Below are 49,288 nucleotides of genomic sequence, written 5' to 3' on the forward strand. Positions count from 1 at the left end.
ACCCGGTTACATTCCGAACCCGGAAGTTAAGCTTTCCAGCGCCGATGGTACTGCACCGGGGACGGTGTGGGAGAGTAGGACACCGCCGGACAAAATTTGATAGATAGATATATGTGTTATGCCAGGTAGGCCATCCACGGTGTGGATGGCCTACCTGTGTTTACGGACCTTTAGTATTGCCCTGGCTGGAGGCGGTGGAGCGGTGGCTCCGCTCCGGACAGTTCGCGGGCACCCGGGATCCGCGCGAAGAAGCCGCTCACCAGAACCGGAGATTCCACGGCCGTCACGCCGGCGCATTCGGCGCGATCTTGCGCGCCAGTCAGTGTCCGGGGTCGGCGAGTGCGACTTCGTACTGCCGCTCGATCACCTGTTTCATCTCCTCCGCGCCGCGTTGGACGCGGATCCTGATCTCGGTGGCGAGCGCGTGCGGCAACACGTCTGTGATCCAGACGACCCGGCCCGCCCGGTCACCCTCGGAGTGAACCTCGAAACAGGCGTGGTGGTGCTCGATCGGTGGCCGAGCGCCCTCGACGACGGAGTAGGCCAGGCGGCGGGCGTCGTCGTCGATCGCGATGATCAACTCGTGGATCACATGTCCGTCGGGGAAGGTCAGGAACCTGTGGTCGCCCTCGATGCGGGTGTCGGCGACACGGCCGGGCAGCAGGCGTTGGTGAACGGCGCCCACATCGCGCAGCACGTCCCAGATGTACTCAGGGGACGTGTCGATCACGAACTCGTGGCGGATGGATGCCATGGCGCGGGGACCCCTTTCATTCCGGACTCCTCTACAGCGGGCGAATCGTGTTCGAGCGGGAAAGCTCCTGGTCATGTGCCAGTCCGTCTGCGGCAGGACCTGTTCGCCGTTGACGGGGATCGGGCCCAGTGATGATCGCACAAGGTCGTCGTGAGTGTGGATCGGCCTGCTGACGTCAGAGCCGCCGGAAAGGTCGTTTCAGTGATGGAGAGCCCGTGGTGTTCGGGCGAATGGATGGTTGGGGGGTGGGGGCTTGCTAGGCTGGACAGGGCCGGGCCACCCCACCACGGGTGGCCTTCGTCGCGTAAGGCGCCAAAGGGCGGGCAGCGACAGAGTGAACGGGCCTTGAGTCCCGCGGCCGGATGACCCGTCCCCTCCGCGCCATGGTCGGCGCTGCGGGTGAACGCCGATCACGGCGGACGCGGTGAGCGAGCAACGAAGGACAGAAGTGAACAGAGATAACGGACGTGAGGACTCGGGCCGTCCCGAAGATGGCGGGAACCGCTCGGGCGAGGGGTCCGGAGCATTCCGCGGTGACCGTTCCGACAGCGCGAGGGAGGGGCGACCGGCCGACGGCTACCGCGCGGGAGCGCGCGGAGAGAGGCGCTCCGGCGATGGTCCGCGCTACGGCGAGCGCCGCGAAGGCGGCCCCGGCGGCCCCGGCGGCTCGTACGGGTCTCGCGACCGTGATTCTCGTGGAGGACGCCCCTTCCAGCGCGACGACCGCGGCGGTCGGCCGTTCAACCGAGAGGGCCGGAGCGGGGCCGGCGAAGGCCGGTCCTTCGGCCGTGACGACAGGGCAGGGGGCTCTGGTCGCTCCTACGAGCGCGGTGATCGCCCTGATCGCCCCGACCGTCCGGGCCGTAGCTTCGACCGTGGCGACCGTCCGAGTGGTCCGTCGGATCGCGGTGACCGGCCCGGGGGCTCGTTCGATCGCGGTGACCGTCCGGGTGGCTCCTCCGATCGTGGAGATCGGCCGGGGCGGCCCTACGAGCGTTCTGAGCGGGGGGGCTACCAAGATCGCGCCACGTTCGGCCGTGGCGACCGTGGCGACCGTCCTGGACGCCCCTCTGAGCGTGGTGAGCGCGGCGGCTACCAGGGCCGTCCCTCCGACCGAGGGGACCGGCCGGAGCGTCCCGCCCGTTCCTTCGAGCGCGGGGATCGTCGTGACGACCGCAGTGGCGGATCCGGCGCCGGTGAGCGTTCGTACAGTCGTGGCGATCGGGACGGCGCCCCCCGTAGCGGCCAGGGATTCCAGGGGCCGCGCGGTGACCGCCCGTACGGCGGCCGGTCCGAGTCGCGCTACGGAGATCGGCGCGAGCAAGGCGCCGGCGGCGCCGGCGGCTCCTCCGGCTGGCGCGACCGTGATGACCGTGGAGGCCGTCCTTCCGGCCCTGGGCGGGGCGACCGCGAGAACCGCCCGTTCCAGCGGGACGATCGCACAGGTTCGGGCTCTCGTCCCTTCAACCGTGAGGGACGCGAAGGCCATCAAGGACGAGACGACCGCGGTGGCGCGGGTTCCCGTCCGTACAACCGGGATGACCGCGGTGACCGGCAGGGCCGGCCCTCCTTCAGGGACGATCGTGGTGGCCCTGGAGGCCGTCCGTTCGACCGCGACGACCGTGGCGGTCGCTCGTTCGACCGTGGTGACCGTGGTGACCGTGGTGACCGTGGCCCGCGTTCCTTCCAGCGGGATGACCGCGGCGACCGTGGTCCGCGCTCCTTCGACCGCGACGACCGCGGCGGTCGCTCGTTCGACCGTGGCGACCGTGGTGGCCGTCCGTTCGAGCGGGATGACCGTGGCGGGCGACCTCCGGGCGCCGGCGACCGGGGCGGAAGGCCGCCGTTCCAGCGGGACGACCGCCGTGGTCCGGGAGCACGCCCGTTCGGCGGAGAAGGCCGTCCGGGCCGTGACGACCGCGGTGACCGCGGTGGGTTCGCGGCGCGCGGGTCCCGTCCCGGAGATCGCGACGACCGTCCGCAGGGCGGTGGCGACCGCCGGTTCGGTGGCGGCGACCGGCCGTACGGGCGTGACACCCGAGGCGAGGGCGGCGATCGTCCCTTCCGCCGCGACGACCGAGCCGGCTCAGGGCCGCGCCCGTTCAGCCGTGAAGGACGGGACGACCGCGGTCCCCGCGAGGGGCGCACGTCCGCTGACGACCGGGGCCGGGAGTACGGCGACCGCGGTCGGTACGGCTCCAGGGATGACCGGGGCGACGCCGGTCAGGGTGAGCGCGGTGGCTCCCGTGGCCGCTACGGCCGGGAGGGTGGCCGCCCGTTCGCGCGCGACACCGAACACGGCCCCCGCGACGGGCAGGGGCGCCGGGAGGAGCATGTCGCCATTCCGGAGCTGGCGGCGGACATCACTCCCGAGGAGCTGGAGAAGGACGTCCGCGACGAGCTCCGCTCCCTCCCCAACGACCTCGCCGCCATGATCGCTTCTCATCTGGTGGCCGCGGAGCGCGCGCTGGGGGACGACGACGCCGAGCTCGCGTACGAGCACGCGAAGGTCGCCCGCCGGTTCGCCGCGCGCATCGGAGTGGTGCGGGAGGCGGTGGGCCTGGCCGCCTACCGTGCCGGACACTACGCCGAGGCGCTCAGTGATCTGCGCGCCGCGCGCAGGATGACCGGTTCGGACGAGTTCCTGCCGATCATGGCTGACTGTGAGCGCGGGCTGGGGCGTCCGGAACGGGCGCTGGACCTGGTCCGTTCGCCCGAGGCCGAGCGCCTCGACCGTGCGGGGCGCATCGAGCTGGCGATCGTGGAGTCGGGCGCCCGCCGCGACCTCGGTCAGCACGACGCGGCCGTCATCACTCTGCAGCGGGTGCCGGAACTGCGCAACCAGGAGCCGCATCCCTGGTCCGCCCGCCTGGCCTTCGCCTACGCCGACGCCCTGGCGGAAGCCGGGCACGAGAGTGCGGCGACCGACTGGTTCGAGCGGGCCATGATGTTCGACGAGGACGGAGAGACCGACGCGGCCGAGCGGTACGCGGTCCTCACCGGAGCCGTCATCGAGGACATCGAGGAGGACGAGGAGGACGGCGAGTTCGACGTGGACGGCGACGCGCTCGTCGAGGATGGCGAGGACGCCGACCCGGCCGAGCCGGGCGCCGAGCGCGATGACGAGACCGCCACCGAGTCGGATGACCCGGATGACTCGGGCGGCGAGTCCGGGGAACAGGCCGGTGCTGGTGTCCAGGTCGGATCCGAGGTGAGTGCTGCCGAGGATCCCGACGCCGGTGAGGAAGCCCCTGCGGCTGTGGCGTCCGCCGACAGCTCGGCCGACAGTTCGGCCGAGAAGCCGGCGCCGTCGCCGGAGTCCACTGTCGTCACGTCCGTCGCCGCACCGTCCGCGACCTCCTCGGTGGCCTCACCGTCCGAAGTGACCGACAAGCCGGGTAAGTCCGACGAATCGGCGGGGACCGAGACGGCCGAGACGCCGGCCAAGGCGTCGGGGACGGCGACCGAGGCGTCGAGGACGGGGGCCGAGGACGTGCAGGCCGCCGAGGCCCAGGTACCGGACGGTCCCGCGCCGGAGACTCCGCGCATGGAGATCGGCATGGGGCCGGCCTTCATCGAACCCGACTTCGGTGTTTCGGCGAGACCGGTTCCGGGGGATGTTCTGGAGGACGACGATGACGACGACGCCGATGTCCAGCCGCGCAGGCCGGACCGGCGTGATGCCTGACAGGCGCGGAGGCTGACGAAGGGTGGTGGGCGCCGACAGACTCGAGGCATGCGGCGCCCGCCACTCATCGTTCCCTCGCCAGATCGATCTAAGCCTGCTCGGCGCGAGACATCGCCACCGTGCCCCGGCTCGCCCGGCGCACGACACCAGAGCGGCCTTCAGCCCGAGGAGGGCTCGGCGCGGTCGAGCCAGTGCAGGATGCCGGCCACGTTGAACGGGACTCCGCTGATCATCTCCATCTGCCGCACCGTCTCGGCGTCCTCCGGCGCGGGGGCGGCGTAGCGCTGACGGGTCTTCTCGCCCACCATCGCCACCGCGTGGTCGAGGTCCATGCCCTGGGCGTGGGCCTGGCGGGTCAGATCGACCCAGACGCGCAGCTCCTCGGCCGATCGGTCCAAGATCTCGGAGACGTCGGAGACGGGTCCGTAGTGGCTGAACAGCAGCCGCTGCGGGCCCAGGTCCTTGAACAGCGACACCGAGTTCAGTGCCGTCCGCAGATCGAAGTCCGGGGGAGGCGTGGCGGGCCGCACGTCGCCGGTCTGCGGCAGGTACACCCCCGCGGCGTCGCCGACGTAGAGGTCGCCGGCCGCCGAGTCCAGCAGTCCGACGTGGTGCTTGGCGTGCCCAGGGGAGTAGTGGCTGGACAGCGTACGGCCACCGCCGAGGTCGATGGAGTCGCTGTCGTCCAGGGCCCGGATGCGAGATGCCTCGGTGGGCGACAGGGTTCCGAAGAGCGTGTCGAGCTGGTCACCCCAGACCTTTTTCGCGCTGGCCATCAGGACGGTCGGATCGGCGAGGTGACGTGCGCCCTTCTGGTGCACGACGACCTCGGCCGAGGGGTAGAACCCGGCGATGTCGCCGACGCCTCCGGCGTGGTCGAGGTGGATGTGGGTGACGACCACCGTGGCGAGATCGTCCGGTCCGACCCCCAGGGAGGTGAGCGCGTCGCGGACGACGGGAGCGGAGGTCGAGGTGCCGGTCTCGACCAGGCAGGGCCGGTCGCCGAGGATCAGATAGCCCGCGGTGATCCCCGAGAATCCCGCCATGCGCGTGTCGATCTCGTAGACATCTCCGCCCAGTGGCGTGACGTTGTCCACAGCTGCTCCTTCGTTCCCGGGGCGCGCGCCGTGCCCGCGACCCCTATGTTCGTACCACCTGGGCGATCCCACGGGTGACCCGCGGTCACGTTTCTCCGCTCGCCTCAGGCTCCCGCGATGTTTTCCACAGAACGACGTTCGAACCCCGTGTGGTCCGGCCTGGTGGCGAAGGATGACCCTGCCATGGACAGGACGCGGCAGGAAAGGGGTTCCCATGCACCGCAACGAGGTGACGCTGGTCGGCCGGCTGTCCAAGCCGGCGAGGCGCAGAGAGCTGCCCAGCGGAGATGTGATGACCATGTGGGGGCTCGCGGTGCGCAGGCCCGCCGAGCATCCGAGCGGCAAGAAGGCCGACGGCATCGCGTGCGTCACCTTTGATCCCGAGGTGGGCGCCAGGGTGGCCGGGTGGCGGGTCGACGACGTCGTCACGGTCGAGGGAGCGCTGCACCAGCGCTACCGGGGCGGCGCCGGCGGCGGAGCCAGCACCTACGAGGTCGAGGTGCGCGAGGCGCGCCGCCTACAGGCCCGAGATCCCGGACGAAGGGACACGGCCGCCCCGTCCCCCACGGCCTCAGCCCAAGACCACGCGGACGGTCCCACCACCGCCGCCGAGCACCGACCACCGGTCCGGCATTCGGCCGGCGACGGGATGAGCCCTCGACAGGACGGACCGAGCGACGCCCCATCCGTTGGAGGCGAAGCGAACGGCCATGGAGCGGAGTCAGTTGGTGGAGAAGGTGCGCAGGACGAGGCCGGTGCGGGGCTTGGGGCCGAATGAGGTGGACTTGCGGGGCACGCGCTCGCCTCCGGCGGCGATGGCCAGCACGTTCTCGACCGTCAGGGGCGGGACGATCACCGCCGTACCCGACTCGCGGCCGGCCATCCGGACGGCCAGGTAGGGGTCATGGTGGACGATGCGCACGGTCTGCTCGTCGTCCTGCAACCCCCAGACCTTGGGCAAGAGGAACTCCGAGAGGATCGACGTGACCAGAGACTTCCAGGCGTCCGACCGGGCCGCCGGCATCGCATGCTCCAACTGCACGGCGTCGGGGTCGGTCAGCAGGTGGCTGTGCCCCTCGCCGCCCAGGACGAAGGCGGGGCCCGTCGCCGTGGCCAGGGCCTCCAGCGCCTCCTCCAGCCGGACGAACTCGTGCACCCGCCAGGCTCCCTTGGCCCGTGCCGCGGCCTCCTCCAGGGGCAGCCCGGGGATGACCCGGTGGATGGCCTTGAGGTCGGGCGGGTAGGCCCGGGAGTCCACCAGCATGGCCAGGCCGAAGTCCCAGGCGCCCGCGCCGCGTCCCTGTGAGTGGTAGTCCCGTTGCAGGGCGAGGTAGGTGGCGTACCGGTGGTGGCCGTCGGCGATGAGGGCCTGGCACCCGTAGAGGGCGTCCGCCACGGTCCGCAGTTCCGCCGGATCGGTGAGGGCCCACAACCGGTGCGAGATGCCGTCGTCGGTGCGGATGTCCAGGAGCGGAGTCCGCGTCGAGGCCACCTCGTCGACCAGCTCCGAGGCGGCGGCGCCGTCGCCGTCGTACAGCAGGAAGATGGGCTCCAGGTTGCTCTCGGTGGTCTTCATGAGCGCCAGGCGATCGGCCACCGTCGCCGGCATGACATTCTCGTGCGGCAGCACGATGCCCTTCTCCGGTTCAGAGAGGGCGAGGTCACCGATCAGGCCGCGGAGCAGCACGTCAGGCCCGCTCTGCTCGTAGACGTAAAGGGAAGGGAGATCGTCGACGACGAGTACGCCCGAGTCGAGCCACACGGTGAGGGTCTCCCGAGCCTCGGCGTAACGGTGCTGGTCGGCCCCGGGAAGGATCAGCCGTACCACGTTGTTGGGGTGAGCGTCGAGGAGATGGCGGACGTCTTCGCGCGAGACGAGGTCGTACGGTGGAGAGGTGACGGCAGCCAGATCGTCCACTGCGAAACGCACACCCCGGAACGGGCGCAATACCAGTCCGTCAGGCGACGGCAGTTCAGAGATGGCCATACCGGGCATGGTGCCATAAGGCCCGCGTCGCTCAGAGACAGCCCCGACGTCGTAGCGCTGCCCGGCTCGTCAGGAAGCCGGGATGACATGTCCTCTGAAGGAGGCCTCTGAAGATGGTGCAGGGACGAAGCGGGCCGGAGCCCTCCGACTACCAGCCGAACGCTCCTGTGGATCATGTCTATGACCCGAACGCTCCTGCCGGTGACGTCTATGAATGGTTTCAGCGCGGGGTCAAGCTGCTGAAGGACGGCAGCCCGGCCGCCGCGGCGGCGATCCTGGCGCGGGCCGCCGATGCCGAACCCGATTCGCGCAGCATCCGGGAGGCTCTGGCAAGGGCGCAGTTCAACTCGCGCCGGTACGAGGACGCCGCCGACAGCTTTCGCTGGATCGTCTCCGCCAACCCCACCGAGGACTACGCCTACTTCGGCCTGGGCATGGCCCTGTGGCGCACCGGCGACATGAAGGCCGCCCAGGAGCACCTGGCCATGGCCGTGGCGATGCGCCCGGACCTTCGCGACTACGTCTCCGCCCTGAAGCAGGTCCGCGCCACCTTGCGAGCCCGCCAAGCCTGACTGGAGGTGGGTCGGCCTGGCCTGAGGAGGGCTGGTCTGATCTGGGGCGTTGGGGGAGTGCGGGGTGAGGGTGGTGGCCGGGTCATGGGAGTGTCCGGGCATCGGAAATAGTGGGGCCATGGCAACCACGCTGATCGACCTCTACGACACCTTGCTGCTCGATCTCGACGGAGTCGTCTACCTCGGCCGCCAGCCGGTGAAAGGCGCGCCCGAGGCGCTGACCCGGGCCGGTGACACCGGAGTGCGGCTCGCCTACGTGACCAACAACGCTTCCCGCACACCGGCGGCGATCGCCGAGCACCTGGTGTCCATCGGGGTACCGGCCACGCCGGACGACGTCGTGACCTCCGCCCAGGCGGCCGCTCGCATGATCGCCGAACGGGTGCCGAAGGGATCGGCCGTGCTCGTGGTCGGCGGCATGGGCCTGCGCTCCGCCGTGCGCGGGCAGGGGTTGCGCCCGGTGACGACCGCCGCGGACGCGCCTGTGGCCGTGGTTCAAGGCATTTCGCCTGATCTGTCCTACGCCCTGCTGAGTGAGGGAGCGCTCGCCGTACGTCAGGGAGCCTGGTTCGTCGCGGCCAACGGTGACACGACCATGCCGACGAACCGGGGGGTCCTGCCCGGCAACGGTGCGATGACCCGCGTCATCGCGACCGCGACCGGGGTCGAGCCCGTGTCGGCGGGCAAACCGGAACCGCCGCTGCACCGGGAGTCCATGCTGCGCACGGGCGCCGAGAAGCCGCTCATCGTAGGAGACCGGCTGGACACCGACATCGAGGCGGCGACCCGGGCGGGCGTCGACAGCCTGCTCGTGCTGAGCGGGGTCACCGGCCCGCTGGACCTGCTCGTCGCGCCGCCCGAGCACCGTCCGACGCACATCGGCACGGACGTCTCCGCCGTCCACCTGCCGCCGGCGCCGGTCACCGGCGAGGGCGACGAGTGGGTCCGGGAGGGCTGGGTGGCGCGATGGGAGTCCGGCGAGCTGCGACTGAAGGGCGAGGGCGACCCCTTGGACGGGCTCCGCGCCGCCTGTGCCGCCTCCTGGGCGCACGCGGGCGACGGCCGGGCCGACAAGGCCGCCCTCACCCATGTCATGGCGGCCCTGTCCCCCTGACGCCCGTCCCTCGGGCGCCTCGGTGGTGGTGGCGCTCAGATGGTCCTGTCCGCGGTGGTCATGGTGGTTCCGCACCTCTGACGGACCTGTCCGCCGGTGTCGTGGTGCGTTTCGGCGCCCTGATCGTCTGTGTGCGGGGACAGGTGGTGCTGGAGCCGTGAGGGAGGGCGGATGGTCGCGGGGGTCGCCGGCCGGGAAAGTCAGAGGAGTTTGCGGAGCCGTAGGAGGTCTCCCAGGCTGGCGTCGATCTTGACCCGGCCGCCCAGAAGTGCCCGTGCCATGTCGAGCTCGCCGTTCACCATGGAGAGCAGATCGTCGCTGGAGATGCGGATGCGCACATCGGCGGGCCGCCCTGTCGAGGGAGGGGCGTCGGTGAAGGGCTCGAGGCCGTCATGGTGGATCCGCCCGTAGAAGGTCACGTCGAGATCGGTGATCCGGCAGCTCAGGCTTCTGTCCACCACATGCTTGGTACGGGTCTCTGGATCAAGCTCGGCGAACTGCTCGGCGAGTTTGTCCAGCGCCGCCCTGCACTCGTCGACGGTCGCCATGCGTGGTACCCCTTCTCATCCCCGAAGCCCCTCTGACTTACGGAAGGTAGCGTTTCACTTGAGTACTACGCCAAATCCGGCGCGCGAGCGCGGCCTGGGCAGAGAAGAGCATCACATGGATGGCCGCTTCCGATACGGTCAGGGTCTACGGCCGTCGCGTAGGCGGCGGTGACCCGGCGAGCGATCATTCCATCATGTCCCTGATCGGCCCCGCGACCAACGAACACACCGCGAGTCGGCGGCACAGGGGCGAAACGGACACGCCGCACGGCGAGCAAGCACGAGACGTGGAGACGACGCATGACGGAGAGCGGCGAGGCCCGCGTGGCCGCCGCCCTGGCCAGGCTGGGCGGCCTGGGCGAGGTTCCCGTCCGGGAGCACGTCCCGGTGTTCGAGGAGGTTCTGGGGGGCCTGGAGGCCACCCTCGCCTCCGTGGACGACGCCACCCCGATCCAGGGGGACGGCGTCTCCTGATGGCCGGGCGGATTCTCATGCCCAGGTGGGCGGCCGCGGCCGCCTCAGTCCCCGCGCCGGGACGATCGGCCCCTGCGCCGGCACGGTCAGCTCCCGCGCCGGGACGATCGGCCCCTGCGCAGGCCGGGCGGGCCTTCTCGGGCCGCACCACTCGCGCGATGGCAGGACGGGCTACGTCGGCCGGGGGGTGGGTTCGGTGAGCCGTCGGATACGGCTGGACAGCGAGCTGGTGCGCCGCGGCCTGGCCCGCTCCAGGGAGCAGGCCGCGGAGCTGATCTCCGGCGGCCGGGTCAGCGTCGGCGGCCGTACGGCGGCCAAGCCCGCGACCCAGGTGGACACGGCCTCGGCGATCGTGGTCGTCGAAGCCCCGGAGGGCCCCGACTACGTGTCGCGGGGAGCCCACAAGCTGATCGGCGCGCTGGAGGCGTTCGAGCCGCGCGGCCTGGCCGTCGAAGGGCGCCGCTGCCTGGACGCCGGAGCCTCGACCGGCGGTTTCACCGACGTGCTGCTGCGGCGCGGAGCCGCGCACGTCCTCGCGGTCGACGTCGGGTACGGCCAGCTCGCCTGGTCGCTGCGCACCGACGATCGGGTCACGGTCATGGAGCGGGTCAACGTGCGCGACCTGACCCGCGACGCGGTGGGCGAGCCTCCAACGCTCGTCGTCGGCGACCTGTCGTTCATCTCGCTGCGCCTGGTCCTGCCGGCTCTCGCCGCCTGCGCGGCCCCGGAGGCCGACTTCGTCATGCTGGTGAAGCCGCAGTTCGAGGTGGGCAAGGACCGCGTGGGGGCGGGGGGCGTCGTCCGCGACCCCGGCCTGCGCGCCGGAGCCGTCCGGGACGTCGCCGCCGCGGCGGCCACGCTGTCGCTCACGGTGCGCGGTGTGACGGCGAGCCCTCTGCCGGGCCCGTCGGGCAACGTCGAATATCTGCTCTGGCTCGGCAAGGGGCCGGGGCCCGACCCTGTCACAGACCTGGACGCCGAGATCGGTCGCGCGGTCACGGAAGGTCCCCAGTAGTGCGCGACCTACCCGCGGGAGGAGCGGCGCCAACGATGGACAGCGCGAAGCGTACGGTGCTGATCACGGCTCACACGGGGCGCGAGCCGGCGGTCGAGAGCGCGCGGCTGGTGATCCATCGGTTCCTTGCCGAGGGGTTCACGGTCCGCGTCATGGAGCCGGAGGCCGAGGAGATCGCCGCTCCCGGCGTGGACGTGGTGCCGGCGAGCCCCGCCGCCGCCGAGGACGCCGAGGTGTTCATGGTGCTCGGCGGCGACGGCACGCTGCTGCGCGCGGCCGAGCTCGCCCGTCCGGCCCGCACCCCGCTGCTGGGCATCAACCTCGGTCACGTCGGTTTCCTGGCCGAGGCCGAGATGGCCGACCTCGCCGAGGCCGTGGACCACGTCGTGACCGGCCGGTACGGCGTCGAAGAGCGGCTGACGCTCGATGTGAAGGTCCGCGCCAACGGCGAGCTGCTGGCCTCGACCTGGGCGCTCAACGAGGCGAGCGTCGAGAAGCGCGACCGCATGCTGGAGGTCGTGGCGGAGATCGACGGCAGGCCGTTGTCCCGGTGGGGATGCGACGGCGTGATCTGTGCCACTCCGACCGGTTCGACGGCGTACGCGTTCTCGGCGGGCGGGCCGGTCGTGTGGCCGGAGGTCGAGGCGCTGCTGCTGGTGCCCAACAGCGCCCACGCGCTGTTCGCCCGCCCCTTGGTGGTCTCTCCGCGCTCCAACATCGCCATCGAGATCCTTCCCGGAACGTCGGGAGGAGTCCTGTGGTGCGACGGGCGGCGCCGCTTCGACCTGCCGCCGGGCGTGCGGGTGGAGGTCCGGCGCGCCGACCTGCCGGTGCGGCTGGCGCGCCTGCACGGCCCGGACACCACCGGAGCCCCGTTCACCGACCGTCTCGTCGCCAAGTTCGACCTGCCCGTCCAGGGCTGGCGCGGCCGCGTACGCCACTGAGCCCTGGTTCCGGGAGGCGCGGGCCGGTGGGAAGTGCGGCGGGTGGCCGCGCGGCCGGGATGTCCGCCCGGCCGTCGCCCCCTGTCCGAGGGCGGGCGGCGACGGGCATCCGGGGCCCGTCGCCACAAGACGTGGAATGTGCGGTTTCTGGTCGTATCGACCGGTTAGGTGCGCTCCTTTGAGGCGCAGAGGGCACCGGTCATCGAAAACCTTGGCGATTTCCGCGTAGGATCGACCCGCACAAAAGAGGTGACCGAGCCAAGCTCCACACGCTCCGGCGAGGTGCCCGAGCGGAGGCGGCGCGGCGAAACGGCGGGAGGGACCCAGTGCGGCCACGGGTCGATGAGGTCCGGATCAAAGGGCTCGGGGTGATCGACGAGGCTGTCCTGAAGCTCTCCTCGGGCTTCACCGTCGTCACCGGCGAGACCGGCGCGGGCAAGACGATGGTCGTGACAGGGCTCGGGCTGCTGTTCGGCGGCCGGGCCGACCCCGCGCGCGTCCGCCCCGGCGCCGAGCGGGCCACGGTCGAGGGCACGCTGTTCGTCGAGCAGGGCGGCCGCGTCGCCCAGCAGGTCGAGGACACCGGCGGCGAGATCGAGGACGGCGAGCTGATCATCGCCAGGACGGTCTCCGCCGAGGGCCGCTCCCGCGCGTGGCTCGGCGGCAGGTCCGTGCCGGTGGGCACGCTCACCTACCTCGCCGAGGACCTCGTGGCCGTCCACGGCCAGATGGACCAGCAGCGGCTGCTGCAGCCCGGACGCCAGCGCGCCGCGCTCGACCGCTACGCCGGTGAGGAGCTCGTCAAGCCGCTCCGGGCCTACACCCAGGCCTACAAGCGCCACAGGGAGGTCGGCGAGACGCTCCAGGAACTCACGACCAAGGCGCGCGAGCGGGCCCAGGAGGCCGACCACCTGCGCTTCGGCCTGGAGGAGATCGAGAAGGCCGACCCCAGGGCCGGCGAAGAGGCCGAGCTCAGGCAGGAGGAAGAGCGCCTCGCGCACGCCGACGCGCTGAAGAACGCCGCCGTGACCGCCCACTCCGCCCTGCTCGGCGACCCCATGGCCGCCGTCCAGGGGCTCCAGGACGCCGTCTCCCTGCTCGGGCAGGCCCGGGCGGCGGTCGAGGCCGTCCGCGAGTACGACACGGCGCTGTCGGGCATCGGCGACCGCCTCGCCGAGGCCGGGTACCTGGTGTCGGACGTGGCCACCGAACTGGCCGCCTACTCCGAGTCCGTCGACGCCGACCCCGCCAGGCTGGCCGCCGTGCAGGAACGCCGCGCGCTGCTGAACGGCCTGATCAGGAAGTACGGTCAGGACAGCGAGGCCGTCCTGGCCTGGGCGAAGTCGGCCGCGGTCCGCGTCGGCGAGCTGGCGGGGGACGACGACCGCATCGCCGAGCTGAGCCGCGAGCACGAGGAGCTGACGGCACGGCTGACCGAGCTGGCGGCCGAGCTCACCAACATCCGCACCGCCGCCGCCGAGCGTTTCGGCGCGGCGGTCACCGCCGAGCTGACCGCGCTCGCCATGCCGCACGCCCGGGTCGTCGTGGTGATCACCCCGACGGGCTCGTTCGGTCCCGACGGCGCCGACGACGTCGAACTGCGCATGATGTCCCATCCCGGGGCTCCGGCGCTCCCGTTGAACAAGGGCGCCTCCGGCGGCGAGCTGAGCCGGGTCATGCTGGCGATCGAGGTGGTGTTCGCCGGCGCCGACCCGGTGCCGACGTTCGTGTTCGACGAGGTCGACGCCGGAGTCGGCGGCAAGGCCGCGGTGGAGATCGGCAGGCGGCTCGCCCGGCTGGCCCGCACCTCGCAGGTCATCGTGGTGACCCACCTGCCCCAGGTCGCCGCGTTCGCCGACCAGCACCTGGTCGTCGAGAAGGCCAGTGACGGCAGCGTCGTGCGCAGCGGTGTCACCGCTCTGGACCCGGAGGGCCGCGCCAGGGAACTGTCGCGCATGCTGGCCGGTCTGGAGGACTCGGCGCTGGGCCGCGCGCACGCCGAGGAACTGCTGTCCATCGCCGCGGCCGATAAGGCCACGGCGGCGACCCCGTCCGGCAGGCCCGCCCGCGGCGGCAGGAGCGCCGGCGCGTCCGGCAAGCCCGCCGCCACGGGAAAGTCAACCGGCCGCTCATGACCCTCACGGGCCGCTGGTCGTCCACGCCGGTCGTCGATCGTCGACCGAACCCGTGAGCCATGACGGCCTCCGGTCTTCGGCGCCACGCTCCAGCCGTGCGGCGGCGAGCACACGCGAGCCGTCGGTCACACGCACCGGCGGCCCCCCGCGACGGAGGCCCGCGGCGGGGACGGCCGATGAATTCGGCCGCCCATCAGGGGGTGGATCACGGCGACCGCCCGTCCTGGGCGGCCGGATGTGCGTACCCTGGGGACGGTCTTGTGCCGGCTTGTGCTCGCGCGGGAGCCGGCGGGGGTTCGCGTACGCGAAGGCGTCGGGACGCACATGAGAGACACGCGGGCTCGGAAGTGCGTGCCTCCGCAGGCGCCTCGCGGGAGGCCGGGGACGCGCGCGGCATGGTCCGAGGGCGGTGCCGAGCGTTCGTGAGGATGCCGCCGGTGCAGCGAGGATGCGTGCTGGGCGTCCTGTGAGGAAGCGTGCCGAGCGTCTGTGAGGAAGCGTGCTGAGCGTTCGTGCCCATGCGTGCGGGGCGTTGCCGCGCTTCGCGCACGGGCGTTCGTGCGGATGCGAGCCGAGCGTTCGCGAGAATGGGGGCTGGGCGTTCGCGAGGAGGGGGCTGGGCGTTCATGACGATGGGGCTGGGCGTTCGTGACGATGAGTGGAGGGCAGTGGTTGTTGGGCGGTGGGCGTCCGGTGTACCCACAGTGACAGGTCTGACACGCCGTGATGCGGGCCCATCTTGGTCGCACGCTCTGGCAGGATGGTTCGTGATGAAGGTGCCGACCTTGAAGGTTCAGGGCCTCCGCCGCAGGAAGGTCCCAGACCTTCCCGGGGTGACGGCAGTGGCGAGGATCGATCGGCGGACCAAGAGGCTGACCAAGCGCCTCAGGCCCGGGGAAATCGCGATCATCGATCATGTCGACGTCGACCGGGTGAGCGCGGAGGCTCTTGTCGCGTGCGGCGTCTCCGTCGTGCTCGACATCGCCGCCGGCATCAGCGGCCGCTATCCGAACCTCGGCCCGCAGATCCTGCTCAACGCCGGGGTGACGCTCGTGGACAACGTCACCCCAGAGGTGTTCGACCGCGTCCGTGACGGCGACCTGGTGCGCGTCCACGAGGGCGTGGTGTACCTGGAGGACGAGATCGTCGGGAAGGGCGAGATCGCCACCCCCGACAGCGTCGCCGCCGCGATGGCCGAGGCGCGGGCGGGCCTGTCGGTCCAGATCGAGGACTTCGCCATCAACACGATGGAGTACATCCGCCGCGAGCGCGACCTGCTGATCGACGGCGTCGGCGTCCCCGACATCCGCACCTCCATGGAGGGCAGGCACGTTCTGGTCGTGGTGCGCGGCTACCACTACAAGGAGGACATCGCCACCCTCCGCCACTACATCCGCGAGTACCGCCCGGTGCTCATCGGGGTGGACGGCGGCGCCGACGCCCTGCTGGAGGCCGGCTACATGCCCGACCTGATCGTCGGCGACTTCGACTCGGTGTCCGAACGCAGCCTGTGCTGCGGCGCCGAGCTCATCGTGCACGCCTACCGCGACGGCCGGGCGCCCGGCCTCGAACGGGTCCAGCAGCTCGGCCAGCAGGCCGTGGTGTTCCCCGCCACCGGCACCAGCGAGGACATCGCGATGTTGCTGGCCGACGACAAGGGCGCGAGCCTGATCGTGGCGGTCGGCACCCACGGCACGCTGGTGGAGTTCCTGGACAAGGGGCGCTCGGGCATGGCGAGCACCTTCCTCACCCGGCTCCGGGTCGGCGGCAAGCTCGTGGACGCCAAGGGCGTGAGCCGGCTGTACCGCAGCCGCATCTCGATCGGCTCGTTGCTGCTGCTGGTGGCGACGGCGATGATCACGGTAGGCGTCGTGCTGTGGTTCTCCCCGATGGGGAAGGTCTGGCTGAACGGACTTCGGGACGCCTGGAACGGTTTCATCTTCTGGTTGGTCGGGCTCTTCTCGTGATCGATTTCCGCTATCACCTCGTCTCCATCGTCGCGATCTTCCTCGCGCTCGCCATCGGCATCGTCCTGGGCAGTACGGTGCTGAACGCCCCGCTGGTGGCCTCCACCGAGGCGGTGACCGCGCAGCTGCGCGCCCGCAACATCGAGTTGCAGGCGCAGGTGAGCGGGGTGCAGAGCCGGGAGGGCGCCGACGACTCCTTCATCGCCGACCGCCTCCCGCTGCTGGTCCAGGGCGCCCTGACCGGCGAGCGCGTCGTGATCGTCGAGGCGCCCGGCGCGGACTCCAAGCTGCGCGACCCCATCGATCACGTGGTCACCGCGGCCGGGGCCGTGGTCACCGGCCGGGTCACGCTCACCGAGAAGTACCTCAACGCCGAGCACGCCGCGGTCCTGGACGAGCTGGCGACCACCGCCAAGCCCGCCGCCATGGAGTTCCCCCTCAACGCCACGCCGTACGACAAGGCGGCCGCGGTGCTGGCCGGCGCCCTGATGACCTCCGACAAGGCCCAGGCCGGCAAGGACGAGCCGGCCGCCGCCGGCGTGCTCGGCTCCTTCGAGAGCGACGGGCTGCTGTCGGTCGAAGGCGACCCCGGCAAGCGGGCGACGCTGGCGCTGGTCGTGGCCCCGGCCACCCCCTACGAGGGCGACACCGCGGACGCGCAGAACTCCGCCGTCGTCGCGCTGGCCACCGGGCTGGACGATGGCGGAGAGGGCGCGGTCGTCACCGGCGCGGTGCCCACCTCGACCGCGGCGGGCGTCATCGCGGCGCTGCGCGCCGAGAGCGACGCGGCGGCGAAGGTCTCCACCGTCGACAACCCCGATATGGCTTCTGGGCAGGCCGTGGTGGTCTACGCTCTGCGGGAGCAGGCGGCCGGCAAGGCCGGGCAGTACGGTCTCGGCTCGGACGCCACGGCCGTCGAACCGACCCCCGTGTCCTCGTCCACGCCCACTCCCACCGCGGGCGCGGGCGGCTGACGCGCCGCACGCCCAGTCCCGGCGGTCGCGCCGGGTGCTCCTGACGAAGAGGGATCTGCTGTGGCCCATCGCACCTGGCTCGGCGCCCTGGCGGGCGCGGCCCTCGGCGCCGTCGCCGCCCGCGCCGCCTACTCGGCGTTCACACGCCGCCCGCCGATCGGCGACGAGAAGACCTGGACGCGCACCAACCACCGCGGCGAGCCGCTCACTCTGCTGGAGGGGCCCGCGTTCGTGGCCGGCGCCGGCGCGGCGGTGGCGCTGGCGCCGGGCCTGCCTCCGCGGGCCCGCGCGGCGGCGGTCCTCGCCACCGTGGGCGGCGGCGCCCTCGGCGCCTACGACGACCTTCGGGGGGCGACGTCCTCCAAGGGCTTCAAGGGACACCTGACGGCCCTGGCGCGCGGTGAGGTGACCAGCGGCGCGGTGAAGATCCTCGGCATCGGCGCGGCGGGCCTGGCCGCCGCCGCCCTGCTGCCCCGCCACCCCGGCGAGGCGGGACGCGGCGCGGTGTCCGCCGCCGTGGACACCCTGCTCGACGGCGCGCTCATCGCGGGCAGCGCCAACCTGGCCAACCTGTTCGACCTGCGTCCCGGGCGGGCCATCAAGGTGGGGCTGCTCGCCGGCGGGCCGCTGCTCGCGGCCTCGCTCGTCAAGGGCGCGACCGCCGGTCGTACGAGCGCGATCGACGGCACGGGGCTCATCGCCGGTCGCGCGGGCATGGCCGCGGGCGCGGGCGTCGTCCCCGGCCGTGCGGGCGTGGCCGGGCGTGCCGGGTCGGGCGCCGCCACGGGGGCGGCGCTGGCCGCGGTGCCGATCGGGGCGGGCCTCGCCCTGCTGCCGGAGGACCTCGGCGAGCGGGCCATGCTCGGCGACGCGGGCGCCAACGCCCTCGGGGCGCTGCTCGGCGTCGCGGCCGTCGCGGGGCTGCGCCGCCCGGCCCGGCTGGTGCTGCTCGGCGCGGTCGCGGCGCTCACCGCCGCCTCCGAGAAGGTCAGCTTCACCAAGGTCATCGCCGGAAACCCGGTGCTCCACCGCCTCGACATGCTGGGCCGCCGTCCCGCATGACCGCACGGGTGGGCCGGGGCCTGGCCGCCGCGGCGGCCCTCATCGCGGCCGTCACGATCCTGGCCCGCGTGGTGGGCTTCGCCAAGCAGCTCGTCCTGGCCCGCACGGTGGACACCGGCTGCCTGGCCACGGCGTACTTCACCGCCAACCAGGTGCCCAACATCGTGTTCGAGGTCGTCGTCGGCGGCGCGCTCGCCGGGATGATCGTCCCGGTGCTCGCCGGGGCGGCCTCCCGCTCCTCGGCGCCGGTCCCCGCCGGCGCGCGCGCGGCGCCGGTAGGCGGCGGTGCGGCCGGTGAGGGCGCCGAGTCGAGCGCCGAGGAGGCCCGGGACCGGGTCGGGCGGATCACCTCGGCGCTGCTGAGCTGGGTGCTGGTGCTGCTGGTGCCGCTCGGAGCGCTCACCGCCCTGGCGGCCCGTCCGGTGATGGAGCTGTTCGCCGGGCAGGTGCGAGGCTGCGACCCCGGCGACCTGCTGGACACCGCGACCCGGATGCTCGTCGTCTTCGCCCCGCAGATCCCCCTGTACGGCCTGGCCGTGGTGCTGTACGGAGTGCTCCAGGCCCACCGGCGCTTCACCGGCCCGGCACTGGCCCCGCTGGTGTCCAGCCTGGTGGTCATCGTCGCCTACCTGCTGTTCGTGCCGCTCGCCCACGGCGTCACCGCCCCCCTGACGGCGGTGCCGCGCCCGGCCGAGCTGGCCCTGTCCGTCGGCACCACGCTCGGCGTGCTCGCGCTGGTCGTGACGGTCATCGGCCCGTCCTCGCGGCTCGGCCTGCGGCTGCGGCCGACCCTGCGCTTCCCCGAGGGCGTGGCCGCGCGGGTGCGCCGCCTGGCGGTGGCCGGGCTCAGCGCCCTGATCGCCCAGCAGGCGGCCACGGTGCTGGTGGTGTGGCTCGCCAACAGGTACCTCGGCGCCGGCGGGCTCCCCGGGTACAACTACGCCTGGGCGATCTACCAGGTCCCCTACGCCGTCCTGGCGGTGCCCATCGCCACCAGCGCGTTCCCCGCCCTTTCCGCGCGGGCCGAGGAGGGGGACGGCCACGGGTTCGCCGTTCTGTCGGCGCAGACCACGCGGGCGGTCATCCTGGTGTCCGGCATCGCCGCCGGGGCGCTGGCGGGGGTGGCGGCTCCGGTGGCGGAGGTCTTCGTCGGCGGCAAGGCCGGTGAGGTGCCCCCGGCCGAGTTGGCGCGGGCCATCGCGCTGTTCGCGCCCGGCTTGCTCGGGTACGGCCTGATCGCCCACCTGGGCCGCGTGCTGTACGCGCGGGGAAGGGGAAGGGCGGCCGCCGCGGGCACGGTGGCCGGGTGGCTGGTGGTCATGGCCGCGCAGACGGCCTTCGCCGTGGCCTTCCCCGCCGATTGGCGGCTCGGCGGCCTCGCGCTCGGCAGCGCCGTGGGCATGACGGCGGGCGGGGCGTTGCTGATGGCCGCCGTCCTGCGGAGCGGGGGCGCGGCGGCGCTGGCCGGGGTGGGGCGCGCGACGCTGGCCGCGGTGCTGGGCGGCGGAGCCGGCTTCGTGGCCGGTCTGTGGGTCGCCGCGCTGCTGCCCGCCCGCGGGCCGCTGGCCGGAGCGGCGGTGACGGTGCCGGCCGGTGCGGCGGCCCTGGTGGCGTCTTTGGCGGTGGCGCTGGTCGTGGACAGGCCTGATGTGATGGCGGCGCTGTCGCGCGTGCGTGGGGGCGGCCGGGGAGGGAACGGCGGAGATGGCTGAGACGGCGCGGCGCGTGGCCTTGGTTCTCGGGACGAGCACCGGTGGGGTGGGGCGGCACGTGCGCATGCTCGCCGGAGGGCTCGCCCGGGAGGGCCGCCAGGTCGTGGTGATCGGCCCGGCGAGCACCGACGAGGCGTTCGGCTTCTCCGTCGTCGCGGGCTTCGCGGGGGTGCCCATCTCCGACCGGCCCCGTCCGGCGGCCGACCTGCGGGCCGTGGCGCGGCTGCGGACCCTGCTGGCGGGGGCCGACGTGGTGCACGCGCACGGGCTGCGCGCCGGCGCGCTGGCGGCCCTGGCGCTGGCCGGCCGCCGTACCGCACTGGTGGTCACCTTGCACAACGCGCTGACCGCCGGGGGAGCGGTTGGCGCGATATATGGGCTTTTGGAGCGCATTGTTGCGAAAAAGGCTGATCAGGTGCTCGTGGTGGCTCCCGACCTGGGGGAGCGGATGACCACCCTCGGGGCCTGTCACGTCGCTGCCGCGGTCGTCCCGGCCCCGCCGCTGTCGCCCGCGACCAGGACGAGCGCCGAAGTCCGCGCCGAACTGAGAGCAGGACCGAGAGCAGAACCTGGTCGGTCGAACCCCGCCGAGTCCGGCGCCGAGCCGGGTCGCGCGTCCGGCGCGGCCGACGTCGGCGCCGAACCCGATCGGGCGCCGCGCGCAGCCGCGTCCGGCGCCGGGCCAGGTGAGGTGTCGGACGCGGTCGGGGTCGGTGCCGAGCCTGGGGTGTCGGACGGGGCGGAGGCCGGCGCGGTGCCGGGTCGGGTGTCGGACGCGGTCGAGGCCGGCGGCGAGCCGGGTGGGGTGTCAGGTGACCTCGTGCCGCAAGCGACGCCCGACGACGGGGCCGCAGGGGCCCGGGAAGGCGACGGGCCGATCTTGCTGACGATCGCCCGGCTGGCCCAGCAGAAGGGCCTGGAGACGCTCCTGGACGCCGCGCGCGGGCCGTACGCGGAGGGCGCCGCCCCGCTGTTCGTCGTCGCGGGGGACGGGCCGCTGCGCGGCGAGTTGCGGTCGCGCGTCGAGGCCGAAGGGCTCCCGGTCCTGCTCCTGGGCGACCGCGCCGATGTGGCCGACCTCCTCCAGGCGGCCGACGCGCTGGTGTCGCCGAGCCGCTGGGAGGGACAGCCGCTGAACGTCCAGGAGGCGCTCAGGGCCGCCAAGCCGATCGTCGCGACGGCGGTCGGCGGCGTCCCTGCGATGGTCGGCGACGCCGCGCTACTCGTCCCGCCCGGGGACGCGGCCGCCCTGCGCGAGGCGATCGCGCGGTTGATCGCCGACCCGGCGCTGGCCGCCCGCCTGTCGGCCGCCGCGGCGGCCCGCCCGCTGCCGGACGAGCAGGCCGCCCTGCGCGCCGCCGCCACCGCCTACGAGGCCGCGCGAGCGACCGCCACCGGCCACGCCTGACCGTTCCCGCAGCGGCCCTCTCGCGTCCCGGCCGCCCTTCCGGCGGCCCCAGCGCCGCCTGAGCACCCCCTCGCCAGGGGTTCTCGCGCGTCCGGGCGCTTTCTCGGGATGGTCCTTGTGCGTTCCTGTGCCCCCGGGGACGGTTCTCGCGCGTCCGGGCGCTTCCTCGCGGCGGTCCTTGTGCGTTGGCCGGCCCTTCGGCCTTCGGGTGTCCTGGTCGCGGTTTCCGGTGGTCCTCCTCGGGCCGGCCGTCCTCGTGGGGGTGTCTCGGATGGGGGTGGACCGTGCGGGAACCGGCGTTGATCAGCGGATTCGGGGGCGCGGGCGGCCGGAAGGCCGCGCCTGGTGAAACCGCTGATTAGGTACGGCTTATGCGCTCGCCTATACTCCTCGGCGAGGGGGGGAGTATCCCTTCGCGACAGCCTCGTCATCACGGAACGTCCCTTACGGCGGGCCCGGGGCTGCCGGTCCGCGCCACTGGTGCGGGCGGGAGAGACCTCCGGCACTTTGACGCGGGCCGGAGGTTTGTCTTGGACGTTTCCGTATGGGTTTGGGCGGGGCTCATTGCTGGGCTCTTGGTGGTGCTGGCCTTCGACCTGTGGATCGTCGACAGAGGTGAGCCCCGCGAGTTCTCGCTGAGGCAGGCGAGCTTCTGGGTCGGCTTCTACGTCACGCTGGCCGTCCTGTTCGGCATCGGCCTGTGGATGATCGCCGGGCCGGACCACGCGGGCGAGTACTTCGCCGGCTATCTGACCGAGTACAGCCTGAGCGTGGACAACCTGTTCATCTTCTACATCATCATGGGCCGCTTCGCCGTGCCGAGGGTGTACCAGCACAAGGTGCTCCTGGTGGGCGTGCTGATGGCGCTGGTGATGCGCGGGATCTTCATCCTGGTCGGCGCGGCGGCCCTGCAGCGCTTCGGCTGGCTGTTCTACGTGTTCGGGGCCTTCCTGCTCTACACGGCCGTGAACCTGCTGCGCGGCCACGACGAGGAGGAGTTCAAGGAGAACCTGCTGCTGCGGTGGGTGCGCCGCATCTTCCCGACCACCGACGGCTTCGTCGGCTCGAAGGTCACCGCCCGGGTGGACGGCCGCCGCATGGTGACCCCGATGCTGATCGTCATGGTGGCCATCGGCACCACCGACCTGCTGTTCGCGCTGGACTCCATCCCCGCGATCTTCGGGCTCACGCAGGACGCCTTCATCGTCTTCACCGCCAACGCGTTCGCCCTGATGGGCCTGCGTCAGCTCTATTTCCTGCTCGGTGGGCTCCTGCAGCGGTTGGTGTACATCAGCTACGGTCTGTCGTTCATTCTGGGCTTCATCGGGGTTAAGCTCATCATGGAGGCCTTGCACACCAGTGGTGTCTCCTGGGCGCCCGAAGTGCCGATCTGGGTCTCCCTTTCGGTCATCGGCGTGACGATGGTGGTCACCACCGTGGCCAGCCTCATCAAGGCCAGGCGCGACAAGCGGTCCGGTGGCGCCGCCGCCCCGGCGAAGGTGTCCCAAGGGTAGCGAATTGGTGCATGAGGCGATTTGCTTGTCTCGTATCGCTATGCAATGGCGACGGGATGGGTAACATTCGGCGACAAGTCACGAACCGGTCTCTGGCCGCAAACATCACAAAAGGTTCCCCGTGTCCAACGATTCGCCAAGCCACAGTCGCCGCCGTGTGCGGCTGGCACGTGGTGTCTCCCCCTGGCTGGCCCCCACCGCCGCCGCGGCCGTCGTCTCGGCGGGCCTGGCCCGGCGGTCCCGCCCGTGGGTGCTCGCGGCGGCTCCGCTGACGGCTCTCACCGGCGCCATGCTGTGGTTCTTCCGCGACCCCGACCGCGAGCCGGGCGCAGGGCTGGTGCTGAGCCCCGCTGACGGCGTGGTCCAGAGCATCGACCCGCAGCCGGACGGGCGCACCCGCGTGGCGATCTTCATGAGCCCGCTGGACGTCCACGTGAACCGCGCGCCGCTCGACGGCACGGTGACCTCCATCCGGCACGTGGCGGGCGGCTTCCGCCCGGCGTTCAACAAGGACAGCGACCAGAACGAGCGGGTCGTGTGGCACTTCGAGACCGAGATCGGCGACCTGGAGCTCGTGCAGATCGCCGGAGCGGTGGCGCGCCGCATCGTGCCGTACGTCGGCATGGGGGCGAAGCTCACGCGAGGGGAGCGCATCGGGCTCATCCGGTTCGGCTCCCGCGTGGACATCTACCTTCCAGAAGGGATCGCCCCTGCGGTGAGCGTGGGGGAGCGGACGACGGCAGGAGTGACTCGCATTGACCGCGGCTGACGCAGGCTGGTCCATAGAGGGCGTGGACGAGGACGAAGAACCCCGGGGACCGGTCGGCAAGGCCTTCCGGCTGTCGGCGGCCGACTCGCTGTCCATCGGCAACGCGGTCTGCGGGTTCCTCGCGGTGTGCGTGCTGGCGTGGTCGGCGATCAGTCAGTTGCAGGCCCAGAGCGAGTTCCAGTCCGACCCCCGCTACTTCGCCACCGCCGTGGTGCTGCTGCTGATCGGCGCCACGTGCGACCTGTTCGACGGGCTGGTCGCCCGCAAGTTCCGCGCCTCGGCCATGGGGGCCGAGCTGGACAACCTCGCCGACGTGATCAGTTTCGGCTTCGCCCCGGCGTTCATGGTGGTCGCCTGGGCCGGCTTCTCCCACAAGCTGCCGCTGTGGGTGGTCCTCTGCGCGGCCGTCTCGGTGCTGGTGGCCGGCGTCGTCCGGCTCGCGCGCTTCGCCTGCGTCAAGACCAAGAGCGGCGACTTCATGGGCCTGCCCATCCCGATGGGCGCCATGACGGTGGTCTCCATCGTGCTGCTGTTCCAGCCGTCGTACCTCACCCTGCTCGGCATCTTCGCCGTGGCCTGGCTCATGGTGAGCCGCATCGAGTACCCCAAGCCCAAGGGCAACCTCGCGGCGGTGGTGCTCGGCTGGGTCATGATCAACGTGGTCTGCCTCATCGTGTGGGCGGCCGACCTGTCCGGCGGTGACCTGCTCATCCAGGTCGGCGCCTGCATGCAGATCGCCCTGGTGTCGGCCATCCCGCTGCGCGTGCTCATGTTCAAGCGTGAGCAGCGCAAAGAGCGCAAGGACACCGAGTCCGCCGTCCGTTAGCCCGGCGGCGGTCCCTACGACGCGCACACGGCCCGGTCCCCTCGACACCGAGGGGATCGGGCCGTCTCGCGTCCGGCGGGCGGCCGTTTCCGATGAACGGCGGTTTCCGATGAACGACCGTTCCGGCGACGGCCGTTCCGCGCTCCGGTGGGCGGCCGTCCGGCCGTTCCGGGCGCCGTGTCTCCGGCCTACCAGCCGCGGGCGCGCCACTCGGGCAGGGAAGGGCGCTCGGCGCCGAGGGTGGTGTCCTTGCCGTGGCCGGGGTACACCCAGGTCTCGTCGGGCAGCCGGTCGAAGACGCGCTCCACCACGTCGGTGTAGAGCCGCTCGAACCGGGCCGGGTCGCGCTCGGTGTTGCCCACGCCGCCGGGGAACAGGGAGTCGCCGGTGAACAGGTGGGCGTTCTGGAACAGCAGCGCGATGGAACCGGGGGTGTGGCCGCGCAGGTGGATGACGTCCAGGGTGACCACGCCGACGGTGACCCTGTCGCCGTGCTCCACGGGCTGGGTCACCGGGACGGGCAGGTGCGGGGCGTCCAGCGGGTGGGCGACGGTCTCGGCCCCGGTCGCCTTGACGACCTCCGCCAGCGCCGACCAGTGGTCCTGGTGGCGATGCGTGGTGACGATCTTGCTGATGGGCCGGTCGCCGATCAGCTCCAGCAGCCTCGCGGGATCGGCGGCGGCGTCGATCAGCACCCCGTCGCCGGTCTCGCGGCAGCGCAGCAGGTAGGCGTTGTTCCCGAAACCGCCCACCTCCACCTTGCCGATCGTCAGGTCGGGCAGCTCGCGGACGTCCGCGGGGCCGCCGGCCGTCACATCACCGGTGTAGCTCATGGATACTCCTCAGGTGGCGTCGCCGGCAGGCCGGGAGGTGCCGTCGCCGGCCACCGCGGCGCAGCCGGAGGCTTTCCCGCCAGCCTAAGCCTCCCGGGCCCAGGTTGATCGTCGCCCTCCGCCCGGCCGGCGGGCTCGTCTCTCAGGCGCACCACCTCGCCCAGATCACGGGAAGGCAGGCGGCCGGCCACCCAGGCGAGGACGGCCCCGGGCGGCCCCTCCACCGCCGGGCCGTCACCGAGGCCGGTCCAGCGCCGCCCGCCGGCGTGGAGGGCGCCGACCGGGCTCTGCTCGCGCGGCCAGGCGGCCATGGAGTCGTGCAGTTCGCGCCACACGAAGGGCTCGGGCCAGGCCGTCCAGGTGTAGCCGGCGTCCAGGTCGACGTGGTGGATCTCCACCTCCCGGATCCTGCGCACCAGGATGTACCAGGCGGGGTGCCCGCCGCCGTTCAGGCCGCCCACGGTGGCGGCCCAGGCGGGCGCCGGCATCGAGGCGATGGCGTCGTCCAGGCGCGCCGCGCTCGCGGCGATGTCCGCGTGCTGCTCCGCGGCGGGCCTGCCGGCTCCTTCCGCTATCTCCGTCTCTCTGGCCTCGTGCGTTGGGTACTGTGGTGTGTACACACCCGTCTTGGCCCACGTCACGAGGTTGACGTGGCTGTCGGCGTTCCGCGCGATGTGGGCCAGCACGTGGCCGCGCGTCCACCCCGGAAGCAGGGAGGGAGCCGTGACGTCCGAGCCGGACAACGCGGCCGTGGTGGTGAGCAAACGGTTCGTGGCCGCGGTGAGCTCGGCCCGGAGGGCGTTCAAAACGGTCATGCGACACATCCTTCATCCGAAATCCTCCGCCCGCGCGATCTTCCGCGGGTGCCGGGCGGCCGGCGCCCGGCATGTCCCTCGCCGGAGCGCGGAAAAACTGTCGGACCCCGTCGTTACAGTGGCGGCGACTAGTCAGAGGTGGCCTTCTCCGGCCGCCGTGGATCGCAACCCCAACATGAGAGATCTGCTGTGGCCGACCGCTTGATCGTTCGTGGCGCGCGCGAACACAATCTCAAAGACGTCTCGCTCGACCTGCCGCGAGACGCTCTCATCGTCTTCACCGGGCTGTCCGGCTCGGGCAAGTCCAGCCTGGCCTTCGACACCATCTTCGCCGAGGGCCAGCGGCGCTATGTCGAGTCGCTCTCGGCGTACGCACGGCAGTTCCTCGGGCAGATGGACAAGCCCGACGTCGACTTCATCGAGGGCCTGTCCCCGGCCGTCTCGATCGACCAGAAGTCCACCTCCCGCAACCCCCGCTCCACGGTCGGCACCATCACCGAGGTCTACGACTACCTGCGTCTGCTGTGGGCCCGCATCGGCAAGCCCCACTGCCCCACCTGCGGCCGTCCCATCGCCCGGCAGACCCCGCAGCAGATCGTCGACCGCGTGCTCGAGTTGGAGGAGGGCACACGCTTCCAGGTCATGGCCCCGGTCATCCGCGGGCGCAAGGGCGAGTACGCCGAGCTGTTCCGCGAGCTGCAGTCCAAGGGCTTCGCGCGGGCGCGGGTCGACGGCACCGTGATCCGGCTCGAAGAGCCGCCGACCCTGAAGAAGTACGAAAAGCACGACATCGAGGTCATCGTCGACCGTCTCTCGGTGAAGGACGGCGCGCGCCGCCGCCTCACCGACTCGGTCGAGACCGCCCTCCAGCTTTCCGGCGGCACGATCACGCTCGACTTCGTCGACCTTCCCGAGGGCGACCCCGGGCGTGAGCGGTTCTACTCCGAGCACCTCTACTGCCCCTACGACGACCTGTCGTTCGAGGAGCTCGAGCCCCGGTCGTTCTCCTTCAACTCGCCGTTCGGCGCCTGCCCCGACTGCACCGGTCTCGGCACGCGCATGGAGGTCGACCCCGACCTGGTGGTACCCGACCCCGAGAAGACCCTGGGCGACGGCGCGCTGTCCCCGTGGGCGGGCGGCCACACCAGCGACTACTTCATCCGGCTGGTGGAGGCGCTCGGGCTCGCCATGGGCTTCGACCTGGACACCGCGTGGGAGCGGCTGCCCAAGCAGGCGCAGAAGGCCCTGCTGCGCGGCTACGACGAGCAGGTCCACGTCCGCTACAGCAACCGCTACGGCCGGCAGCGCTCGTACTACACCACCTTCGAGGGCGTGATCCCCTGGGTGCAGCGGCGGCACGCCGAGGCCGAGAGCGACTCCTCGCGCGAGCGCTTCGAAGGCTTCATGCGCGAGATCCCCTGCCCCACCTGCAAGGGCGCCCGCCTCAAGCCGGTGTCGCTGGCGGTGACGGTCAGCGACCGCTCCATCGCCCACGTCTCGTCCATGTCCATCGGCGAGTGCGCCAAGTTCCTCGGCGGGCTCACCCTGTCCGAGCGCGACATGCACATCGCCGAGCGGGTCGTCAAAGAGATCAACGCGCGGCTGGGCTTCCTGCTGGACGTCGGGCTCGACTACCTCACCCTCGACCGCGCGGCCGGCACCCTGGCCGGCGGCGAGGCGCAGCGCATCCGCCTGGCCACGCAGATCGGCTCGGGCCTGGTCGGCGTGCTGTACGTCCTGGACGAGCCGTCCATCGGCCTGCACCAGCGCGACAACCAGCGCCTGCTCGACACGCTGATCCGCCTGCGCGACATGGGCAACACCCTCATCGTCGTCGAGCACGACGAGGACACCATCGCCGCCGCCGACTGGGTCGTCGACATCGGCCCGGGCGCGGGCGAGCACGGCGGCCAGGTCGTGGTGTCGGGCACGGTGCAAGACCTGCTCTCCAGCGAGCACTCCCTCACCGGCGCCTACCTGTCCGGGCGCAGGAGCATCGACGTGCCGGCCGCCCGGCGCAAGCGCGACGCCAAGCGCAAGCTGGTCGTCAAGGGGGCCCGCGAGCACAACCTCAAGGGCGTCGACGTCGAGTTCCCGCTGGGCGTGTTCACCGCGGTCACCGGCGTGTCGGGGTCCGGCAAGTCCACCCTGGTCAACGACATCCTCTACAACGCGCTGGCCAAGGAACTCAACGGCGCCAAGACCGTCCCCGGCCGGCACTCTCGCGTCACCGGCACCGATCTGGTGGACAAGGTCGTGCACGTCGACCAGAGCCCCATCGGCCGCACCCCGCGCTCCAACCCGGCCACCTACACCGGGGTGTTCGACCACGTGCGCAAGCTGTTCGCCCAGACCACCGAGGCCAAGATCCGCGGGTATCAGCCCGGCCGGTTCAGCTTCAACGTCAAGGGCGGCCGGTGCGAGGCGTGCTCGGGCGACGGCACCATCAAGATCGAGATGAACTTCCTGCCGGACGTCTACGTCCCCTGCGAGGTCTGCCACGGCGCCCGCTACAACCGCGAGACGCTCGAGGTGCACTACAAGGGCAAGACGATCTCCGAGGTCCTCGACATGCCGATCGAGGAGGCTCTTGAGTTCTTCGACGCCATCCCGCCGATCAAGCGCCACCTCAAGACGCTCAATGACGTGGGCCTCGGGTACGTCCGGCTCGGCCAGCCCGCCACCACGCTGTCCGGCGGCGAGGCCCAGCGCGTCAAGCTCGCCTCGGAGCTGCAGCGCCGCTCCACCGGCCGCACCATCTACGTGCTGGACGAGCCCACCACCGGCCTGCACTTCGAGGACATCCGCAAGCTGCTCGGCGTCCTCGGCCGCCTGGTGGACGGCGGCAACACCGTCATCGTGATCGAGCACAACCTGGACGTGATCAAGACCGCCGACTGGGTCATCGACATGGGCCCCGAGGGCGGCTCCAGGGGCGGCCTGGTGCTGGCCACCGGCACTCCCGAGCAGGTCGCCCGCATCGAGGACAGCCACACCGGCCGCTTCCTCAGCAAGGTCCTGGGCGGCTGAGCCCGTCTCCTCGCGACTGAGGCGCTTCGCCCGCGTCACGACGGCCCGCCGCTCCTTCGCACATCAGGTGGAGCGGCGGGCCTGACCCATGTCTTATGCGTAATTGTTCATACTGCCTGAGTCACGTGTGCTCCATGCTGAACCACGTGGCGGCGAGAGCCGTAGCAGGAGATAAGGAAAACCGAGGAAGGCGAATATGACCGAGACGGATACGACACGGCGTGCGGTGATGCTCGGCGCGAGTGGCGCGGGGCTGGCCGTCGTGCTGACCGCGTGCGGCGGATATGGGACGTCGGCCTCGACGGACAGCGGCGACTCTTCCTCCGATCCGGCGCCCGCGTCCTCGTCGGACGGCGCCGCGAGCGACTCCGGCTCCGGCGGCGGCGGGAACGCTTTGGCCAAGACCAGCGACATCCCCAAGGGCGGCGGCAAGATCTTCAAGGACGAGAAGATCGTCATCACCCAGCCGGCGGACGGTGAGTTCAAGGCGTTCAGCGCGATCTGCACCCACCAGGGCTGCCCGGTGGGCTCGGTGTCCGGTGGAACGATCAACTGCCCGTGCCACGGCAGCAAGTTCAAGATCGCCGATGGCTCCGTGGCCGACGGCCCCGCGAGCTCGCCGCTGGAGGAGAAGAAGATCAAGGTCAAGGGCGGGTCCATCACCCTGGCCTGACACCGCCACCACCAGGCGACCGCACGCGGGCGGGGCCGGAGGACCACCTCCGTCCCCGCCCGCGGCGCGTCCGCCCCCGCCTCTGCCCGCGTGCTCTTCGATCGGGTCGTGGCGCGTCCGGCCGGCAGGGCGTGCCCGCAGGCAAGGCGTCGTCCGCACGCGGACCGCTCAACCGTTCTCGATCACCGCCGGTGTGCGGGCGTCTCGGCGGCGGACCGGTCAGGGGTGAGCCGGACCGGAGGCGAGCTGGGCGGCGATGCCGTCCAGGAGGTACCTCAGGCCATGGGTGAACGCCTCGTCCCAGTCCTTGCCGACCAGGTGGCCGTGCTCCGCCAGCGTGGGGTAGCGGTCGTGTTCGGCCCGCAGCCGCTCGTCGGCGGCCCGCCGCGCCTCGTCCTCGTCACGTGACGCCCACGCGGCCTGCATCATGGCCGAGCCGATGACGTAGTTGGCCAGCCCGTACGCCGCCGCGGTCAGATGCGGACCGCGCAGGCCCGCGCCGACCAGAGCCGCGTGCAGATACTCCGTGCGCGCCAGGACGTTCGGACCCATGAGGGGCCGTCCCAGCACGGCGGCCGACCACGGGTGCCTCAGCAGGGCGGCGCGCCACTCGCCGGCCAGTGCGCCGACGTCCGCCCGCCAGTCGCCCGAATGCTCCGACGGCACCGCGACCTCGCCGAACACGGCGTCCAACGCGAGGTCGAGCACGTCGTCCTTGGTCTCGACGTGCCAGTACAGCGTGGTGGACCCGGTGCCGAGACGCTCGGCCAGGCGGCGCATGGTCAGTCGGGCCTCGCCCTCCTCGTCCAGCGCGGCCACGGCCTCGGCGACGATGCGGTCACGGGTGAGCGGCGGCGCCTGGCGTCGCGCCGGGCGGGGCCGCAGCCACACGTCTCCGCCGCCTCCGCCGCCGCCGCGCGGCGCCCTCCGGCCCGTTCCCGACTCGCCCGTCGCGCTCATGTCCATGACGTGATCCTAGTATGGTGAACGAGTACTGGATCGTCGGTCCGGTACTCGATCGACGATCGAGCGGGACGGAGTGGACGAGAGAGGCGGCGATGGGCCACATCGAGGTGAGCGAGCTGACCTACGTCCTGCCCGACGGGCGGCCGCTGCTGGACGGGGTGTCCTTCCGCGTCGGCGAGGGCGCCAAGGCGGCCCTCGTCGGGCCGAACGGCGCCGGCAAGACGACGCTGCTCAGGCTGATCGCCGGGGACCTCCCGCCGGCCGGGGGCCGCGTGGCCCGCTCGGGCGGCCTCGGCGTCATGCGGCAGTTCATCGGCGGGGTGCGCGACGGCCGCACCGTGCGCGACCTGCTGCTGTCGGTCGCCCCCGAAGGCGTCCGCGCGGCGGCCGTGGCGGTCGCGCGCGCCGAGGCCGCGCTGGCGCGCGCGGACGACGAGCCGGCGCAGCTCGCGTACGCCCAGGCTCTGGCCGACTACGCCGATGCCGGCGGCTATGAGGCGGAGGTCGTCTGGGACACCTGCGCGACCGCGGCCCTCGGCCTGCCCTACGACCGCGTCGAGGAACGGCCGGTGAACACCCTGTCGGGCGGCGAGCAGAAGCGGCTGGTGCTGGAGGCTCTCCTGCGCGGGCCGGACGAGCTGCTGCTGCTGGACGAACCGGACAACTACCTGGACGTGCCCGCCAAGCAGTGGCTGGAGGAGCGCCTGCGCGCCGTGGGGAAGACCGTTCTGCTCGTCTCGCACGACCGCCGCCTGCTGGCGAACACCGCCGACCGCATCCTCACCGTGGAGGACCGGAGAGTGTGGGTCCACGGCGGCGGCTTCGCCTCCTACGCCCAGGCCCGGCACGACCGCGTCGAGCGCCTGGAGGAGCTGAAGCGCCGCTGGGAGGAGGAGCATGCCAGGCTCAGGCAGCTGGTGAACACCCTGCGCCAGACCGCCGCCAACAACGACGCGGTGGCCTCCTCCTACCGCGCCGCCCGCACGCGGCTGCGCAGGTTCGAGGAGGCCGGCCCGCCGGAGCGGGCGCCGCGAGGGCAGAACGTGCGCATGCGGCTGCGCGGCGGCCGCACCGGCAAGCGGGCGGTCGTCTGCGAGTCGGTCGAGCTGCCCGGTCTGGTGCGGCCGTTCGACCTGGAGATATGGCACGGAGAACGCGTCGCCGTCCTCGGCTCGAACGGAACCGGCAAATCCCACTTCCTCCGCCTGCTCGCCGGCGCGGCTCCCGGCTCGGGACAGGGCTACCGGCACGCGGGCGTGGTCCGCCTGGGCGCCCGGGTGGCGCCCGGGCACTTCGCGCAGACGCACGCGCGTCCCGAGCTGCACGGGCGGACGGCCGCCGACCTGGTCACGCAAGGTCACGCGCTGACGCTGAACGAGGCCATGGCGGCGCTCGCCCGCTACGAGCTCGCGCCGGCGGCCCGCCGGCCGTTCGAGACGCTGTCCGGCGGACAGCAGGCGCGCCTGCAGATCCTGCTGCTGGAGTTGTCGGGCGCGACCTTGCTGCTCCTGGACGAGCCCACCGACAACCTCGACCTCGCCAGCGCCGAGGCCTTGCAGCAGGGGCTCGCGTGCTTCGAGGGGACGGTCGTCGCGGTCACCCACGACCGGTGGTTCGCCGCCGATTTCGACCGTTTCCTGATCTTCGGCGCCGACGGCCGCGTGCGCGAGTCCTCCGAGCCGGTCTGGGCGGCCTGACCACACGGCTCGCGAGTGCGGTGCGGTCGCGACGGCGCAGTCCTGTGCGGTCGTGCGAGGTCGATCCGGGCGGCGGCCGGGCGGTTCCGCGGCGAGCACCGGGCGAGGGCGGCGGAGGTGGTGTGTGCCAGGGGGTGGGGATGCCTGGGGGCGATCTCCGGGGGAGGCGGATAGCCCTATTCTGTCGGCGGGTCCGGATAGGCTTTCTGTTGTGGCGAGACCCGCGAACAGCCCCCTGAGCTTCCGCCCCGAGCCGGGGTCGATCCCTGAGTCACCAGGTGTGTACCGCTTCAGGGATGCCCATGGCCGGGTCATCTATGTCGGCAAGGCCAAGAGCCTCCGGCAGCGCCTGAACTCCTACTTCGCCGACTTCGCCGGCCTCCACCCGCGCACCCAGACCATGCTCACCACGGCCGCGGGGGTCGACTGGACCGTCGTGGGCACCGAGGTCGAGGCCCTCCAGCTCGAATACTCCTGGATCAAGGAGTTCGACCCCCGGTTCAACGTCAAGTACCGCGACGACAAGTCCTATCCCTTCCTCGCGGTCACCATGGGCGAGGACTTCCCCCGGGTGCAGGTGCTGCGCGGCGCCAAGCGCAAGGGCACCCGCTACTTCGGGCCCTACTCCCACGCCTGGGCCATCAGAGAGACCGTCGACCTGCTGCTGCGCGTCTTTCCCGTGCGCACCTGCTCGGCGGGGGTGTTCAAGCGCGCCGGGCAGATCGGCCGGCCCTGCCTGCTGGGCTACATCGACAAGTGCTCGGCGCCCTGCGTCGGCAACGTCACCCCCGAGCAGCACCGCGAGCTGGCCGAGGATTTCTGCGACTTCATGGCCGGGAACACCGGCCGGTTCATCAAACGGCTCGAACGCGCCATGCGCGAAGCCGCCGCCGCCGAGGAGTACGAGAGGGCCGCCCGCCTCCGCGACGACATCCAGGCCCTGCAGCGGGCGCTGGAGAAGCAGGCCGTGGTGCTCGGCGAGGGCACCGACTGCGACGTGGTCGCCCTCACCGAAGACCCGCTGGAGGCCGCGGTCCAGGTGTTCTACGTGCGCGGGGGCCGCATCCGCGGCCAGCGCGGCTGGGTCGTCGACAAGGTCGAGGAGGCCACCACCGGCGAGCTGGTCGAACACTTCCTGCTCCAGATGTACGGCGAGGCGACGCCCGAGGCGGTGCCGCGTGAGGTGCTGGTCCCGGCCCTGCCGCCGGAGGCCGGCGCGGTCGCCGAGCTGCTCACCGAGCAGCGTGGCGCGAGGGTCGAGGTGCGCGTGCCGCAGCGCGGCGACAAGAAGGCCCTCATGGAGACCGTCGAGCGCAACGCCAAAGAGTCCCTCGCCCAGCACAAGCTGCGCAGGGCCAGCGACCTGACCACGCGCAGCCGTGCGCTGCAAGAGATCGCCGACGCGCTCGACCTCGACCAGGCTCCGTTGCGCATCGAGTGCTACGACGTCTCCCACCTGCAGGGCGACGACGTCGTGGCCTCGATGGTCGTCTTCGAGGACGGCCTGGCCCGCAAGAGCGAGTACCGCCGGTTCGCCATCCGCGGCACGGCCGGGCAGGGCGATGTCGCCTCCATCTACGAGGTGATCCACCGCCGGTTCAAGCGCCTGGTCGAAGAGCGCGCCGAGAGCGGCGAGCTCGACCCCGAGCCGATCGACCCCGAGACCGGCAAACCGCGCAGGTTCGCCTATCCGCCCAACCTGGTCGTGGTCGACGGCGGCCCCGCCCAGGTGGCGGCGGCCCAGCGGGCGCTGGACGAGCTCGGCGTGGACGACGTCTCGGTGAGCGGGCTGGCCAAGCGGCTGGAGGAGGTCTGGGTCCCCGGCGACGACCAGCCGGTGATCCTGCCCAGAACCAGCGAAAGCCTTTATCTGCTGCAAAGGGTGCGTGACGAGGCACACCGCTTCGCCATCACCTACCATCGTTCGAAACGTTCGAAGTCTGTCAAGGTGAGCGTTCTGGACGAGATCCGGGGGCTCGGGTCAGCGCGCAAACAGGCTTTGCTGAAGCGCTTCGGGTCCGTCAAGCGGTTGCAGGGGGCGACCGTCGAGGAGATCCGCGAGGTTCCCGGCATCGGGCTTTCGACCGCCGAAGCGATCGTTGCCGCGTTGAAGGGGGAGAGCACATGACCGAGCAGACAGACGGCAACGGGCGCGAGGTGTCGCGGCCGCGGCCGGCGGAGGCGCGGGGCCGCAAGGGGGCGGTGCGCGACACCGCGTTCGTCATCGTCACCGGCATGTCCGGAGCCGGCCGCAGCACGGCCGCCAAGGCCCTGGAGGACCTCGGCTGGTTCGTGATCGACAACCTGCCGCCGGGCATGCTGTTCGCCATGGCGGAGGAGGCCGGCCGGGTCAAGCTTGACACCGACAAGGTCGCCGCCGTGGTCGACGTCCGGAGCCTGGCCTTCACCACCGACCTCAACACCGCGATCGAAGAGCTCGAGGCGCGGGGCGTCGGGGTGCGCGTGGTCTTCCTGGAGGCCAGCGACGAGGAACTCGTCCGCCGCTTCGAGAACGTCCGCAGGCCGCACCCGCTCCAGGGCGAGGGGCGCCTGGTGGACGGCATCGCCCGCGAGCGGGGCATCCTGCGCGAGGTGCGGGCCAACGCCGACCTGGTCATCGATACCTCCTCGCACAACGTGCACGAGCTGCGCGGCAAGATCGTCTCTTTCTTCGGCGGGGACGACCGCCCCGGCCTGCGGGTCAACGTGGTGTCCTTCGGGTTCAAGTACGGCCTGCCGGTGGACGCCGATCTGGTGGTCGACTGCAGGTTCCTGCCCAATCCGCACTGGGTGCCCGAGCTGCGGCCGATGAGCGGGTTGGACGCGCCCGTGCGCGAGTACGTCCTCAGCCAGCCGGGAGCCAAGGAGTTCCTGGACGCCTATGAGGAGGCCTTCGGCGTCGTGGCCGCCGGCTATGTCCGCGAGGGCAAGGGGTATGCCACCCTGGCCGTCGGCTGCACCGGCGGCAAGCACCGCAGCGTGGCCATGTCCGAGCAGATCGGCGCCCGCCTGCGCGATCGGGGCATGGAGGTTCAGGTCAGCCACCGGGATGTGGGCCGCGAGTGAACGTGGATGACGGGGCTTGCGCGGGCAGGGCCCGCACCGAGACCCCGGCGGGCCGCCGGCACGCGGCCCGCGGCGCGGAGGAGACCGAAGACGCCCCAAGCCCGGCAGGGTCCACGGCGCCGCCGGCACGCTCCACCCCGGACGGGTCGGCCGGCTCAGCCTCCCTGCTCGACGGGCTTGAGCGGTTCGGGCGGGGTGGGGCGGCGCGGGTGGTGGCTTTCGGCGGGGGGCACGGGCTGTACGCCTCGCTGTCGGCGCTGCGGCGGGTCACCGGAGAGCTGACCGCCGTGGTGACCGTGGCCGACGACGGCGGCTCCAGCGGGCGTCTCAGGCGCGAGCTGGGCGTCCTGCCGCCCGGTGACCTGCGCATGGCCCTCGCGGCCCTGTGCGGCGACGACGACTGGGGCCAGACCTGGAGCAAGGTGGTCCAGCACCGCTTCCTCAGCGAGGGCGAGCTGCACGGCCACGCCGTCGGCAACCTGCTCATCGTGGCGCTGTGGGAACTGCTCGACGACCCGGTGGCGGGGCTCGACTGGGTGGGCCGCCTGCTCGGCGCGCACGGCCGCGTCCTGCCGATGGCCTCGGTGCCGCTGGACATCGAGGCCGAGGTCGAGCTGGACGGGCTCGTCAGCGTGGTCCGCGGGCAGGTCGCGTGCGCGCTCACCCCGGGCAACGTCCAGGCGATCTCCCTGGTGCCGGCCGACCCCCCGGCCTGTCCCGAGGCGGTCGAGGCGGTGCGCGAGGCCGACTGGGTGGTGTTCGGGCCAGGGTCGTGGTTCACCAGTGTGCTGCCGCACCTGAAGGTGCCCCAGCTCGCCGCCGCCCTGCACGGCACCGCCGCCAGGCGGCTGGTCACCCTCAACCTGGCCCCGCAGCCGGGGGAGACCGACGGGTTCTCCGCCGAGAAGCACCTGCAGGTGCTGCGCGATCACGCTCCCGGGCTCACCGTCGACGTGGTGCTCGCCGACCACCGGGTGGTGGGCGAGCGCGACGAACTGGAGAAGGCCGCCGACGCGCTGGGCGGGCGTCTGGTGCTCGCCGACGTCGCCGCCTCCGACGGCTCACCCAGGCATGATGCACGACGACTTGCCTCGGTCCTGGACGAGATTTTCCGTGGGAAGCGTTGATCCTGGTCAGCGCGCCCACGGGGTGCGAGAGACTTGCCGGGGGCCGATGGAGCCGCGCCGGGCGCCGGCGGAGGTCCGCCTGGCGCGACGAGGCTGCTTCGACCGTGAAAGGCGTCTGTATGGGGGAGGACACAGGCACATGGCCATGACGGGTGTGGTGAAGGACGAGCTGAGCCGGCTGTCGGTGCTGAAGCCTTGCTGCCGCAAGGCCGAGGTGTCGACGTTGCTTCGGTTCGCGAGCGGGCTGCACCTTGTGGGCGGCCGCATCGTGATCGAGGCGGAGCTGGACACCAACGTCACCGCCCGGCGGCTGATCAAGGACATCGGCGAGGTGTTCGGGCACAAGGCCGAGGTGCTGGTGCTGGCGCCCGCGGGGTTGCGCAAGGGGTCGAGGTATGTGGTGCGGGTGTACCGCGACGGCGAGGCGCTCGCCCGCCAGACCGGGTTGATCGACAACCACGGGAGGCCGGTGCGCGGACTCCCGCGCCAGGTCGTATCCGGGGCCACCTGCGACGCCGAGGCCGCCTGGCGGGGCGCGTTCCTCGCCCACGGCTCGCTGACCGAGCCGGGCCGCTCGATGTCGCTGGAGGTGACCTGCCCCGGCCCGGAGGCCGCGCTCGCCCTGGTGGGCTCCGCCCGGCGGCTCAAGATCCACGCCAAGGCGCGGGAGGTCCGCGGGGTCGACCGTGTGGTGGTCAGGGACGGCGACGCGATCAGCGCCCTGCTGACCCGGCTCGGCGCGCACGACAGCGTCCTGGCATGGGAGGAACGCCGCATGCGCCGCGAGGTGCGCGCCACGGCCCACCGCCTGGCCAACTTCGACGACGCCAACCTGCGCCGTTCGGCGCGGGCGGCGGTGGCCGCCGGCGCCAGGGTGCAGAGGGCGCTGGAGATCCTCGGCGACGAAGCCCCCGAGCACCTGGTCGTCGCCGGGCGTCTGCGGGTGGAGCACAAGCAGGCGTCGCTGGAGGAGCTCGGCCAGATCGCCGACCCGCCGCTGACCAAGGACGCCATCGCCGGCCGCATCCGGCGGCTGCTCGCCATGGCCGACAAACGCGCCTCCGACCTCGGCATCGCCAGCACCGACGCCAACCTCACCGCCGAGATGCTCGCCCCCTGACGGGCCGCGCCGCGGCGGCCGCGGGACAGGGCGGCGGCGGTGCCGGGCGGGGGAGTGCGAGGGGGACGGCGGCGTCGTGGAGTGGCCGTGAGCTGGGGAGATTCACCAGGTCCGCAGGGGCGGCGGGAAAGGGGATGGCCACGTGGTCTACACCAATTGGCACCCGGTAGGGTTATCTGAGGTTTCAGCCCGCCACGACGCCGGCACGAGCCGGCGCAACGACGTTCGAGGAGATCAGCTTCCGTGAGCATCCGCGTAGGCATCAACGGCTTCGGTCGTATCGGCCGCAACTTCTGGCGAGCCGTGGCGGCCGGCGGTAAGGACATCGAGGTCGTCGCCGTCAACGACCTGACCGACAATGCCACCCTTGCCCACCTGCTCAAGTACGACAGCATCCTGGGCCGCCTGCCGTACGAGGTCAAGAGCTCGGCCGACGAGATCACCGTCGACGGCAAGGCGATCAAGGTGTTCGCCGAGCGCGACCCCGCCAAGCTGCCGTGGGGCGACCTGGGCGTGGACGTCGTCGTCGAGTCGACCGGCCTGTTCACCGACGCCGCCAAGGCCAAGGTGCACGCCGAGAACGGCGCCAAGAAGGTCATCATCTCCGCGCCCGCCAAGGGCGAGGACATCACGATCGTGATGGGCGTCAACCACGACAAGTACGACCCGGCGGCGCACACCATCATCTCCAACGCCTCCTGCACGACCAACTGCCTGGCCCCCATGGCGAAGGTCATCAACGACACCTTCGGCATCGAGAAGGGCCTGATGACCACGATCCACGCCTACACCCAGGACCAGAACCTCCAGGACGGCCCGCACAAGGACCTGCGCCGCGCCCGCGCCGCCGCCCTGAACATCGTGCCCACCTCCACCGGCGCCGCCAAGGCGATCGGCCTGGTTCTCCCCGAGCTCAAGGGCAAGCTGGACGGCTTCGCGCTGCGCGTGCCGATCCCCACCGGCTCGGCCACCGACCTGACCGTCGAGCTCAAGCGCGACGCCTCGGTCGAAGAGGTCAACGCCGCCCTCAAGGCCGCCGCCGAGGGCCCGCTGCGCGGCATCCTCAGCTACACCGAGGACGAGATCGTCTCCTCCGACATCGTCACCGACCCGGCCTCCTGCATCTTCGACTCCGGCCTGACCAAGGTCATCGGCAACCAGGTCAAGGTCGTCGGCTGGTACGACAACGAGTGGGGCTACTCCAACCGCCTCGGCGACCTCATCGAGCTGGTTGGTTCGCAGCTCTGATGCAGACCATCGACTCCCTCGACGTGAAGGGCCGGCGCGTCCTCGTGCGCGCCGACCTGAACGTCCCCCTCGACGGGGACGTGATCACCGATGACGGGCGCATCCGCGCCTCGGTGCCCACGATCACCGCGCTCGCCGAGCGCGGCGCGCGGGTGATCGTCTGCGCCCACCTCGGCCGCCCCAAGGGCAAGGTGGCGCCGCAGTTCTCGCTGGCGCCGGTCGCCGCGCGCCTCGGCGAGCTGCTCGGCCGCCCGGTGGCCTTCGCCTCCGACGTCGTCGGCGACTCCGCGCGCGAGACCGCCGAGGGCCTGGCCGACGGCGAGGTCGCCCTGCTGGAGAACCTCCGCTTCGAGCCCGGCGAGGAGTCCAAGGACGACGAGCAGCGCGGCGCCTTCGCCGGCAGGCTCGCCGCCCTGGCAGAGCTTTACGTCGGCGACGGGTTCGGCGCGGTGCACCGCAAGCACGCCAGCGTGTACGACGTGCCCCAGCGCCTGCCGCACGCCGCCGGCGGCCTGGTCGTGGCCGAGGTCGAGGTGCTCAAGAAGCTCACCGAGGACCCCGCCCGGCCCTACGTCGTCGTGCTCGGCGGCGCCAAGGTCTCCGACAAGCTCGGCGTGATCGCCAACCTGCTGGACAAGGTCGACCGCCTGGTCATCGGCGGCGGCATGGCCTACACCTTCCTCAAGGCCCAGGGCCACGAGGTCGGCAACTCGCTGCTGCAGGAAGACCAGCTCGAGCAGGTGAGCGGCTTCATCGCCGAGGCCGGCAAGCGCGGCGTCGAGCTGGTGCTGCCGGTCGACATCCTGGCCGCGACGACCTTCGCCGAGGACGCGCCGTTCGAGGTGGTCGAGGCCACCGCGATCCCGGCCGACCGCGAGGGCCTGGACATCGGCCCGAAGACGCGCGAGCTGTTCGCCGGCAAGCTGGCCGACGCCGCGACCGTCTTCTGGAACGGGCCGATGGGCGTGTTCGAGTTCGAGGCGTTCTCGGGCGGCACCCGTGCCGTGGCCGAGGCGCTGATCGCCTCCGGCGCCTTCACCGTCGTCGGTGGCGGCGACTCGGCGGCCGCCGTGCGCAAGCTCGGCCTGCCCGAGGACGGTTTCTCCCACATCTCGACCGGCGGCGGGGCCAGCCTCGAATACCTCGAGGGCAAGACCCTGCCCGGACTCGCCGCGCTGGAGGACTGAGCGCCCCATGAGCACAGCCCGCAAGCCGCTCTTCGCCGGCAACTGGAAGATGAACCTCAACCACCTCGAGGCCATCGCTCTCGTCCAGAAGCTGGCCTTCACCCTGACCGACAAGGACTTCGACCGTGCCGAGGTCGCGGTGCTGCCTCCGTTCACCGACCTGCGCAGCGTGCAGACCCTGGTGGACGGCGACAAGCTCCGCATCGTGTACGGCGCGCAGGACCTGTCGGTGCACGACGCCGGCGCCTACACCGGTGAGGTCTCCGGCTCGATGCTGGCCAAGCTCGGCTGCACGTACGTGCTGGCCGGGCACTCCGAGCGGCGACAGTACCACGGCGAGGACGACCAGCTCGTCAACGCCAAGGTGCAGGCGGCCTACCGCCACTCGCTCACGCCGATCCTGTGCGTGGGCGAAGGGCTGCCGGTCCGCCAGGCGGGCGGCCACGTCGCCTACACCGTGTCGCAGCTCGACGCGGCGCTGAACGGCGTCAAGCACGACCAGGCCAAGTCGATCGTCATCGCCTACGAGCCCGTCTGGGCGATCGGCACCGGCGAGGTCGCCACGCCCGACGACGCCCAGGAGGTCTGCGGCGCCGTTCGCGCGCGACTCGCCGAGCTGTACGACGAGGAGGTGGCCGGGGGCGTCCGTATCCTTTACGGTGGGTCGGTCAAGGGCGCCAACATCGCCGGCATCATGGCTCAGCCGGATATCGACGGGGCTCTGGTCGGCGGCGCGTCCCTCGACCCGGCCGACTTCGTTAAGATCAGTCGTTTTGGCGAAATGTCGGGCTAGCTGAGCTGTTCGGGAGGTACGAGTTGACATTACGACGTACCCTCGAAGAGACACTTTGAATCGTCACCCCGGCGGTCGCCGGGCAGGTCAGGTCGCGCTTCGGCGCGCATAACAGGGAAACAGGTCAACGGTGATTATCGGCATCTCCATCGCCCTCATCCTGTCGAGCGCCCTCATGGTGCTGCTCGTACTGCTCCACAAGGGCAAGGGTGGCGGTCTTTCGGATCTCTTCGGCGGCGGCTTCACATCGTCCTTCGGCGGATCCTCGGTGGTGGAGCGGAACCTCGACCGACTCACGATCATCACCGGTTCGATCTGGTTCGTCTGCATCATCGCGCTCGGACTGCTGCTCCGGCCGGCGTAGACGCCTTTCCCGAAGCCTGACAGAGATTCTTTTCCCCGCCGCGCGGTGGGGCGATCAAGCGAGGAGTTCATCCGTGGGCAGTGGCAACGCCATCCGTGGTAGCCGTGTCGGCGCCGGTCCGATGGGGGAGGCCGAGCGAGGCGAGGCGGCCCCTCGGGTCCGGGTCTCGTTCTGGTGCGCCAACATGCACGAGACGCGTCCGAGCTTCGCCAGTGACGCGGCCGTCCCGGAGTACTGGGACTGCCCCCGGTGCGGTCTTCCCGCCGGTCAGGACGAGTCGGCCCCGCCCGCGCCGCCGCGCAACGAGCCGTACAAGACCCACCTGGCGTACGTGAAGGAGCGGCGCAGCGACACCGACGGCGCGGCGATCCTCGCCGAGGCCCTCGAGCGGCTGCGCAACAACCGCTCACCCTGGTAGGTCCGCGGCCACCGCTCCGACGAGCGAAAGGCCCCCGCGGTGCTCCGCGGGGGCCTTCTCACGCTCTGCCGGTGTTCGGTCGTGGACCTGTCAGCCGCGCCGCTCGTAAACGAGCTCTCCCGCGGCGAAGGTCATGGCCACCTGGGTGGTCCAGATCTCCTTGGCGGGCAGCGCGTACGGGTCGCGGTCGAGCACGACCAGGTCGGCGCGGTTGCCGGCGGCGATGACGCCGGCCTGGTCGTCGTGGTTGATCCACGCGGACCCGGCGGTGTAGGCGGCCATGACCGTGGCCAGGTCCAGGCTCTGGTGCGGCAGGAACGGCGTCTGCGCGGTCGGATAGCCCGCGTGCACCGAGCCGCCGGGCTCGGTGCGGTTGACCGCGACGTGCATGCCCTGCAGCGGGTCGGCCGAGGAGACCGGCCAGTCGCTGCCCGCGCACAGCCGGGCGCCGGTGCGCACCAGGTCGGCGAACGGGTACTGCCAGGAGGAGCGCCGCTCGCCCAGGTAGGGGATGCACAGCTCGTCCATCTGCAGGTGGTGGGTGGCCCACAACGGCTGCAGGTTGGCGGTGACGCCGAGGCGGGCGAAGCGCGGCACGTCCGACGGCTCGACGATCTGCAGGTGGGCGATGTGGTGCCGGTTGCGCGGCGAGGTGCCCTCCAGCGCGTCCAGGGACTCGCGCACGGCCCGCTCGCCGATGGCGTGGAAGTGCACCTGGAAGCCGCGCCGGTCCAGTTCGGCGACGTAGCCCTTCAACAGCTCGGGGTCCACGTAGGAAAGTCCGCGCTGGTCGGGGCCGCAGTTGCAGTAGGGCTCGATGACGGCGGCGGTGAAGTTCTCGGCGATGCCGTCCTGCATGATCTTGACCGAGCCGGCGGAGAACAGTCCGCCGGCCTGGGCGCGGCGTTCGGCCAGCTCGTCGATCTGCTCGGCGCCGCGCGCGCGGTCCCACCACAGCGCCCCGACCACTCGCGCGCGCAGCCGGCCGGAGGCCGCCGCCGACAGGTAGGCCGGGAAGTGGTCGTCGGAACCGGCGTAGGAGCCGACGATGGCGTCCTGCCAGCCGGTGATGCCCAGCGAGAACAGGTGGGCCTGGGCGTCCATCAGCGCGTCGTCGACGTCTGCGGCGCTCGCCCGGGGCGTCAGCAGGCCGACCAGGTCCATGGCCCCCTCGTGCAGGACGCCGCTCGGCGTGCCGTCCGGGTCGCGCTCGATGCGGCCGTCGGCGGGGTCGGGGGTGTCCGCGCTGATCCCGGCGATCTGCAGGGCGCGGGTGTTGACCCAGGCCGCGTGGTGGTCGCGCTGGATGAGGTAGACGGGCCGGTCGACGAAGTCGAGCTGCGTGCGGTGCGGCAGCCCGCCTGGGAAGGCGGCCATGTCCCAGCCGCCGCCGTCGATCCACTCCTTGCCGGGATGGTCGCGGGCGTACACGGCGATCCGCTGCACGTACGCCGCCAGGCCGAACACCTCCGACAGGTCGCACTTGGCGCGCTCGAGGCCGGCCTGGATCGGGTGGATGTGGGCGTCGGTGAACGCGGGCGTCAGCAGCCGCCCGGCCAGGTCCACCGTCTGGTGGCGGGGGCCCGCCTGCGCGGCGACCTCGGCCTCGTCGCCGACCGCGGCGACGCGCCCGTCACGGACGAGCACCGCCTCGGCGAAGGCGGCTTCCACGAGCCCGGCGGCCGGGGCGCCGGGCGCCGGTCCCCCGGCGGGGTCGGCGGGGACGGTGGCGGCTGCCGCGGAGGCGCGGGAGCCGGACGGGCGCGCGGGGCCGGTGTACACGCGGCCGCCGCGGAAGAGCAGTTCGGTCATCGGAGACGATGCTATAGCCGTCGCGGCCGCCCGGCGTACGACCAGGAAATCGACCGTCATACCACCACATGTCATGCAAAATCTGACTTAGTACATCAAATCCGATGAATCGGAAACCCTGGGCTCATGTCCATGTAGCAACCTGGTAACAGCTCGGAGGCATCCTGCTGTTCGGACGACAGGGGGTTTCGATGGGATTTCTGCGGATCCGTACCACCGTGGACGAGCGACCGGGCCGGCTGGCCTCGCTCGCCGCCGCGCTGGCGGCCAAGGGCGGCAACATCCTTGGGCTGAGCGTCCAGCCCGACACCGACGGCACCGTGGACGAGTTCGTCGCCGACATCCCCGCCTCGGCGGACTCGGTGCGCGAGGCGCTGGAGGCGGCCGGCGGCCGGCGCGTCCAGGTGGTGCCCGCCACGGCCCATGAGCTGACCGACGAGCCCACCCGCGTCCTGCTGCTGGGCGCGCGCCTGCGGGCGATGCCGTGGCGGCTGCCGGAGGCGCTGTGCGACCTGCTGCGCGCCGACGACGCGCGCTGGGTGTACGGCGTGGAGCTGTCCTCCGACCTGCCCGACCCCACCCTGCTGACCGTCCCGGTGGCGCCGCGCCGCGCCGTGCGGCTGCGCCGGGCCGGGCTGCCGTTCACGCTGACCGAGGCCGCCCGGGCGGCGGCCCTCGTGCGGCTCGCGCAGCCGCCGGCCGAGACGCCCTCCCCGGAGCGCCCCGTGGCGCTGGACGACGGCGTCGAGGTGCAGGTGCGCCCGCTGACCCTGCTCTACCGCGAGGCCGTCCGCGACCTGCACGACCGCTGCTCGCCGGATTCGCGCCGGTTCCGGTACCACACCTCGATGCCCGCCCTGCCGCCGCGCATGTTCGACCGGCTCTGCGACCGCGACCGCGGATACTCGATCGTCGCCGGGTACGACGGCCAGGTCGTGGCGCTGGCCAACCTGATCTTCACACCCGACCCGGGGATCGCCGAGATGGCCTTCCTGGTCGAGGACCGCTGGCAGGGGCGCGGCCTCGGCGGCGCGCTGGCGCGGATTCTGGTGCAACAGGCGCGCGACCTGGGATTCGCCGAGGTCAAGGCCAGTCTGTTGTCGGACAACACGCGCATGCGCCGCCTGCTGATCTCCCTCGGCGCGACGCTCGCCTACACCGACGACCCCGGGGTGCTGGAGGCGCGGATCGCCACCGGCGCGATGGTGCCCGCTCCGCGCGACTGAGCGCCGGCCGGCCGCCGTGCTCCGGGAACGCTCGGGGATCACGGATCACGACGGCCGGTCGCCGTACTCGTCGCGGACCTGTGGATCAGGATGGCCGCCGTACTCCGTGCGGGAGTCGGGGATCGCGGATCACGACGGCCGGCTCGCGCCGCCCTCCTGCGTGCCCCTGTTCTCCGGAGCGTCGTCGCCCTCGTCCGCGGGGGGAACGCCCATGGTGTCCAGCCGCCGCTCGATGCGGTTCAGGCTCTCCTGTATCCGCTCCAGACGTCCCATGAACGACATCTGGGACGGCAGCGGGATCGGATCCACGGTGGGCGGGCCGACCGGCCGGCGCTCGCGGCGGGCCGCGGCGCCCTCGATGAGCCTGCCGCGCATCAGCTCCAGATCGATCTCGTGCAGTTCCAGCACCTTGGCCCCGACGCCGTGGCCCTCCTGGATGAGGCCGAGCAGGATGTGCTCGGTGCTGATGTAGTTGTGGTGGAGCTGCAGCGCCTCACGCAGGGACAGTTCGAGCACCTTCTTGGCCCGGCCGGTGAAGGGGATGTGGATGTGGGCGCCGGGGGAGTTCTCGCCGCGCCCGACCATCTCCTCGATGTCGGCCCTGACGCCCTCCAGGGTGAGGCCCGACCCGGCGAGCATGGTCCCCGCGAGCCCTTTGCCCTCGCCGAGCAGGCCGAGCAGGAGGTGCTCGGTGCCGATGTGGCCGTGGTCGAGCCTCCTGGCCTCCTCCTGGGCGGAGACCACGGCGCGGCGGGCGGAATCGGTGAAGCGCTCGAACACGGGACCCCTCCGCGGGTGTCGGTGAAGCCGGCCGTCACGTACACGCGGAACCGACTCCGGGCGGCTTCTTCCACTATGCGGCAAATACCCCCTCGGTGGGGGTCGGATCGCCGGTCTTGCGGCGGTTCGCCAGGTAGCGACAAGAAGGACATTCTGCTTTAGGCTGGGTCTTGATATCGAACTCAACCCGTGCTGGGGGAGGCGACGTGGAGACCGAGTGGCGGCCTTCGGCGTGCGTGCTGTGCGCCTGCAACTGCGGCATCCAGATCCAGCTGGACGGCCGGCGGTTCGCGCGGGTCCGGGGCGACAAGGCCCACCCCTCCTCCCAGGGCTACACCTGTGAGAAGCCGCTGCGGCTGGACCACTACCAGAACGCCGAGGACCGGCTCACCCACCCGCTGCGGCGGCGGCCCGACGGCACGTTCGAGCGCGTCGGCTGGGACACCGCCATCGCCGAGATCGCCGCGCGCTTCTCCGCGGTCCGCGACGCCCACGGCGGCGAGTCGATCTTCTACTACGGCGGCGGAGGACAGGGCAACCACCTCGGCGGCTCCTACTCGGGCGCCTTCATGCGCGCGCTCGGCGCCAAGTACCGCTCCAACGCCCTCGCCCAGGAGAAGACCGGCCTGTTCTGGGTGTCGGACCGCATGCTGGGCAACACCGCCACCGGCGACTTCGACCACTGCGAGGTCGCGTTGTTCGTCGGCAAGAACCCCTGGCAGTCCCACGGGCTGCCGCGCGCCCGGCCCACCCTGCGCGAGATCGCCCGCGACCCGGCCCGCTGCCTGATCGTCATCGACCCCCGGCGCACCGAGACGGCGGAGCTGGCCGACATCCACCTCCAGGTGCGCCCCGGCGCGGACGCCTGGCTGCTCGCCGCGATGGCCGCGGTGCTCGTCCAGGAGGACCTCATCGCCCACGAGTGGCTGGCCGCCCACGCGGTCGGCCTCGAAGAGGTGCGCGCCGTCCTGCGAGCGGTACCGGTCGCCGAAAACTGCGCGATCGCGGGCGTGCCCGAGGAACTGGTGCGCACGGCGGCGCGCCGCATCGCCGCCGCCTCCGGCGTGGCGGTGTTCGAGGACCTCGGCGTGCAGATGACGCTGCACTCCACGCTCAACAGTTATCTGGACAACCTGCTGTGGCTGCTGACCGGCAACTTCGGGCGTCCCGGCACCAACAACCCGCCGATCCTGTTCGCGCCGTTCATCACCTTCGGCCACCACGGGCCCAAGCGCGACCGGGTCAGCCCGGTGGCCGGGGCGCGCATCATCTCCGGCCTGGTCCCGGCCAACGTGGTCGCCGAGGAGATCCTCACCGACCACCCGCGCCGCTACCGCGCCATGCTCGTCGAGACGGCCAACCCGGCGCACTCGGTCGCCGACTCCAAGCGGATGCGCGAAGCGCTGGAGGCGCTGGACCTGCTCGTGGTGATCGACGTCGCGATGACCGAGACGGCCCGGCTGGCCGACTACGTGCTGCCGGCGCCCTCGCAGTTCGAGAAGTGGGAGGCGACCTTCTTCAACCTGGAGGCGCCGGCCAACTACTTCCACCTGCGCCGCCCGGTGCTGGACCCGCCGCAGGGCGCAGACCTGCTGCCCGAGCCGGAGATCCACGCCCGGCTCTGCGAGGCCGTGGGCGCGCTGCCGGCCGACCGCGTCCAGACCCTGCGCGAGGCGGCCGAGCGGGGCCGCGCGGCCTTCGCCGAGGCGTTCCTGGCCGCCATGGCCGACCCCGAGCTGGCCAAGGTGGCCCCCGCCCTGCTCTACCGCACCCTCGGGCCCACCCTGCCCGGCGGCGCGGCGGCGGCCGCGTCCCTGTGGGCGCAGGCCGTGCGGGTCGCCATGGCCCACCCCGACGCGGTGCGGCGGGCGGGCATCGAGGGCGAGGGCCTCGCGCTGGGCGACCGGCTGTTCGACGCCATTCTGGACAGCCCTTCCGGCCTGGTGTTCACCGTCGACGAGCCCGGGGACGGCTGGGACCGGCTCGGCACGCCGGACAAGAAGATCCACCTGGCGCTGCCCGACCTGCTGGACGAACTGGCTCGACTCGGGCCGGGCCCGGACGTGCACCCTGAGTATCCCTTCGTCCTGTCGGCGGGGGAGCGGCGGGCCTTCACCGCCAACACGATCTTCCGCGACCCCTCCTGGCGCAGGCGCGACACCGACGGCGTGCTGCGGGTCAGCCCCAAGGACGCCGCCGGCCTCGGCCTGTCGGACGGATCCCGGGCTCGGGTGACGACCAGACGCGGCTCGGTCGAGGCGACCGTCGAGATCACCGACACCCTCCAGGCGGGGCACATATCCCTGCCCAACGGCCTCGGCCTGTCCTACCCGGGCGAGACGGGCGAGATCACCACCGGGGCCCCGCCGAACGAGCTGACCGCCTCGGAAGACCGCGACCCCTACGCCGGCACTCCCTGGCACAAACACGTCCCTGCCCGCGTCGAGGCCCTGCCGGCCTAGCGCCCCGCTCACCGCGCTCAGCCGAGCGTCGGCGCGGCTTCTGAGAGCGCGTCAGGGCATGGGAGACCGCTGCCGGGGTGGTCGTTCAGGGGGAGGGGTCCTGGCTGGGCCGCGGACGTGGAGGGTGGCGGCGGGCCGGGAGGGTGGTCGTGTGCGTCGATCGGGCTCACGATGGTCGCCGTCTCAGATCACGGCGTTTCCGTATTTCGTGGCTTGGACGCTGCCGTCGGCCGGAATCGCTGTTTTGTTCCGGATGGCGGTGGGCTTTTCGGCGAGGTGCCGCTGTCGGTGATTCGTGGGGGTTTCTCGATGGGGTGCCGGATTGTCCGGGAATTCGTTCGGGGAAGTGTGTTCTTTTCTCTGGAGTTGCTCGTCGTCCGGATTGTTCTGCCGGTTCCCGTCTTAGTCCCAGGTGGTGCCGGCGGCGCGGGAGTAACCGTCCCAGGTGGTGCCCGCGGTGCGCGAGTAGGAGTCCCAGGTGGTGCCGGCGGAACGAGTGGCGGTGGCGGCGGAGAAGGCGTTGGCGGTCATTTTTCGTCTCTTTTCTGGAGGGCTTGTCGTTCGTCCTTGTGAGAACAACTCTCCGGCATTCCGGGCCCTCGGAACAGACAACTCGGCGGCAGCAAGCTGCACGCCGCTGACCACTTGCTGCCACCAGGAAAGTGGCCATGTCGCCGAGAGGCGCACCGTCCGCATTGATGCAGGTCACGGGCGCTGTTTCCGGGCCGCGCCGGCTCGCCGCGGATGGGCTGGACGGGGTTGTGGCGCGATGCGGACACGGCTGCCGCGGGCGTCGCATGCCGGTTCCGTCCTTGTCCGGCCTTGATCGGCCGCCCGGGAGGGTCCGCCGCGATGCGATCGTCCCGCCGGACGCGGGACCGGTGCGCGCGAGATGGCGGTCTCGGCGGCGTTGTCGCGTTCACGCGGGCCACCGGCGTCGCCGGCCTGGTGCGATGGCCGCGACGGCCGCGACATGGCGCAAGGGCGGCCTCGGTGCGGAGAGGTGACCGGCGGGAACGACGTGCCGTGCGCGGCGGGGCGCAACAGGGCGGGGGCCGACAGAGCGGGGCCGAGGGTCGGGGCCGACGGGGAAAACCGACGAGGCAGGGCC

General features: G+C 71.9%; 40 protein-coding genes, 1 rRNA gene and 1 pseudogene. 31 read left to right on the forward strand and 11 right to left on the reverse strand.

Features of this window, described 5'->3' with window-relative positions:
* Positions 1 to 91: ribosomal RNA gene (rrf, locus tag ABZT47_RS21445) — 5S ribosomal RNA — on the forward strand; the annotation flags it as partial.
* A gap of 228 nt (positions 92 to 319) precedes the next feature.
* On the opposite strand, the gene ABZT47_RS21450 is transcribed toward rrf, so the two are convergent.
* A complete protein-coding gene (locus tag ABZT47_RS21450) occupies positions 320 to 754 on the reverse strand; it encodes an SRPBCC family protein (protein ID WP_354844654.1) in 435 nt (144 codons plus the stop codon).
* A gap of 2,086 nt (positions 755 to 2,840) precedes the next feature.
* On the reverse strand, positions 2,841 to 3,089 hold the full coding sequence (locus ABZT47_RS21455; RefSeq protein WP_354844657.1) for a hypothetical protein: 249 nt from the start codon (positions 3,087 to 3,089) through the stop codon (positions 2,841 to 2,843).
* Positions 3,090 to 3,185: 96 nt separating this feature from the next.
* Here ABZT47_RS21455 and ABZT47_RS21460 point away from each other — a divergent pair, with 96 nt between their 5' ends.
* Positions 3,186 to 4,442 carry a hypothetical protein gene (locus ABZT47_RS21460; RefSeq protein ID WP_354844660.1) on the forward strand — a complete coding sequence of 419 codons (1,257 nt, stop codon included), beginning with the start codon at positions 3,186 to 3,188 and terminating at the stop codon, positions 4,440 to 4,442.
* 158 nt (positions 4,443 to 4,600) lie between these two features.
* Here ABZT47_RS21460 and ABZT47_RS21465 read toward each other — a convergent pair whose 3' ends face one another.
* A complete protein-coding gene (locus tag ABZT47_RS21465; RefSeq protein ID WP_354844663.1) occupies positions 4,601 to 5,539 on the reverse strand; it encodes an MBL fold metallo-hydrolase in 939 nt (312 codons plus the stop codon).
* 214 nt (positions 5,540 to 5,753) lie between these two features.
* Between ABZT47_RS21465 and ABZT47_RS21470 the strand changes: the two genes are divergently transcribed.
* On the forward strand, positions 5,754 to 6,317 hold the full coding sequence (locus ABZT47_RS21470) for a single-stranded DNA-binding protein (RefSeq protein WP_354844666.1): 564 nt from the start codon (positions 5,754 to 5,756) through the stop codon (positions 6,315 to 6,317).
* Here the strand turns inward: ABZT47_RS21470 and ABZT47_RS21475 are convergent.
* Positions 6,261 to 7,535, reverse strand: a complete 1,275-nt coding sequence (locus ABZT47_RS21475) for a DUF1015 domain-containing protein (RefSeq protein WP_354844669.1) — start codon at positions 7,533 to 7,535, stop codon at positions 6,261 to 6,263. The two genes, ABZT47_RS21470 and ABZT47_RS21475, sit on opposite strands and share 57 nt — an antisense overlap.
* A gap of 104 nt (positions 7,536 to 7,639) precedes the next feature.
* Between ABZT47_RS21475 and ABZT47_RS21480 the strand changes: the two genes are divergently transcribed.
* Together ABZT47_RS21480 and ABZT47_RS21485 are read left to right on the forward strand one after the other, a co-directional pair.
* The gene (locus tag ABZT47_RS21480) at positions 7,640 to 8,098 is read left to right on the forward strand and encodes a tetratricopeptide repeat protein (RefSeq protein WP_354844672.1); all 459 of its coding nucleotides are present in this window, start codon (positions 7,640 to 7,642) and stop codon (positions 8,096 to 8,098) included.
* A gap of 118 nt (positions 8,099 to 8,216) precedes the next feature.
* Positions 8,217 to 9,212: an HAD-IIA family hydrolase gene (locus tag ABZT47_RS21485; RefSeq protein WP_354844675.1), complete on the forward strand. Its 996-nt coding sequence runs from the start codon at positions 8,217 to 8,219 to the stop codon at positions 9,210 to 9,212.
* Positions 9,213 to 9,412: 200 nt separating this feature from the next.
* Here ABZT47_RS21485 and ABZT47_RS21490 read toward each other — a convergent pair whose 3' ends face one another.
* A complete protein-coding gene (locus ABZT47_RS21490) occupies positions 9,413 to 9,760 on the reverse strand; it encodes an SCP2 sterol-binding domain-containing protein (protein WP_354844678.1) in 348 nt (115 codons plus the stop codon).
* A gap of 300 nt (positions 9,761 to 10,060) precedes the next feature.
* Here ABZT47_RS21490 and ABZT47_RS21495 point away from each other — a divergent pair, with 300 nt between their 5' ends.
* From ABZT47_RS21495 to pssA, 12 genes are all read left to right on the forward strand, one after another.
* Positions 10,061 to 10,234: a hypothetical protein gene (locus ABZT47_RS21495; RefSeq protein ID WP_354844681.1), complete on the forward strand. Its 174-nt coding sequence runs from the start codon at positions 10,061 to 10,063 to the stop codon at positions 10,232 to 10,234.
* Positions 10,235 to 10,430: 196 nt separating this feature from the next.
* A complete protein-coding gene (locus ABZT47_RS21500) occupies positions 10,431 to 11,249 on the forward strand; it encodes a TlyA family RNA methyltransferase (protein ID WP_354844684.1) in 819 nt (272 codons plus the stop codon).
* Positions 11,250 to 11,284: 35 nt separating this feature from the next.
* Positions 11,285 to 12,193, forward strand: coding sequence for an NAD kinase (locus tag ABZT47_RS21505; protein WP_354844688.1), 909 nt, complete (start codon positions 11,285 to 11,287; stop codon positions 12,191 to 12,193).
* 326 nt (positions 12,194 to 12,519) lie between these two features.
* Entirely contained in the window at positions 12,520 to 14,328 is a 1,809-nt protein-coding gene (gene recN, locus ABZT47_RS21510; RefSeq protein ID WP_354844691.1) for a DNA repair protein RecN, read from the forward strand.
* A 770-nt stretch (positions 14,329 to 15,098) separates the two neighbouring features.
* Positions 15,099 to 16,295, forward strand: coding sequence for a putative cytokinetic ring protein SteA (gene steA, locus ABZT47_RS21515; protein ID WP_354844694.1), 1,197 nt, complete (start codon positions 15,099 to 15,101; stop codon positions 16,293 to 16,295).
* Positions 16,292 to 17,269, forward strand: a complete 978-nt coding sequence (locus tag ABZT47_RS21520; RefSeq protein WP_354844697.1) for a copper transporter — start codon at positions 16,292 to 16,294, stop codon at positions 17,267 to 17,269. The genes steA and ABZT47_RS21520 overlap by 4 nt, the downstream gene beginning before the upstream one ends.
* A gap of 60 nt (positions 17,270 to 17,329) precedes the next feature.
* Positions 17,330 to 18,331: a hypothetical protein gene (locus ABZT47_RS21525; RefSeq protein ID WP_354844700.1), complete on the forward strand. Its 1,002-nt coding sequence runs from the start codon at positions 17,330 to 17,332 to the stop codon at positions 18,329 to 18,331.
* Positions 18,328 to 20,043, forward strand: coding sequence for a lipid II flippase MurJ (locus ABZT47_RS21530; protein ID WP_354844703.1), 1,716 nt, complete (start codon positions 18,328 to 18,330; stop codon positions 20,041 to 20,043). Before ABZT47_RS21525 ends, ABZT47_RS21530 begins: the two co-directional genes overlap by 4 nt.
* A complete protein-coding gene (locus ABZT47_RS21535) occupies positions 20,036 to 21,451 on the forward strand; it encodes a glycosyltransferase family 4 protein (protein ID WP_354844706.1) in 1,416 nt (471 codons plus the stop codon). Before ABZT47_RS21530 ends, ABZT47_RS21535 begins: the two co-directional genes overlap by 8 nt.
* A 530-nt stretch (positions 21,452 to 21,981) precedes the next feature.
* Positions 21,982 to 22,965, forward strand: a complete 984-nt coding sequence (locus tag ABZT47_RS21540) for a TerC family protein (protein WP_354844709.1) — start codon at positions 21,982 to 21,984, stop codon at positions 22,963 to 22,965.
* Positions 22,966 to 23,086: 121 nt separating this feature from the next.
* Positions 23,087 to 23,734: a phosphatidylserine decarboxylase gene (locus tag ABZT47_RS21545; protein WP_354844712.1), complete on the forward strand. Its 648-nt coding sequence runs from the start codon at positions 23,087 to 23,089 to the stop codon at positions 23,732 to 23,734.
* Complete coding sequence (gene pssA, locus ABZT47_RS21550) at positions 23,721 to 24,560, forward strand: CDP-diacylglycerol--serine O-phosphatidyltransferase (RefSeq protein WP_354844715.1); 840 nt, start codon at positions 23,721 to 23,723, stop codon at positions 24,558 to 24,560. Before ABZT47_RS21545 ends, pssA begins: the two co-directional genes overlap by 14 nt.
* Before the next feature lie 188 nt (positions 24,561 to 24,748).
* On the opposite strand, the gene ABZT47_RS21555 is transcribed toward pssA, so the two are convergent.
* Positions 24,749 to 25,393: an MBL fold metallo-hydrolase gene (locus ABZT47_RS21555; protein ID WP_354844717.1), complete on the reverse strand. Its 645-nt coding sequence runs from the start codon at positions 25,391 to 25,393 to the stop codon at positions 24,749 to 24,751.
* The gene (locus tag ABZT47_RS21560; protein ID WP_354844720.1) at positions 25,390 to 26,208 is read right to left on the reverse strand and encodes a maleylpyruvate isomerase N-terminal domain-containing protein; all 819 of its coding nucleotides are present in this window, start codon (positions 26,206 to 26,208) and stop codon (positions 25,390 to 25,392) included. Before ABZT47_RS21560 ends, ABZT47_RS21555 begins: the two co-directional genes overlap by 4 nt.
* A gap of 189 nt (positions 26,209 to 26,397) precedes the next feature.
* On the opposite strand from ABZT47_RS21560, the gene uvrA reads away from it, so the two are divergent.
* Both uvrA and ABZT47_RS21570 read left to right on the forward strand, forming a co-directional pair.
* Positions 26,398 to 29,238: an excinuclease ABC subunit UvrA gene (gene uvrA, locus ABZT47_RS21565; protein ID WP_354844724.1), complete on the forward strand. Its 2,841-nt coding sequence runs from the start codon at positions 26,398 to 26,400 to the stop codon at positions 29,236 to 29,238.
* Positions 29,239 to 29,434: 196 nt separating this feature from the next.
* Complete coding sequence (locus ABZT47_RS21570) at positions 29,435 to 29,911, forward strand: Rieske (2Fe-2S) protein (protein WP_354844726.1); 477 nt, start codon at positions 29,435 to 29,437, stop codon at positions 29,909 to 29,911.
* A gap of 219 nt (positions 29,912 to 30,130) precedes the next feature.
* Here the strand turns inward: ABZT47_RS21570 and ABZT47_RS21575 are convergent, their stop codons facing one another.
* Positions 30,131 to 30,877: a TetR/AcrR family transcriptional regulator gene (locus ABZT47_RS21575; protein WP_354844729.1), complete on the reverse strand. Its 747-nt coding sequence runs from the start codon at positions 30,875 to 30,877 to the stop codon at positions 30,131 to 30,133.
* Positions 30,878 to 30,969: 92 nt separating this feature from the next.
* On the opposite strand from ABZT47_RS21575, the gene ABZT47_RS21580 reads away from it, so the two are divergent.
* From ABZT47_RS21580 to ABZT47_RS21625, 10 genes are all read left to right on the forward strand, one after another.
* Positions 30,970 to 32,574 carry an ATP-binding cassette domain-containing protein gene (locus tag ABZT47_RS21580; protein WP_354845269.1) on the forward strand — a complete coding sequence of 535 codons (1,605 nt, stop codon included), beginning with the start codon at positions 30,970 to 30,972 and terminating at the stop codon, positions 32,572 to 32,574.
* 211 nt (positions 32,575 to 32,785) lie between these two features.
* Positions 32,786 to 34,702 (forward strand): excinuclease ABC subunit UvrC, encoded by a 1,917-nt coding sequence (gene uvrC / locus ABZT47_RS21585; protein WP_354844732.1) that lies wholly within the window; start codon positions 32,786 to 32,788, stop codon positions 34,700 to 34,702.
* Positions 34,699 to 35,640, forward strand: coding sequence for an RNase adapter RapZ (gene rapZ / locus ABZT47_RS21590; protein WP_354844735.1), 942 nt, complete (start codon positions 34,699 to 34,701; stop codon positions 35,638 to 35,640). Before uvrC ends, rapZ begins: the two co-directional genes overlap by 4 nt.
* Before the next feature lie 209 nt (positions 35,641 to 35,849).
* The gene (gene yvcK / locus ABZT47_RS21595) at positions 35,850 to 36,767 is read left to right on the forward strand and encodes a uridine diphosphate-N-acetylglucosamine-binding protein YvcK (RefSeq protein WP_354845272.1); all 918 of its coding nucleotides are present in this window, start codon (positions 35,850 to 35,852) and stop codon (positions 36,765 to 36,767) included.
* A gap of 139 nt (positions 36,768 to 36,906) precedes the next feature.
* Entirely contained in the window at positions 36,907 to 37,887 is a 981-nt protein-coding gene (gene whiA / locus ABZT47_RS21600; protein ID WP_354844737.1) for a DNA-binding protein WhiA, read from the forward strand.
* 243 nt (positions 37,888 to 38,130) lie between these two features.
* A complete protein-coding gene (gene gap / locus ABZT47_RS21605; RefSeq protein ID WP_354844740.1) occupies positions 38,131 to 39,135 on the forward strand; it encodes a type I glyceraldehyde-3-phosphate dehydrogenase in 1,005 nt (334 codons plus the stop codon).
* Positions 39,135 to 40,322, forward strand: a complete 1,188-nt coding sequence (locus tag ABZT47_RS21610) for a phosphoglycerate kinase (protein WP_354844743.1) — start codon at positions 39,135 to 39,137, stop codon at positions 40,320 to 40,322. The genes gap and ABZT47_RS21610 overlap by 1 nt, the downstream gene beginning before the upstream one ends.
* Before the next feature lie 7 nt (positions 40,323 to 40,329).
* Positions 40,330 to 41,115: a triose-phosphate isomerase gene (gene tpiA, locus ABZT47_RS21615; RefSeq protein WP_354844745.1), complete on the forward strand. Its 786-nt coding sequence runs from the start codon at positions 40,330 to 40,332 to the stop codon at positions 41,113 to 41,115.
* A gap of 130 nt (positions 41,116 to 41,245) precedes the next feature.
* Positions 41,246 to 41,479, forward strand: a complete 234-nt coding sequence (gene secG, locus ABZT47_RS21620; RefSeq protein ID WP_354844747.1) for a preprotein translocase subunit SecG — start codon at positions 41,246 to 41,248, stop codon at positions 41,477 to 41,479.
* Positions 41,480 to 41,552: 73 nt separating this feature from the next.
* A complete protein-coding gene (locus tag ABZT47_RS21625) occupies positions 41,553 to 41,897 on the forward strand; it encodes an RNA polymerase-binding protein RbpA (RefSeq protein ID WP_189163482.1) in 345 nt (114 codons plus the stop codon).
* A 90-nt stretch (positions 41,898 to 41,987) separates the two neighbouring features.
* Here ABZT47_RS21625 and ABZT47_RS21630 read toward each other — a convergent pair whose 3' ends face one another.
* On the reverse strand, positions 41,988 to 43,709 hold the full coding sequence (locus ABZT47_RS21630) for an amidohydrolase (protein ID WP_354844750.1): 1,722 nt from the start codon (positions 43,707 to 43,709) through the stop codon (positions 41,988 to 41,990).
* Positions 43,710 to 43,900: 191 nt separating this feature from the next.
* Here ABZT47_RS21630 and ABZT47_RS21635 point away from each other — a divergent pair, with 191 nt between their 5' ends.
* Positions 43,901 to 44,935: a GNAT family N-acetyltransferase gene (locus ABZT47_RS21635; RefSeq protein WP_354844753.1), complete on the forward strand. Its 1,035-nt coding sequence runs from the start codon at positions 43,901 to 43,903 to the stop codon at positions 44,933 to 44,935.
* A 354-nt stretch (positions 44,936 to 45,289) separates the two neighbouring features.
* Here the strand turns inward: ABZT47_RS21635 and ABZT47_RS21640 are convergent.
* Positions 45,290 to 45,715 (reverse strand): annotated as a pseudogene (locus ABZT47_RS21640) (Clp protease N-terminal domain-containing protein); the annotation flags it as partial.
* A gap of 206 nt (positions 45,716 to 45,921) precedes the next feature.
* Here ABZT47_RS21640 and ABZT47_RS21645 point away from each other — a divergent pair.
* Positions 45,922 to 48,177, forward strand: a complete 2,256-nt coding sequence (locus tag ABZT47_RS21645) for a molybdopterin-dependent oxidoreductase (RefSeq protein ID WP_354844756.1) — start codon at positions 45,922 to 45,924, stop codon at positions 48,175 to 48,177.
* Positions 48,178 to 48,579: 402 nt separating this feature from the next.
* Here the strand turns inward: ABZT47_RS21645 and ABZT47_RS21650 are convergent, their stop codons facing one another.
* A complete protein-coding gene (locus tag ABZT47_RS21650) occupies positions 48,580 to 48,708 on the reverse strand; it encodes a hypothetical protein (RefSeq protein ID WP_354844758.1) in 129 nt (42 codons plus the stop codon).
* Positions 48,709 to 49,288: the final 580 nt, after the last annotated feature.

Origin of the sequence: Sphaerisporangium sp. NPDC005289, from assembly GCF_040607455.1 — a bacterium.
GTDB lineage: Bacteria > Actinomycetota > Actinomycetes > Streptosporangiales > Streptosporangiaceae > Sphaerisporangium > Sphaerisporangium rhizosphaerae.

Coding starts and splice junctions, on each gene's coding strand:
- ABZT47_RS21535 (WP_354844706.1), top strand. CDS start 20,036: ATGGCTGAGACGGCGCGGCGCGTGGCCTTGGTTCTCGGGACGAGCACC.
- ABZT47_RS21455 (WP_354844657.1), bottom strand. CDS start 3,089: ATGCTCCTCCCGGCGCCCCTGCCCGTCGCGGGGGCCGTGTTCGGTGTC.
- rapZ (WP_354844735.1), top strand. CDS start 34,699: ATGACCGAGCAGACAGACGGCAACGGGCGCGAGGTGTCGCGGCCGCGG.
- ABZT47_RS21555 (WP_354844717.1), bottom strand. CDS start 25,393: ATGAGCTACACCGGTGATGTGACGGCCGGCGGCCCCGCGGACGTCCGC.
- ABZT47_RS21495 (WP_354844681.1), top strand. CDS start 10,061: ATGACGGAGAGCGGCGAGGCCCGCGTGGCCGCCGCCCTGGCCAGGCTG.
- ABZT47_RS21570 (WP_354844726.1), top strand. CDS start 29,435: ATGACCGAGACGGATACGACACGGCGTGCGGTGATGCTCGGCGCGAGT.
- ABZT47_RS21650 (WP_354844758.1), bottom strand. CDS start 48,708: ATGACCGCCAACGCCTTCTCCGCCGCCACCGCCACTCGTTCCGCCGGC.
- ABZT47_RS21450 (WP_354844654.1), bottom strand. CDS start 754: ATGGCATCCATCCGCCACGAGTTCGTGATCGACACGTCCCCTGAGTAC.
- ABZT47_RS21630 (WP_354844750.1), bottom strand. CDS start 43,709: ATGACCGAACTGCTCTTCCGCGGCGGCCGCGTGTACACCGGCCCCGCG.
- ABZT47_RS21485 (WP_354844675.1), top strand. CDS start 8,217: ATGGCAACCACGCTGATCGACCTCTACGACACCTTGCTGCTCGATCTC.
- ABZT47_RS21635 (WP_354844753.1), top strand. CDS start 43,901: ATGGGATTTCTGCGGATCCGTACCACCGTGGACGAGCGACCGGGCCGG.
- ABZT47_RS21610 (WP_354844743.1), top strand. CDS start 39,135: ATGCAGACCATCGACTCCCTCGACGTGAAGGGCCGGCGCGTCCTCGTG.
- ABZT47_RS21530 (WP_354844703.1), top strand. CDS start 18,328: ATGACCGCACGGGTGGGCCGGGGCCTGGCCGCCGCGGCGGCCCTCATC.
- whiA (WP_354844737.1), top strand. CDS start 36,907: ATGGCCATGACGGGTGTGGTGAAGGACGAGCTGAGCCGGCTGTCGGTG.
- ABZT47_RS21470 (WP_354844666.1), top strand. CDS start 5,754: ATGCACCGCAACGAGGTGACGCTGGTCGGCCGGCTGTCCAAGCCGGCG.
- steA (WP_354844694.1), top strand. CDS start 15,099: ATGAAGGTGCCGACCTTGAAGGTTCAGGGCCTCCGCCGCAGGAAGGTC.
- ABZT47_RS21575 (WP_354844729.1), bottom strand. CDS start 30,877: ATGGACATGAGCGCGACGGGCGAGTCGGGAACGGGCCGGAGGGCGCCG.
- ABZT47_RS21505 (WP_354844688.1), top strand. CDS start 11,285: ATGGACAGCGCGAAGCGTACGGTGCTGATCACGGCTCACACGGGGCGC.
- ABZT47_RS21475 (WP_354844669.1), bottom strand. CDS start 7,535: ATGCCCGGTATGGCCATCTCTGAACTGCCGTCGCCTGACGGACTGGTA.
- ABZT47_RS21580 (WP_354845269.1), top strand. CDS start 30,970: ATGGGCCACATCGAGGTGAGCGAGCTGACCTACGTCCTGCCCGACGGG.
- ABZT47_RS21480 (WP_354844672.1), top strand. CDS start 7,640: ATGGTGCAGGGACGAAGCGGGCCGGAGCCCTCCGACTACCAGCCGAAC.
- ABZT47_RS21490 (WP_354844678.1), bottom strand. CDS start 9,760: ATGGCGACCGTCGACGAGTGCAGGGCGGCGCTGGACAAACTCGCCGAG.
- tpiA (WP_354844745.1), top strand. CDS start 40,330: ATGAGCACAGCCCGCAAGCCGCTCTTCGCCGGCAACTGGAAGATGAAC.
- ABZT47_RS21560 (WP_354844720.1), bottom strand. CDS start 26,208: ATGACCGTTTTGAACGCCCTCCGGGCCGAGCTCACCGCGGCCACGAAC.
- ABZT47_RS21460 (WP_354844660.1), top strand. CDS start 3,186: ATGATCGCTTCTCATCTGGTGGCCGCGGAGCGCGCGCTGGGGGACGAC.